This is a genomic window from Rhodococcus sp. IEGM 1379 (assembly GCF_030056815.1).
Classification (GTDB): domain Bacteria; phylum Actinomycetota; class Actinomycetes; order Mycobacteriales; family Mycobacteriaceae; genus Rhodococcus_F.
On the sequence record NZ_JASHKR010000028.1, the window covers coordinates 1 to 46,846 of the forward strand.

A 46,846-nucleotide genomic window follows, 5' to 3' on the forward strand; every position below is an offset into this window, starting at 1 on the left:
ACAAACGGCACAACCCCAGACGCCACCCTGCAAACAACCGTCACCGTCGCAGCCGCAGCAGAGACTCCCGCCCAGATCATCACCAGAATATGCGGACACTACGTCGCCACCCCCACACCCGACAGCTTCACCGATTGTTCCGGCAAGGACTTGACTGGTGCGGACCTGACCAGCGCGAACCTGCACTACACGAACCTAACCGGCGCGAACCTGACCAACGCGAAACTGACCAACGCGACCCTGGACGAAGCGGAGCTGACGAACGCGAACCTGCACTACACGAACCTGACCGGCGCGAACCTGGGCGGCACGAATCTGACTGGCGCGAAGCTGACGAACGCGAATTTAACCAACACGAACCTGACCGGCGCGAACCTGACCAACGCGAAGCTGTACTACACGAACCTAACCGGCGCGAAGCTGACCAATGCGAACCTGAACCAAGCAGACCTGACCGGCGTGGACCTCACCGGCGCCAACCTGTCCCATTCATCTGTAATGCCGACCGACATTACTGTGGCCGCCGAATCCGCAGACGGCACTCCCGCTACCTGGACCACCCCCACCCCGCCTACCGGACTGCACTTCATCGACTGCGATCCTCCCTCCGGGACGATATTTCCCCACGGAATAAGCTATGTGACCTGCGACGTCTCCAGCATAAGAAACAGCATCTCAACGACAGGTTCAGGTACCTTCACCATCACCGTCACTGCCGCACCGATAGGCGCCGAACCGCCCACGACCGGATCCCTCGGCTCGCTGGGTAGCTCATTCTTCGGTTTCGGAAGCTGATATGAGTTGAGTTAGCCCTTCACAAACACCTCCGGAGATGACAGGAAGGGAATGTCGAAGTTCCCATTCCAGAAGACCGGCACGTTACTGCGCCGTTCCTCGCTGACACTGCCCCGGAGGTGTTTGTCGTGCCTGTGCATGCCGCCCCAGTCACACCGTCCACGATCGTCGTTGCCGTCGACGTCGGCAAGACCACAGCCGCAATCTCTGCCACCGATACCGCCAGGCACCGACTCTTCGGCCCCGTCGACATCACCATGACCCGATCCGACCTCACCGCACTCGTCATCCGACTCACCGACTGCTTTCCGCGATCAGCGCAGGTCAAGATCAGTATCGAAGCCGCCAGCCACTACCACCACCCGATGCTCGACTACCCGTCCTGGCCACCAGAATGGGAGGTCCTCGAACTGAATCCCGCCCGGGTCAGCGAACAACGCCGCATCCAAGGCCGACGTCGCATCAAGACCGACGCCATCGACCTCGAGGCGATCAGCCATGAGACGATCTACCGATCGATCTACACCACTCGGTGGGATGTCATTCCACAGAAGCTGTGCAAGCGCCTACGAACACGGAGACCGATTCGAAAGAACAAGCGGCACAGTGTTAAAGGGCAATGGAGGTCGCAGATCATCGATGCACGCCCGATCGAGGATCGACCCGCAAGTGCCGAGGATCGCAGCGTGACTGGCCACATGGAAGGAGATTTGGTGATCGGTTCGAAGAACAGCCAGGTTGCCACCTTGGTGGATCGCAAGGCTCGCTACTTGACGATCGTGCAGACACCCACCCGGCACACCACCTCGGTAGTACCCGCACTGGTGCGGGAATATGCACGGATGGATCCGGCACTATGTCGGAGTTTGACCTGGGATCGTGGGATGGAATTAGCCGATCACAAGCTACTCAGCGCAGCAACGGGCATCGAGATGTTCTTCGCAGCGCCGCGCAGTACCTATATCGCTGCTGGCCAAGAAACTTCCCCATCCGTCTCGTCCACACGGATCACTAACGGCATTGTCACATTAACGTGAATATTCGGTGGCACAGTGTGTTCGGATGCATGGTGACACAACAGCCTTGTCGCCACTACCTGTGGCGTGCCGTCGACCAGGACGGCACGGCCTTAGGACGTGCTGGTGTAAGTCCCTCCGAAACGCCAAGGCTGCCACACGGTTTTTTTCGGAAACTGCTCAAGGGACTGGAGTACGTGCCGCGAGTGATCGTGACAGACACACTCGGCAGCTACCAGGTCGCGCACCGTGAGCTGATGCCCTCGGTGGAGCATCGCCGTTCGCGGTATGTGAACGACCGCGCCGAAAACAGTCATCAGCCGACCCGGCAGCGGGAGCGGGTGATGCGGCGGTTCACATCGCCTGGCCACGCGCAGCGGTTCCTGTCCGCGTTCGGGGTGATCGGATCGCACTTGCCGTCCGAGACTGTATCTGCTGTCGGCCGGTGAGTACCGGCGGGTGATGGCCGATCAGTTCGCCGTCTGGTGTGAGGCTACCGGTAGCGCCGTCGCCGCCTGAAAAGGTAACGGCGACAAGGCTGTTGTGTCACCATGCATCCGAACACACTGTGCCACCGAATATTCACGTTAATGTGACAATGCCTCGTTCATACTCTCCACCCCACGCGCATGCGCCGAAAGCTCCGCCCGGGCCGACCGCATCGTGTGCCCCGGCCACGCGAACCGGGCTCCGACACCTCGAAATCCCCATCCGAGTTCGATACCGCGGCCCCGTTGGGCGTTGTCGGACTCCTCCCGATCCGCCCGTATGCGGAGCAAAGACTCTGATTTCGGGGTATTTCGCATCAGCACATTATCCCAGAACGGCCGCCGCGGCCTGCAGCCTACGAGCAGTACCACCGACGACCAACCGTTTCCCAGCTCACCGATACCCCCGTCTCTCACTGGAAAATATCTACATCGATCGGGGTAGATATTGCCACGTAGTTGTTGTATCTTTTCTCTCGTACTGAAAAGAACGAATCAAGAGGTGCGGGAGAGATGAACTACCCGCAAGCAGTACCGCAGGGCAGGGTCGCGCCGAGACCGAAAAGTTGATGTTGTGAGTGTGTGATCTCGGCAGCCCCTTTCAGAGCGGCTCCCGGACGTCACCACAAGTCCGGAAGCTCGAAAGAGTGCAGTTGTGTAAGGAAGTTCAACCCAGACCCCCGGCGGCCTCCACGGCGCCGGGGGTCCCGTCCGTTGACCGGCAGAAGACACCCCATTCGGGCAGAAACCCCGCCAACGCAATGAACGCACTGTCCGGAAAATTCGACGACGAAGACTACCCGGCATACAGCATGGGTCAGCCCACCGAATATCCCCGGCGTGCGGCAAGGATTCTCGGTGTCGGGCAAGCGGTCCTGCGCAGCCTCGACGCCGCGAAGCTCTCATCCGCAGCGATCCGGCAGCGGGTACCGGCACCCCCCTTCGCTGAATTCTCCCACTCGGGCGTTCCCTCTGGCCGCCGCAGCACCGCATTCGAAAGGTGAATCGAACTCTTGCGTGTGGCGCCTGAAGTTCCCTAAGGCCGGGGTAGCCACAGTAGTGATCGATGCAGTGTTCGTCCCCGGATCGTGTCAGATCACAGCCCCACGTCACAGCCCCACGAAAACTGTCACGGACTACGGTCGACACGTTTCCACTGGGCAGATACACCTCCGCCCTCACTGCATAATATCTACAGCCGCCGGGGTAGACATTCTCGGATCAGTGTTGTACCTTTTGTTTCGTAACAAGGAACAAGTCACAGGGTGCGGGAGAGATGAACTACCCGCAAGCAGTACCGCAGGACGGGGCCGTACCGAGACCGAAAAGTGTGTTGTTCAGTTAGGCAATCGGCTCGGAAGACCCTATTTGGAGACTCCTGGACGTCACCACGAGTCCGGAAGCCCGCAAGAATGCAGTTGTGTAAGTGAGTTCAACATCCGGCCCCCGGCGCAGCCCACCCCCCGTTGCGCCGGGGGCCTGCTCTTTTTCGTTTTTCACGCCTCGGGGGCCAGTCCGGTAACCGAAAGAGGACGCCCCATTCAGGCAGAAACGCCCGACAGCGCGATCAATGCCCTGTCCGGAAAATTTGACGACGAAGACTACCCGGCATACAGCATGGGCCAGGCCGCCGACATCCTCGGTGTCCGGCAAGCGTTCCTGCGCAGTCTCGACGCCGCGAAACTTCTCACCCCGCAACGCTCCGGCGGCGGGCATCGCCGCTACTCCCGCTACCAACTCCGTCTCGCTGCCCGCGCGCACGAGCTCGTCGCGGACGGTACGGCTCTGGAGTCGGCGTGCCGGATCATCATCCTCGAAGATCAACTCGCCGAAGCCCGACGCATCAACACCGAACTCCAGCAACGACATCCGCAGTCGGAGAACAAGCCCGGATCCGCACCCGAATAACCCGACACACAGCACTGCATCCGTCCGCCGTCCCTCGGAAAAAATTCTGGCACTCGGGGTTGCCGAGTGCCAGAATTTTTGTTTAACATGTTCTCGCACAGTATGTTCGGTCGCCCGCCGCGGTGGCGGGGACCTTTCTTTTTCACGACATGGGAGGTGTGTTGCTGTGCTTCGTTTCGACCCTTTCTCCGACATCGACTCCATCACCAAATCGTTGCTCGCCGCAGGTTCCGGCAGCAGCCGCAGTCCACGATTCATGCCGATGGACCTCTACAAAGTCGACGACCACTACGTTCTGCACGCTGATCTTCCCGGAGTCGACCCCGGATCCGTCGACGTGCACCTCGACGGATCCACGTTGACGTTGACCGCGCACCGCAGCGCCCCCTCCGAGGACGGTGTGCACTGGCTGGCAGGCGAACGATTCGCCGGCACCTACCGGCGACAACTCTCCATCAGCGACGACATCGACTCAGAACGTATCGCCGCCTCCTACGACAACGGTGTCCTGACGGTCAGCTTGCCGATCGCCGAAAAAGCGAAACCCCGCCGCATCGACATCTCCTCCGAGCCACCCTCCCCCGCCGGCACCGATCAGGCCACGCAGCCGGCATCGATCGAAGCCTGACAATCCCCTGCTCGTACGCATCACGGTGATGCCCGAGAACCTCTGTACAACGGTTCTCGGGTATCACCGCGTCTACCATCTTCTCCTCATCGCCGGGAGTAGTCAGCTTCAGCGCGCACAACAGATGGCACTGTCACGTTAAGCAATCAAGCGCTGATTGTGGTCGATCCGTGCTCGGAAACCTCCTGCTCGTGTGTGACTCATGAGGCTGGTGGGATTTTAGGAGGCGCCGAATCGATTAACGTGACAGTGCCGCATTACCTGTGGCGGGCGGTCGATCAGCACGGCAACGTGCTCGACGTACTGGTCCAGTCACGCCGAAACGGCAAGGCAGCCAAGAAGTTCTTCCGACGGCTACTTGAGGGTTTGGGGTATGTGCCGCGGGTGATCGTCACCGACAAGCTGGCGAGCTACCAGGTCGCCCACCGCGAGATGCTGGCCTCGGTCGAGCATCGCCAATCCAAGTACTTTCAGCAATCGAGCCGAGAACTCGCATCAACCCACCAGGCAGCGCGAACGGGCTATGAAACGGTTCACATCGCCTGGGCATGCGCAGCGGTTCCTGTCCGCGTTCAGTTCGAACTCACCGCACTTCCGGCCCAATCGGCACAAGCTCTCGGCGCCCCAATGGCGTACCGAGATGGCCGACCGCTTCGCGGTCTGGCAGGAAGTCACCGCGACTGCCGCCGCCTGAAAGTGAACGGCCCGGCGGTGTCCCGTAGTAGGATTCCACAAACTAGATGTGCCACTACACTTTTCGATTAACGTGACAGTGCCGTCACGCAGTGCGCAGCAGGGAGACGGTCAACGCGATCAGTTCGTCCTCGTAGGTGTCGAGGTCCCGCCAGACGCCGCCGACGAAGTCACGCTCCCACGCAGCCAGAGCGGATACAACGAATCTTGCTGCAAGTGCAACTCTCGCCGGCCGGTTCGAAGGAGCCAAGTGAGTCAGCTCAGCTGCAATCAAGTCATACAACTGCTGTAGCTGTTCAAGTCCCGGGATAGGTGGGTAGCTTGGATCATCCGGTATCAGTGTTTCCGGAGAACCGACGAAATCCATGCGGATACCCGCCAACCATTGTTCGTTGAAACGTGCCCAGTACGACGGGTCACCGGCAGCGACCTCCGCAACGAACGGGTGGATATACGCCCTCGTCAATGCTTCGAGGCGGGCGCCTCCTACGTCGGCTGCTCCAACGAGTTTCGCCTGGAGTTCCATTCCCGTCGACCGTTCAGCCCACACCGCGGCCAGAAGGCCGTTCCATGATCCGAAGTAGTACGCAATTGCGCCGTGGTTGCGCTGACCGGCAGCTCTCATGACCTCTCGCGCCGAAACACCGTGCAAACCGCGTTCCGCTACAAGACGTTCCGCGGCATCAATCAACGCTCGATGACCATTTGACGGTTTCATGCCCATCAGCCTACGAAACCCGCTATCGTCTCCAACTAAGTCAACTGACCTAGGGCAACTGACCTAAAGGAGATTTTGTGTGAGAGTTTCAAAGAAGGGTGTCGCTGCCGCCGCAGCAATGGCCTTGGTGTTGACAGGCTGCTCGAGCCAAGAAAATGCCGGCGACGGGCAGGCTCAGATCGATTTCGGGCAGCTATTGAGTCACCAAGCCTTATCTGGCAATGCCGTCCTGCCCAGCGCAAAACGGAGCGAGTTGATCACCTACCTGTCGCAAGGCCCGAAAGGCGAGAGTGTCGTCGTCTCGGGTTCGGTCTCCATCCCTTCGGGAACTGCGCCCGACGCCGGATGGCCTGTGATCAGTTGGGCACACGGGACAACCGGCGTGGCCGACGCGTGCGCCCCGTCGTCGGGAACCGTCGACGGCCCTGACGGCGAGTACCTGAAATACGTGGGACAGACACTCGACAGGTACCTCCAGGCAGGTTATGTCGTCGCCCAGACCGACTACGTCGGGTTGGGAACACCCGGTCTGCACCCTTATGTCAACGGTGATTCCGAAGCCAACGCAGTAGTGGACATTGTTCGAGCGAGCCGAGAGCTCGATTCGGACATCGGAAAGGCCTGGTATACAGCGGGACACAGTCAAGGTGGCCATGCCGCATTGTTCACTGCCGCACAAGGCAGTGCCCGCGCACCTGAACTGCAGTTGCGGGGAGCAGTAGCCATCGCGCCCGGAAACAACACCAGTCAAACACCGCAGTACTTCGCCGCCGGCGGACCTGAGGTGCGAGCCGCACTTGGCTACCTTCCGCTGATCTTGCTCGGCGCACAGGCCGCCGATCCCGCACTAGACGCCCAGGACTATGTCGCCGACGCTGCGAAACCCCTTGTCCAGAAAGCTTTTACAAGTTGCACCGGCACCATCGATGCCATCGCAGCCACAATCCCTACCGACCAGATTATGAAGTCCGACGCGAACATCGATGCCCTGGTCAGTTACCTCGAGACGCAAGAACCTGCACAGTTGCGCTTGACCGTCCCCACCCTCATTGTGCAAGGAACCGGCGATACCGCAGTGTCTGAAGTCGGTTCACGCGCACTGGCGGAAGCACTCTGCGCAGAGGGATCATCTGTCGGATACCGGACTTACGAGGGGCTTGAACACACTCCAGCAGTTCCAGCATCTTTCGAGGACACGATCGACTTCTTCCGTCAACTCGACGCCGGGGATAAATCACCCGACCTCTGCTGATCCCGCTCACGATCATCCGACCGCGAGCACACACAGTCCCCGCACGAACATTCGTGCACAACACAGGAGGAAAATCACGATGGGTTCTACTGCTTCAGATCTGCAGCTGATGGGAAACGCCGCCACGATAATCGGGGCGGCCGCGGGAATGCTCGGCGGACTCAGTGCCGCGATCGGACTCGTCACCTTCTTCGGAGCCGGCGGCACACTGAGCTGAACGTGCTGACAAGGCGCCGATAACGGCGTTCGGCCGGTCGATGTAGATATCGACCGGCCGAATCAGGACATCACTTGCTCCAGCCTTCCTTCGACTTCCGTGATTGCGGCACGCAAACGCCCCGATGGGGGCACTGTCACGCTGATTGAAAGAATCAGCGGCGTCGTTGGTTTGGAGTATGCGGCGATGTAATCCCGTTGGGGTTGTTCACGTTTCAGGAGGTAACACCGCTCGCGCTGTCGAGTCGGCTGATGCGAGTTCTCGGCTCGATTGCTGAAAATACTTCGAGCGGCGATGGTCGACCGAGGGCAGAAGCTCGCGGTGCGCCACCTGGTAGCTGCCGAGTTTGTCAGTGACAATCACCCGCGGCACATACTGCAAGCCCTTGAGCAGCTTACGGAAGAATCGCTTGGCGGCATTGCCATTTCGGCGCGACTGGACCAGCACATCGAGCACGTTGCCATGCTGATCGACCGCCCACCACAGATAATGCTGGGTGCCGTTGATTTTGATGAACACCTCGTCGAGGTGCCACCTGTCACCGGGCCGGGACCGCCGTCGACGCAACTGGTTTGCGTAGGCCTGCCCGAACGTGGCGCACCACCGCCGGATCGGTTCGTAGCTGACCACGACACCGCGTTCGAGCATAAGTTCCTCGACGCCGCGGAAGCTGAGCGGGAACCGGAAGTACAACCACACGCAGTGGTTGATGATCTCGACCGGGTAGCGGTGGCCTTTGTACGACGGCATCGAGGTTGTCACGCCACATTCTCCCAGTTTGCCGCGTTCAACAACGTGACAGTGCCCGCAGGACAGTTCTGGACGCTCTCGAACGGCTCTTCGGACAGCAAGCCCGAACTCCCCGGACCTGGTTGGAGAAGAACTGGACCGAGGACTCCTGGGCGCGCGGCGGTTACAGCGCGCCCCCTGCGCCCGGAACACTCGTCTCCATCGTCAGCGCGCACGCACAACCCACTGACGGAATCCACTGGGCAGGAACGGAAACCGCCCGCCAATGGCAGGGTTTCTGCGAAGGAGCTATCGAGTCGGGAGAGCGTGCGGCAACCGAAATCACTGACGACCACTTCCCGACTGCGACCCCAACTCCCCAGGAAGAACCGCTCGCATGAGCTGAACACCCACGCCGCCATGGGCGGTGAACTGCTCTCGACAGTGAGGCGACATTGACACATTAAGGGATTAACCTTAATCTCTGGGTATGACCCAGACCACGTCTCGACAGGCGATGATCGAGGCGGCCGAACAGATCATCGCCGAACAGGGATTGCACGCACTGACACTGACGGGCGTCCAGCTCGCGGCGAACCAATCCAACAAGTCGGCAGCGAAGTACCATTTCGGCTCCCACGACGGTCTCATCGAGGCGCTGGTCGAGGCCCGCATGTCCCCCGTCGATACCCGCCGACAGGAAATGCTCAACGAGATAGCGCGCCTGGGCGCCCCGCCGACCATCCGACAAGCCGTCGAGGCCCTCGTCCGGCCGCTGGCAGCGGAAACCCTCGGCCGACCCGGCAGCCGGTATGGGCGCTTCCTCGTCCAAGCCCTGTTCAATCCTGCTCTCGCCGACCTGATCCGGAAGCACATGAGAGCGGAAAGCTACAACCACGTGCGGGACCTGCTGATCGAACTCTGTCCCGCACCGAACCCGATCGCGATCTGGCGTACCGACAGCATCGTCATGCACAACATGACGATGCTCGCCGCGCAGGAAGCGGCGGACCGAACCCCCGCAGAGAGCACGGCGATCGTCTCCGATCTCGTCGATACCTGCGTAGCCATGCTCGAGGCACCGATCTCGATGACTACCACCGAATCCTTAGGAGCTACCTCATGACGTATGCACTTCCGGCGACTGCCGCACCCACGCCGACTGATCCGCTCGCTTACTTCGGGCCGATCATCGCCCCGAGAACCGCAGAGAATGTGGAAGTCCTTCCCTACGAACTATTCTCGCTGGAACCACAGACGCCGACCATCGGGGCTGAAATCTCCGGAATACGATTGGGCGGCGATCTGTCGGACGAGGTAATGGCGGAACTGCGCCGCGCACTGCTCGAATGGAAGGTCCTCTTCTTCCGGGACCAGGAGATCACGCGCGCGGATCATCGCGCGTTCGCCGAAGCCTGGGGAGACCTCGAGCAGCACCCGTTCTACCAGTACACCCAGCCTGGCCAAAGCGACGTCGACGTCGCCACACTCGCCAAGGACGCGGCCGCCGTCGGCGCCGAGAACATCTGGCACAACGACGTCACGTGGCACGAATTCCCTTCGTTCGCAGCGGTTCTGCGTGCCATCGAGATCCCCACCGTCGGCGGCGACACACTCTGGGCCGACACAGGCGCGGCGTACGACCTACTTCCCGACGACATCAAGGACCGGATCAACCACCTCGAAGCCGAACACGACTGGATCACCTCGTTCGGGTCCGGGATGCCACAGGAAGCGATCAAGAAGCTCCGACCGAACTTCCCACCGGTACACCATCCTGTCGTGCGAGTGATCCCGGAAACCGGTCGACGCGTCCTTTTTGTCAATGTTGCTTTTACGCAACGAATTCTGGGCGTATCGGAAGAAGAGTCGAACGAGTTGCTGCGCCTTCTGTATCGCCACCTGATGCGCCCCGAACTCCAGGTTCGTTTGCGCTGGAAGCCGAACACCATCGCTTTCTGGGACAACCGGACATGCCAGCACTACGCGTCGAGCGACTACTATCCGGCACGCCGTGTGATGGAGCGGATTTCGATCGTCGGCGACAAGCCCACAGGTCTCTCCCGATAACCTGGAGCAACAAGGAACTGCGACTTCGCACAATGTCGCGGCGAACCGAGGGCGAATCGTCGCCGTCCTCGGTTGCGCCATCGTGCTCTCGAATTGGCACTGTCACGTTGATTGAAAGAATCAGCAGCGTCGTTGGTTTGGAGTATGCGGTGATGTAATCCCGTTGGGGTTGTTCACGTTTCAGGCGGTAACACCGCTCGCGGTGACTTCCTGCCAGACCGCGAATCGGTCGGCCATCTCAGTGCGCCACTCGGGTGCGGTCAGTCGGTGTCGGCGGGGCCGGAAATGCGGTGAAATACCCGAGAAAGCGGAGAGGAAGCGTTGCGCGTGTGCGACCGATCTGAAGCGTTTCATGGCCCGCTCCCGCTGCCGAGTCGGCTGATGGGAATTCTCAGCCCAGTTGTTGAGGTACTTGGATCGGCGATGCTCGACCGAGGCCAGCATCGCGCGGTGGGCGACCTGGTAGCTCGCCAGCTTGTCGGTGACGATCACCCGTGGCAAATACCCCAAACCCTTGAGCAGCTTACGGAAGAATCGCTTGGCGGCGTTGCCATTTCGCCGGGACTGGACCAGCACATCGAGCACGTTGCCATGCTGATCGACCGCCCACCACAGATAATGCTGGGTGCCGTTGATTTTGATGAACACCTCGTCGAGGTGCCACCTGTCACCGGGCCGGGACCGCCGTCGACGCAACTGGTTTGCGTAGGCCTGCCCGAACGTGGCGCACCACCGCCGGATCGGTTCGTAGCTGACCACGACACCGCGTTCGAGCATAAGTTCCTCGACGCCGCGGAAGCTGAGCGGGAACCGGAAGTACAACCACACGCAGTGGTTGATGATCTCGACCGGGTAGCGGTGGCCTTTGTACGACGGCAAGCGGTGCTCACCCCACCGATTCTCCCAGTTCGCCGAGTTCAACAACGTGACAGTGCCTGCGCAATAACGCTGACCTGCGCACTTTCACCCAATATGACCTGAATGCGATCGCGGCCCGACTCAACGATCGACCTCGGCGGGTGCTCGACTGGGACAGTCCGCGCCAGCGAGAAGAGCAGGTGTCCACCAAGCTGCGCAACGGCACAAATAACGGTTGTCAGCGGCGGTTGGCATGATGATGGTCATGGCTGCTACAGGACTTCCCGAACTCGATGTCGCTCGGATCGTGAAGTATTGCGCCAGCAGGGTTCCCGATCGTCTGCGTCATGAGATTCGGGTCGAATGCGACATCGCGCCGCGTCATGTGACGATCTGCGAATGTCGGCCGCCATGGCGTGAGGACCTCGGCCCGGAGTGGACGCGATTTCCGATTGCCCGGCTGCATTTCACGAAGAAAACGGGGTTGTGGGCGTTGTATTGGCGGGATCGGGACCTCAAGTTTCATCGCTACCAGTTTTTGGATCCGAGTCCGCATGTTCAGGACTTGCTCGATCACATCGAAAGCGGTGGGGATCCGATCTTCTGGGGTTGATCCGTTATCGTCGGTGATGCGTTGACCTATTGAGACCAAGATCGGAATTCGACGCTTCTACGAAGGATGCGTATCCGCAATTCGTTCCGAGGTCGAGGTGTCGAGAACTCGTGTCGACAATCTATGTCGAATAACCTGTCGTCTTTATCTTTTCGACAGGCGTGGTGTAGGTCAGGCTGCCCAGCAGACGATGGCGATCGCGGAGGCGATGCAGCCGAGGACTGTGGGTCGCAGCGATAAATGACCGCATTCGCGCAGATCTCTTCGTCACCCCCCACTGCACCTATACCGATATACGGCGGAGCCGTCGCAATGAGGCCGATGACTACGGCTGGGGTCGCGGGTGAGTCGAGCTATCGCTTTTGAGACGGTCCTCGATCGATGATGATTCCTTCGCGGCGAAATCTGAATTGGCTCAATCTTTTTTTCTTTCGAGTGTCGATTTCAGATCGCACCGTTCGACCTTGGGGTGAGAAGGTCGAACGGCGACCTTCCACCACACACGATGAACGGATGACCCTGTGTCGAAGTACATGCTGATTTGGCGAGCGACCGACGAGTCGCTGGCCGCGATGATGAACACCGACTTCTCCGAGATGCTGGAGTCGATGGGCCGCTTCAACGACGAACTGATCCGGGCGGGCGTGCTGGTGGCCGCGGAAGGGCTCGACGACCCGAATGAGGGCGTCGTGGTCGACTTCACCGGCGAGACGCCGGTGGTGACGAACGGGCCCTACGGTGAGACGAAGGAGCTGTTCAACGGCTTTTACATCCTCGATGTCGCCTCCATCCAGGAGGCTGTGGAGTGGGTGAAGCGAGCGCCGATGGCGGCCGGCAGCAAGGCGGAGATCCGTCGGGTTCCGTCGATCGACGAGTTCCCGCAGGACAACGAGTGGGTGCAGAAGGAGCGTGCCTGGCGTGAGCAGACCGGGCAGCTCTGACGCCAGAGCCGCGGTGGAAGCGGTGTGGCGGATGGAGTCCGCTCGCATCGTCGGAGCGCTCGCGCGGTACACCGGGGACTTCGCGCTGGCTGAAGACCTTGCCCAGGAGGCGATCGCGGAAGCGCTCGTCTCCTGGGCGGTCGCCGGGGTACCGGCCGAGCCGACCGGGTGGCTGCTCACGACCGGGCGGCGCCGGGCCATCGACGCGTTCCGCCGCCGTGGCGCGCGGGATGAGCGGTATGCACTGCTCGCGCGGGACCTCGACGAGGCGACGCCGAGCCCAGATGCGCTGTTCGATGCGGATGCCATCGACGACGACGTGCTTGCGCTGATGTTCGTGTCGTGCCATCCGCTCCTGTCGAAGGAGGCGCAGATCGCGCTCACCCTTCGACTTGTCGGGGGCCTGACGACGGCGGAGATCGCGAACGCCTTCCTCGTGCCCGTGGCCACGATCCAGGCCCGAATCACCCGCGCGAAGAAGACCCTGGCCGCCGCCCGGGTGCCGTTCGCCGTGCCCGAGCCGGACGAGCGTCCCGTTCGGCTCGGCTCGGTGCTGCAGGTGGTGTACCTGATCTTCACCGAAGGATCGTCTGCGACCTCAGGCGAGGACTGGATGCGCACCGACGTGGCCGACGAGGCGCGCCGGCTGGCCCGCAGCCTGGTCGCGCTGAGCCCTCAGCCCGAAGTGTTCGGCCTGCTCGCCCTGCTCGAGCTGACCGCGGCTCGGTTCCCCGCGCGGCTGGACGCCGACGGGCGCGCCATCCTCCTCGATGATCAGGACCGGCAGCTCTGGGATCGCAGTGCGATCCGCCGGGGGCGAGCTGCGCTCGCTCAGGCATCCTCCCCTCGGGGACTCGGCTACTACGGGTTGCAGGCTTCGATCGCCGAATGCCACGCGGTCGCCTCGTCTGTCGCCGAGACCGACTGGCCGCGCATCGTCCTGCTCTACGAAGCGCTCGGGCGGTTGGCGCCGTCCCCGGTCATTGAGTTGAACCGGGCCGTTGCGGTCGCCATGGCGACCGGGCCCAAGGCAGCGCTCCAACTCATCGACGCTATCTCTGCACGTGGTGAACTCGCCGGCACCCACCTCCTCCGCACCGTTCGAGGCGAGCTGCTCACCCGACTCGGCCGCACCACCGAGGCTCGCGCCGAGTGGATGCGCGCGGCCGAGCTGTGCAGCAACGCGGCCGAACGAGCCGTGATCGAACAGAAACTCGGCGCCCTGCCCGCGTCGAACCGATTGGAGTTCCGTGAAACCGAACGTCAGTGTCCGGGCTGCGAGAGCGGAGGATTGGGCGGCGATGTGGCCGATCATCCGGAATGCGGCAACCGAACAGACAACATTCGCGATGGACGCCGAGCCGAGTGAGGACGGGATGCACTCCGAGTGGATAGTTCAGCCACCGGGACGACTCGTCGCCGCTCTCGGAAGGAGCTGTAGAGCCGGCGGCGGATCTACCCCGACCGACAATCTTCACAGACAGGTCGAACAGCTCCGTCCACCCGGATTCCAGGCCGTATGAATGTCCGACATGGAATCCACTGTCGGGCAGGGGCCGTCGCAGGACCATCGACCCCTTGTGGCGGCAGATCGTTCCGGTGGCTGCAGCCGCGCTCGCATACACCGTGCAGTAGTTCTCCGATTGGCGGCGGTACCGGGAGCAATCGCAGCGTTGATTCCGCGGTGGGGGGCAAGGTGGCCGAAGATCGGCGCAATACTGGCCGGACCTCCGCCTCCGTGGAGAACGAGGGCCGCTGGGCCGTCGCAGGCTTCGCCCATATGCAAGGGCACATCCGGATAGGGTTGGTAAGTAACGTGATTCATGAGTCGGACTCCTAGTGCTCCTGCGCGAATAGGAGACGACGACATCACGCGCGCGGCGCCATCCGTGACCGCGGATTGTCGGGGGGGTCGTCGCAAGGATTCAGCTCCGGAGGGACAGCAACGCCGAAGACCAACCCTCCACCTTGTCGAACAGTTGTCGCAGAGTCTGCACATGCCGCCCCACCGCCAGAACCCCGTCGCCGGCGAAGTCCTCGAACAACGACAGCTCGACCTGCGGCATGACGTCGGCCATCCCGAGCACCCAACTGAGTACCCGCAACTGATCCAGCGACCGTGCTCCCCCGGCAACGCCGTACGCGACCAACCGATCGCCCCGCTCCGCGTGCAAGTGATCGAACGCATTCTTGAGAACGCCCGGAATCCCGTGGTTGCACTCCGGTGTGATCACCACGAACCCGTCGAACTCGCCGATCAGCGCAGCTTAATCGAGGGTTCTCGGATCGCTGTAGCGCCCTGCCATCGGCGGAACCGGCTCCTCCAGATGCGGAAGTTTGTGTTCGGCGAGGTCGATCAGCACATAGTCCGCCTCGCGGCCGGCGGCGTGTTCGAGTACCCAGTCCGCGACCACGACACCTTTCCGTCCGGTACGCGTCAATCCGAGTAAAACCCCGATTTCGAGTGTCTTCACAACGATTTCCTGTCAGTCCGAAAGTGGTCAACAGGATTCAAACATTTCACGAACATGTTCGCCGCGAACATGTTCGTGATAGTGTTGGTTCGACCCCGAAGAACGCCAACGCGCCGCAGCTCCCACATACCTGGAGGAACAAAAATGACTGTTCATCACCCCATCGCCATCATCGGAGGCGGCCTCGGCGGCCTCACCACCGCCCGCATCCTGCACGTCCACGGATACGACACCGCCGTGTTCGAACTCGAGGTCGATCGGGATGCTCGCGTTCAGGGCGGCATGCTCGACATCCATGAACACAACGGCCAGAAAGCCATTCACGCCGCCGGACTGCATGAACAGTTCCTCGAGCTCGTTCACCACGGCGGCGAGGCAATGCGCATCCTCGACCGCGACGGTGTGGTGCATCGCGACGAGTCCGACAAAGGCACCTCCGGGCGCCCGGAGGTCGACCGCGGCCAACTGCGAGATCTGCTCATCGACTCACTCCCCGACGGCACGATCCGCTGGGGCCACAAAGTCGTCACAGTCCGCCCCGTCGAGACCGGCGCCGGCCGATACGAGGTCGAATTCGCCAACGGAGTCACCATCACCACTGATCTCCTGATCGGCGCCGACGGCGCCTGGTCGAAAGTTCGCCCGATCGTCTCCGACGAGCGCCCCATCTACAGCGGAATCTCGTTCATCGAGGTAGATCTCCACGATGCCGACAACAAGCACCCTGCTGAGGCGGCGATCATGGGCACCGGGATGCTCTTCGCCCTCGGCGGCGACACTGGCATCTTCGGTCACCGCGAAGGCGACGGCAGCCTGCACGTCTACCTTGGTCACCGCGCCGACGAACACTGGGTTGACACCATCGACTTTCACGACACCCCAACATCGAAGGCCGCCATCCTCGAACTCCTCGACGGCTGGGACAACTCCCTCCGAGGATTCATCGAGAACGCAGACACATCCCTCACCCCGCGCCGAATTCACGCCCTGCCCGTCGGCCACTCGTGGGAACGGATTCCTGGAGTCACGCTGGTGGGCGATGCCGCGCACGTGATGTCGCCATTCGCGGGTGAGGGCGCGAATCTGGCCATGTACGACGGCGCCCGGCTCGCCGAAGCCATCGCCGCACATCGCGGTAATACCGAAGCCGCGCTGGCGGCATACGAAACTGAACTGTTCCCTCGAAGCGCCGACGCGGCCCGCGAGTCCGCCGAGTCCCTCGAAGTCATCTTCGCCCTCGACGCCCCCAAGGGACTCGTCGAAATGTTCGAGGCCTTCGACAACATACCGGCACAGTAAGCCTCAGAGCCACCGATCCCGAGCACGACCGGCTGAACCCACCCATGCCTCTACTCTCCGGAATTACAGTCCGCAGAGCAGAGGCATAGAGTGACCAAACATCTTGATTCTCAACATTTTTCGCGATATTTGGCACCCATGACTCCGCCGCGAGTTCAGACGTTGCCGCATAGCCCAGCCGACCACTTTTCGTTCGTCACGAACATGTTCGTGATATTCTTAGGGATGCCCCAACCACCCGCCAGGCCGCTCAGTCGCCGCGAACGACCAGCCAAACCGGCCCTGACCCGCGCCGGCATCATCGCCGCCGGATTAGCCATTCTCGAATCCGAGGGAATCGACAAGGTCACCATGCGCCGGATCGCCGCCGCACTGGATACGGGGGCGGCCTCGTTGTACGTCTACGTTCAGAACACCGCGGATCTGCACGCGCAACTTCTCGACGAACTACTTGCCGATGTTCGACCGCCAGCAGAAGGTGACTGGCGGACCCGACTCATGAAACTCCTCGACAGTTTCTCCGACGTTCTCTTCGCCCACCCGGAGATCGCCCGAATCTCGATGTCGACCCAGACGTCCGGACCCAACTATCTCCGGCTCGTCGACGCGATCCTCGGCCTACTCCGCGAGGGCGGAGTATCCGACAAGCAGGCAGCCTGGGGTGTGGATTGCCTACTCGCCTACCCGACCTTCATTGCAGCAGAACAAGGCTCACGGACGAAGGCACAACGAGCCACCAAACCGGATCTCGCTGATCTGGCTACCAGTATTTCATCCGCCGACCCGGACGTTCTCCCGAACGTCGCTGCTGTCGGCCTCGACATCGTCAGCGGATCTCCCGAGGAGCGCCGGCGTTGGGGTATTGCCGCACTGATCACAGGGATCGAACAAACACCTCGTAGCTGAGGAAGTATCGCCGTCAGCTTTTGTCGCGGAAACGTAAGTGCCGCCACATATCCGACGAAACGTATCTACGAGTCCCATGCCTCATCTCGACGTTCTAACACTGCGGGTCGCACCGTGTAGACACGCCACGCCCAGCTGCGACCACGATCGGCGGCATCTTCCTTCGTACACGCCCGCAGCGCGGGTGCTCGATCACCGATATCGTCCGGACAGTGCTGCGAAGGGCACTGTCACGCTACGCAATCAAGCGCTCAGTGTGGTCGATCCGTGCTCGGAAACCTCCTGTTCACGTGTGACTCATGAGGCTGGTGGGATTTTAGGAAGGCGCCGAATCGATTAACGTGACAGTGCCATCGAGCACCTGGAGTCGCTCCTCTTCACTCAACAGGATCGACAACGGTGAGTGGTTCCGTATCTCGCAGGCGTGCTCGTCGTCGGATTCGACAACGGCGTGGACGGCCTCGATGTCGTTGTCGTCAACGATGCGCTCCCATTGATCGAGGCAGCGACGCAACGATTTTCCGGTGACACGACTGCGGATACTCTGCACTTTTTCTCGCACACGAGCGGCGTTCACCGAATGTTGTTCACGCTCGATTTTTCGAGAACAGCGGCCTGCAGAAGTCTGCCGGACGAGTCGGTTGCCCGGAGGGTTCGGATATCTGTGATCCAGATGCATCAGATGGCGAGAGGCAGAATCACACCCTCGCCACCGCCGGAGCGAGTCACTGCACACGACCGAGTTCCGCATCGATGAGCACGACGGCCGCCACCTTCGCATGGAGCGCAACAGAGGGATCGCGCGTAATGGCCGCGGTGCTCTGCGCACCTTCCGCGAGGATCGAGAGCTGCGCAGCCAGTGAATCAGGAGCGCCCAGCTCGCGGACGAGACCGGCCATGAAGCACTGGAACGACTCTTTGTGCTCGCGCACGAGCTGCGCGACCTCGGGGTGCGTTCCACCGAGTTCCCCGAAGGCGTTGATGAAGGCGCAGCCACGGAAAGACCCAGTGCAGAACCAGCCTTCCAGGTAATCGTAGACGGCAAGGAGTTGCTCGCGAGGACTCCCGCCCGTCGCGGCGAGATGCGCAGTGAGCCCCGATTCCCATTCCTCGTGCTTCCGATTGAGCACGGCCACAATGATGTCGCCCTTCGAGGGGAACAGGGCGTAGAGGCGACGCAGCGACACACCGGCGGCCGCGCGTAGTTCGTCCATGCCGACGGCCGCGTAGCCCTTGGCGTAATAGAGGTCCTCAGCGGCAGCAAGTATGCGTTCGTGCGCGTCGTTCGTCGTCATCCTTCGAGTCTAGTTGACTTGAGAACGTTCGTTCTCTACTGTTGGCGTCGCGGCGCGAGAACGTTCGTTCTCACCGGACCAGGAAAGGGACCCATCATGGCTTTCATCACCGTAGGCAACGAGAACAGCACCTCGATCGAGCTCTACTACGAAGACCAAGGGGCCGGACAGCCGGTCGTCCTCATCCACGGCTACCCCCTCGACGGACACAGCTGGGAACGCCAGACACGCGCGCTGCTCGATGCCGGATACCGCGTCATCACCTACGACCGCCGCGGTTTCGGACAGTCGAGCAAGGCGGGTGCCGGCTACGACTACGACACGTTCGCCGCCGACCTCCACACGGTCCTGGAGACACTCGACCTCCAGGACGTAATCCTGGTCGGGTTCTCGATGGGCACCGGCGAGCTCGCACGCTACGTCTCAACCTTCGGCCACACCCGCGTCGCGAAACTCGCCTTCCTTGCCTCGCTCGAACCGTTTCTCGTCGCCCGTGAAGACAACCCCGACGGAGTTCCGCAGGAGGTCTTCGACGGCATCGCCACCCAGGCCAAGGCCGATCGCTTCGCTTGGTTCACGAATTTCTTCTCCGACTTCTACAACCTCGACGACACCCTCGGTTCCCGAATCAGCCAGGAGGCCGTCACTGCGAGCTGGAACACCGCGACTTCCAGCGCACCAGTTGCCGCCTACGCGGTGGTCCCAGCCTGGATCGAGGACTTCCGCGGCGACGTCGAAGCAGTCCGCGCCAGCGGCAAGCCGGCCCTCATCCTGCACGGCACTGCCGATAACATCCTCCCGATCGACGCCACCGCCCGCCGCTTCCACCAGTCGCTGCCCGAGGCGGACTACGTCGAACTGGAGGGAGCACCTCACGGACTCCTCTGGACCCATGCCGACGAGGTGAACACGGCACTGCTGGCTTTCGTCAGCAAGTAGAGCCGAGCAGTATTCGTGCCCCGGCGGGCTATCGCTCCGCCAGGGCACGAATGTATGAAGCGCCGCGAATGCCGGTGTCCTTCAAGGGTGCCCGGCGGCAACCGAACCGTCCCCCGGGCGGTTGTCGTGTGGTGGCAGAGTACGTCTCGCAGTCTCAACCCCCTCGAGATGACGCCTCCGCGTTTACAGGTGTTCGGTGGTGCGCAGGGAAGCAATCGAGCGTATCGCATGGGGAGGGCTGAGCCGCATGACCACTGCACACAAGGTCACCACACACACTGCGGCACGCGGTGTCGAAGAGTCCATCCAGTTCGCGACCGCAGGTGTTCGCCTCGCCGGCGGCACGGTCACCGAAGCTGACAAAGCCGCAACCCGTCGGGTGCTCACCGGGGTGAGCACGGCGGAACAAGAGTTGACGGCGTTCCGCCAGGAACTCGAACTCTAACGTCTATTGCCTGCGAAAACTTCACAGTTCCGTTCCTGGGATGATTACTTCATCCCAGGAACAACTGTTTTACGGAACAATCTGGTCAGTGCTGCGCAGCCGTACGGGACCACGGACGCGGAGAAGTTGCGGCGCTTCGAGGAACGCGCGGCACCTATCCGGATAAGTGAACTCAACCAGCGGCCGATCCTGGGAAAAGTCCGATTACGACCACCTCAAAGCCGTCCACAAGGCTCTGTTCGCCGATGTATACGAGTGGGCTGGCCAGGAACGCACAGGACCGTTGAGTCAGATGAGCAAAAGCGGTCCTGACGTGGTGAACTTCGCACCGGGTGACCCGAATGCTCCGATGGTCAACTACGGCTACTACCCCGCCCCCGCAATCGCTGACGCCGCGAACCTGTAATTGCGGCGGCTCGCCAAACAGCCACGAGAACAGATCGCCTCGAGACTGTGCTGGGCAAGGTGCTCACCGAGATCGAGCAGCCGGCGATATCCCTCTCGACTCCGAAGCTCACCGCGATCGAACGTCTGGCACTCAGACGCGCACATACACCCTCCGAGGACGAATTCCAGATATAAAGCCCTCAGTCCACTCCCCAAGCAAAAGCAGCAACGACACCGGCGCCCAACCCGAGAATGCAATCTTTGGAATCGAGCCGCTTCTGGCCCCGGACAAGCGCGGACGCGCTACCGACGGCAATGACGATGAGAACCCAGATGACGATCTTGGTTATTGGCATCATGCCGCGCAGGGAACATTAATCTCCCGGGGACCCGCAAGGGGATGTGGATGCGACCGCCGCCGATCATGGATGGCACGGTTCGGCTACCGCGGTTTTCCCGCAGTACCCAGGTACTGCTGACCAAGGTACAGACGGGACCGTAGTCCGCTGTGCATGTGGTGAAACCTGCCTAGCCTTTTCGGTATGCGAAAGGCAGGATCATGATCACAGCAGAGGCGCTCACGAAGCGCTACGGCAACAAGGTCGCCGTCGACTCGATCGACTTCACGGTTAGACCAGGTCAGGTGACAGGATTCCTCGGCCCGAATGGGGCGGGTAAGTCCACGACGATGAGGATGATCGTCGGTCTCGACCGGCCGACCGATGGCAGGGTCGAAGTGAACGGACGTCCTTACCATGAACACTGTGCGCCGCTGAGAGAGGTCGGCGTGCTGCTCGATGCGAAGGCCGCTCATCGGGGACGCACGGCCTACAAGCACCTGCTCTCGATCGCGGCAACGCATGGTATCGGTGCTTCCCGAGTTCGCGAGGTCATCGGCCTGGCGGGCCTCGACTCCGTCGCCGGAAAACGCATCGGGGGGTTCTCACTCGGGATGGGTCAACGACTGGGTATCGCCACTGCCCTGATCGGCGATCCAGCAACGATCATTCTCGACGAACCGGTAAATGGTCTTGATCCCGAGGGAGTTCGATGGGTGAGGACGCTCATGCGAAGCCTGGCCGCAGAGGGGCGCACCGTGCTGCTGTCCTCGCACCTCATGAGCGAGATGGCACTGACCGCAGACCGGCTCATCGTGATCGGACGTGGCAGGATCCTGGCCGACGACCCCATCGACGATGTCATCTCGGGGGCTACCCGTTCGGTGACCCGCGTCCGCACACGGGAGCCAGAACGCCTGATGGCAACGATCGCGGGACCTGGCATCGTCGTCTCGATACTGTCCGATGGTGCCATCGAGATTTCGGGTCTGACCGCTGAACAGGTTGCAATGGCTGCGTCCAAAGCCGGCATCGTCCTGCATGAGGTCGCATCGCTGAAAGGTTCCCTCGAAGATGCCTATCTTGCACTCACCGCCGGAGAAGTCGAATACCGCTCATCAATCGCAATGCGGACAGGAGCGGACGGATGAACGCGTTCAAGAGACAGCGCACTACCTCTGTAAAGGGTCACGATCGCCTGAGCTTCACCCACGTCGTACGTTCGGAGCTCATCAAATTCACGAGTCTTCGTTCGACAGTCTGCCTCTTGATCGCGATCGTCGTGTTCGGACTCGGCGTGAGTGTCGCGTTAGGTTTAACCGTGCAAGATGCCGGATTGCCTGATGGGCCCTCGATAGGTTTCATGCTCGACCAGGTCACGATCGGAACGATCCTGTTCGGGCAACTCATTGCCGGAGTTCTCGGAGTGCTCGCGATCAGCGGCGAATATTCGAGCGGAACAATTCAATCGACGCTGATCGCCGTCCCGTCGCGGGTGACCGTGCTTGTTGCGAAAGCAGTCGTGCTCTTCCTCACCGTGACGGCAACCGCCCTCATCGCGATGTTCGGTTCCTGGGCAATAACACACCCGATGTTTGCAGCCTTCGACGTCGAGATCGGACTGGAAGCTCCCGGCGTGGTGTTCGCCCTCATCGGCGGAGCCGTGTACGTCGGTCTTTCGGCTGCCCTCGGTTTGGGTATCGGGACTTTGGTGCGTTCTGTCGCGGCCGGGGTCGCAACTGTTATCTCAGCGATTCTTCTGCTTCCGATCGTCCTGTCCGTGCTCCCAGCGTCATCACTGGTCAGAAACCTTCACCTCCTCACAATGTCGAAGGCCGGCGACGCCATGGCCGGCGTCGCTAATGCCGACGGAGTGTTCGTAGATCTCGCAAACGGATATGTCAGCGCGGCTGCCGGTTGGACCGTCGCAACTCTCTGGGCCGGTGTCTTCCTCATACTCGGAGCCGTCCTGATTCGTCGGAGGGACGCCTAATTCTCTCGCAAGCCGATCCCAGCCCCCACCACCCTCGCCGCCGACGCCTCTGGCTCATGGATGCCCTGATCCCGGCGATGTACGGAATATTCGCCGTTCTCCTGGCGGTGCTCTCGATCGAACCTCCGTACGTCACCCCGCTGTGGGCGATGGTCGCGCTGGGTCTCTGTGGCCTCGCAGTCCTGGCCTGGCGGCGTCGGTATCCGCTGCTGGCCTTTGTAGGCGCGATGGTGCTGTCTGTGCTTTCTTTGGCTGTCGGTTCGGGAGCCGAGACGATACTTGCCGTGTTCGCGGTATACACCGCCGGCGTTCGCCGCAGTGCATTGGGCGCCGGGCTCTATTTCGGTGTTGCGATGGTGTTCGGGGCACTTGGCGCGTTCGCGCTCTGTATTCGGGGAAGAATCGGCCCCCCAATCTTGGGCGTAGCGCCGCCGCCGCTTCCCCGAGATACCTTGTTGGACTGGGCCAACTTCTATTTTGTCATCGCCGTCGCCCTCCTGATCGCGACATTGTTCGGAATGAACGTGGGGCACCGCCGGCGTCATATCGGTGAGCTGGTCGACCGGGCCGAGCGGCTCGCACGCGAACGCGACCAGCAGGCGGAGATCGCGAAGGGCCTCGAACGTGAGCGCATAGCGCGAGAAATGCACGATGTAATCGCACACAGCCTCTCAGTCATCATCGCGATCTCCGATGGCGCGCACGCTGCGATCGGAGAACGACCAGAAGAGGCAAAGAAGGCGATCGCCCGCGTGGCCGAGACCGGTCGCAGCACGCTCGGAGAAGTGCGCCGCCTGCTCGGGGCGGTGCGCGGAGAGAACGGGAGTGCAGCCGCACAGTATGCGCCGCAACCTGATGCGTCGCAGCTGATATCGCTCGTGGCCGAGTGCGTAGCAGCAGGCCTCCCGGTGCACCTTGTGGTGACGGGGACCCCGTCCGTAGACCCGGGTCTCGGCCTCACTGTCTATCGAATCGTGCAGGAATCGCTGACGAACGTGCTGCGCCACGCTCGGCGGGTGAGATCGACAACGGTCACGGTAGCGTGGATGACGGACGAAGTGACTATCCTCGTTCGAGATGTGGGATCGACTGTGTCCTCGACCTCGAGTGGGGGGCGGGGCATTCCCGGGATGAGGGAGCGGGTGGCGCTCTACGCCGGCATCATCGAGGCCGGACCTCAAGAAGACGGCGGATGGCGTGTCTTCGCACGACTGCGACGGGGAGAGCGTTAGAGCTGTGGGCAACGATATCCGAGTACTTCTCGTCGACGACCAGGAACTCGTCCGCTACGGCTTCAGGCTGCTTCTCGAAGCTCAGCCGGGGATTACCGTCGTCGGCGAAGCAGCTGACGGAGCGCAAGCACTCGGAGCTGTCGACCGGCTTCACCCCGACGTTGTGCTGATGGATGTCCGCATGCCTGGCATCAGCGGGATCGAGGCGACGAAACGAATCACAGGTCTCCGTCCGGACATCCGCATTCTGGTTCTCACGACCTACGATCTCGACGAGTACGCTTTCGCTGCACTCGGCGCCGGTGCGTCTGGATTTTTGTTGAAGGACACACGCCCGGGTGATCTCGTCACGGCGATTCACGCCGTCCACTCTGGTGACGCGGTCGTATCACCGCGGATCACCGCGAAGCTCATTGAAGTTGCAGCCCCGCACCTCGGTGTACTTCGGACCGTCAACGCCGACGCGGCGTTATCCGAATTGACTGCACGAGAACGCGAGATCTTCGTACTTATCGCGCGCGGTGAGACGAACAGCGAGATCGCCGCGGCGCTCTACCTGAGCGAGTCGACCGTCAAGGCGAACGTGGGCCGAGTGTTCTTCAAGCTCAGCCTTCGTAACCGCGTCGAAGCGGTGATCCGAGCCTACGAACTCGGTCTCGTTGGTCAGTGATCTGGCCGAAGAGGGGATCCGATGGGGACCTGCTCCGGGATTAACCCCGATCAGCTCCTATCAGTCGCCCTGCCCGTCCCACCCCGAAGTGAGCAGGGGCAGGCTGCGGGGGCTCTGGAGGCGATCGAGTGGCCGGTCACTGTAATTCGTACGGAGGCCGCGCGTCTCCGTGAATTCGTACGGAGGCCGCGCGTCTCCGTGAAGTTCAGGCTCAATAGACGGTGCCGGGTCGTTCGTCCGCATCTCGGAGGTCTTGCCACAGAATCTCGCCCTGTTCGACTCGACACCATCGATCCCGAGCTGGGCCGTCTGCTGCGCGAACACCCTGACGGGTCCGCGTTGCTCGCACAACCCCGGAGTAGGGCCCCGTCGTCGCTGATCGACTGTTGCTCAGCTGGCCCACCCGGGTGGGTCCGCAACGAAGCCGCGTTTGTCGAGATGCAACGCAAATTAGCGGGACACACCGTGTTACTTTGACCAACCTCGGGTGTGTCATGGGGCCTCAAATCAACTTGGGACACTACTTCGGGCGGTAGTGCCGATTGCTACCGTTCAAGCGCCACCGATAAGGCTCACCACGTGTTCCGAATGTCGGATATCCGCGAACCATGCGGCAAGGGTATTGATCGCGGCATTGTGTTCGTTATCGCTGAGCGCGGCGGTGGCGTCGTCGAGAAAGACCACACGAAATCCGAGCTGGTGGGCGTCCTGCGCGGTGGTAGCGCAGCAACAGTCGGTCAAGGTGCCGGAGACGATGACCGTGTCGATGCCGCGATCGGCGAGTATCGCCATGGCGCTCGACGACCCGGTAGCGAATGCACTGAATCGTATTTTGTCCAGAACGATATCGTTGTCGGCCACGTCGATGTCCGGGTGCAGTTCCCAGTTGTGGGTACCGGACCTGAACTCGGCCACTTCAGCGCGGCCGAACTCTGTGCTCTGAAACTTTTCGAAGTACGACGACCAATCGTTAGTTGACGTGGTCGTGAAGCGGAAGAAGATGTTCGTTCCGCCATGGGAACGAACCGCTTCACTCACAGCGTTGATGTTCGCGACGATATTTCGAGCTTCAGTTACCGCTAGGAGTGCGCCGTCCTCGACGAAGCCATTTTGCATGTCGATGACGAGGTGAGCGGTGCGAGCGGGATCGAGAGTGTCGTAGGCGAACTCGCGTCCGCCCTTCATGGCGGTGTAGCGCGCGCGGATAACCGGGTCGATGACATTGTTGTGCATGTGATTTCCGTTCTATCAGGCGTCGGCGCGGTTGCAGGCGATTCGCGGATCCGCGGGATCGGCAAAGTACGTGCGCCCCTTGGTTGCAATGGCTACGGCGGTGTGCACGACAAAAGCAACGACGAAACCGATGTAGGCGGATAGCCCGTGCAGGATGGAGTGGTCGGAGATGAGCCAAATCAGTGAGGCAACAACAGTTCCCGCGAGCAGGCCGCTGATCCCGACAGGATTGAAACGGCGAATGTGGTTACTGCGGTACTCGATTGGTCCGGTGACAATCTTCATTCCGCCTCGAACGACGACGATATCGGCAACCACGCAAGCGACCCACGAAAGCAGGAAGATGCCGGTCCATTCGAGGAAGACGCTCAAATTACCCAGTACGTCGAACCACATCAATGCGAGCGCTGCGAGGGTGGTGAGGACAAGCCAGGTTCGGCGGCCGAGCGAATGAGCACCGAGGGCCTCCGAGCCGGAAGTGAGGGAGATCGAGCTGATATGCAAGTTCGTGAGGTTCACGCGGATCTGTGACACCCAGGCCAGGAGTACGCCGGGGACGAGTCCGAGAATGCCGACGAAATAAATCGCGGGGTCGAAGCTGCCGGTCGCGAGGGTGAAGTACATACCAAGCGGCATGGCAACGAAGAACAGGAGCGCGTAAGGAAGGACGACGGTGAGAAGCGCCTTACGCTTGAACTCATCGGCTCGGATGAAGCGGTTGTAGTCCGAGGCTTCGAAGGGATTGATTCCCACGGTTCCGGCGAGTCCGGCGATTACGGCAACAACTCCGACGACACCACCGACCGCACCTTCAGGCATTGCCGTGAACATGCCGGAAGGCATGCCGTCGTTGCGGTTCCACACGACCACGATCGCGGTCACAAGCAACACGAGGTAGATCGGAATGGTCCAGGTGAGGATCTTCGTCATCGAACTGATGCCCTTCCATGCCATCGGTAGGAAGATCGCGGCAACGACGATGTACCAGATCTGGTCGGGCAGATCCCAGAGCTGATCGACGGAGCTGGCGAGGATCTGCCCCTCCGTGCCGGCGTAAATGATGAAGGTTCCGGCGTAGATGACGGTTGTCAGTACCGAGCCGATGGATCCGAATCCCGCTCCACGAGTGAGTAGTTCGGATGTCAATCCTTCACGAGATGCGGTGCGCGAGACGATGAGTGCAAGAACGATCAGGATGACGAACGAGATGACCAGGGCGATCCATGTCGCGGCCGCGCCACTCGTCGTCAGGTAGAGGCCGCCGACGAGCGGAAAGAAGAAGGCGGTCACGAATCCGATAAGGACACTGACGATCGGCCCGGCACCGCGCTTCGCGTCCTCCGGAACCCTAGTCCTGGCGAAATCCTCTTCGGCATGCCGAGAGTCCACAAACGATGCGTCAGCTGGCATCTGTGTAGTCATGTTCTTGTCCGATCATCAGGAAGCCGCACGGCTGTCCCGTGCTGCGATCTAATGATCGTTATTGTATGTATGCAAACAATATCCGCCATGTTGCATCAGGGTTACATTTCTCCGGACGCCGACCTACGCCCTGCGACCTTCTGCAGAAGTTCGACAAACATCTTCGCCTCCCCATCAGAGAGGCCTGCAAGCAGGTCTGCGGCCGTATCCTGCGATGCCACGACCCCCGCGGCGTGCAACTGGCGGCCATGATCGGTAACCGACACCAGTCGCTGCCGCTTGTCATGTGGATCGCGGGAAACCTCGACCGCTCCGAGTTCACGAAGACACCCCACGATGCCCTTGATCGTGGCTGCGTCAGCCGAGATCAATCGCCCAAGTCGGTTCTGCGACAGCGGACCACGCTCCACTAATCGCACGAGAGCAGCAAACCGGGGCGCCGACAGCGATACCGGTGCACTCCCGCTGAACAACGCCGTACTTTCCTGGTAGCAACGACGCAGCAGATAGCCGATGTTGTCGTCGAGGACATAACCCTTTGCCGCGACTTCTTCTGTCCCCTGGCTCATGATGCCTCTCCGTCGCCGACATGACCCGAGAATGCTACCGCCGTCGTGTTACCCGGCTGTTTTCGGGAAATTTCCCTTCCAACGAGTCCGGGACGACTGGCTGCGTGAGCGGCCACGATCTGAATTACCAGCAGTACACCGATGAACGCGAGCACACTACGCCCGCTGGGGGTCGCACTCAGGAGGAAACCTGCAAGTAGCGGCCCACACGCTGCGACGAAGTACCCGAACGACTGCGCCATAGACGAAATCTCCATCGCATAGGCCGGGTTTTGTGTACGCAGTCCGAACAGCGCCAACGCATGGACCAGCGCCCCGCCCGTCGTCGCTCCGATTACTATGTTCCAGATCAGGATCTGCTCCGGGCACACCACAACCAGACCGAGGGCGACGACCGTCAACGACGCCGACCAGGCAAGAATGCGCTGGTCACGCGGCATCCGTCGCAAGACCCACGACCACAGTAACAACCCGACAATGCTACTGACCTGCATGATGCCTTGATGAAGACCAGCCGTCGTGCGATCGATTCCGGCCGCCACTTCGAGAGTCGGCCATGACGTGAGGATTACGTAGTAAACCGTCGACTGCGCTCCCATGAACACGGCCACCTGCCAACAGCGCGCCGACGTCCACGGCGACCACCCAGGCTCCACCAGGTTCGCCTCGCCGACGCGCGGCGAAACCGACTTGCGCTTCCGAAGGATCCGCGGAGCCAGGACCGCGATGCCGACCATCGGCGGGATCGCCCACACGCCGAGCGCAAGTCGCCACCCAGCGTCCGTCGCCTCGGCGATTGGCACTGCGGTCGACGTCGAGAGTGCTGCGGCCATCGCCTGCGCTGACATGTAGACACCCGTGATGACGGCGACATGGTCCGGAAAGTCCCGTTTCAACAGCGCAGGCATGACGACGTTCAGGACGGCGATACCCGCTCCCAGCGCGACCGTTCCGCACCACAGAGCGACATCGGAATTCAGCGAACGGACGCCGGCGCCAAGGCAGATCACCCCAAGAGCAACGGCTATCACAGCCTCCATGCTCCGCCCCGCACACAGTCTCGGGACAAGCGGAGAGAAGATGCCGAAACAGACCAGCGGAAGGCTGATCAGCAACGCTACGCCGACCGAGCCGATGCCCAGATCGTCCTCGATCAGTCCGACCAACGGCCCCACCACCGTGACGCCAGCACGCAGGTTCACTGCCGCCAGAACCATGATCAATAGCGCGTAGCCCCACCGCCGAACCTGCGGAACCCGCGGCAACTCCGAGTGTTCGAGCATCGACGACTGTGACATGACGATCCCATGATCCCATCGACAACTGAACGAATTATTTATTGATTGTTAGCATACATACAAATAGCGCATGGTCGATCCGAAGCCTGACGACAGACGTGACCTGGAGGTGAAGTCCAACAGGCTATCGAGTTGTCAGCTCACCGAACACCCTCCCGAGCTCCGAAATCAACGGGCAGCGGCACGTACGAAAATGCTTCTGAGCCATGCAGGAAGCGTCGGCGTGTTCGACGCACAGGCGAGACCGATGGCCTGATGTCCCGCAGACGGGTCGCGATCCATCTCGTAGGCGATGTTACGAGTCGCCACATCGATGGCACTGCACCCGCAAGGTGGTGCTCGAGGCCACCTACGGCTGGTACTGGGCGGCCGATACCCTGCAGGCAGCAGGCGCGAACGTGCATCTGGCACATCCGTTGGGTGTCAAAGGATTCCGATACCGGAGGGGTCAAGAACGACGTGCGCGACGCCAGCGATTTGGCGGATCTGCTGCGGATGCACCGCCTCCCCGAGGCGTGGATCGCCCCACCGCCGGTGCGGGAGCTGCGGGAATTGGTGCGCTACCGCGCGAAGTTGGTGGCGATACGTTCGGGGTTCAAGGCGCAGGTGCACGCTGTGCTCGGCAAGGCCGGGTTGTTGATTGCGGCGTCGGACCTGTTCGGCGTCGAAGGACGTCAACAGCTGCAGAAGACCCCGCTGGCAGGTCCGTACGCGCAGCGCGTGGCGTCGTTGCTGCACCTGATCGACGTACTCGACGCCGAGGAAGCCGTGTTCGCCGGCCGGATTTCCGAGCAGTTGCGGGAACACGACGGTTATCGGGCGATCCAGGCGTTGCCCGGGGTCGGGCCGATCCTGGCAGCGATATTTGTTGCCGAAATCGGCGACGTCACCCGGTTCGCCGGCCCGGAGGGGTTGTGCTCGTGGGCCGGGTTGACACCGCGCCACTACGAGTCAGACGCCGTTGTGCACCGCGGGCATATCACCAAACAAGGCAGCAAACTCGTCCGCTGGGCCACGGTGGAGGCGATTCAACGTAAGACCACCGCCAAGATCGCTGCCGATCGGATCCGGATCGAAGCTCGTCGTGGCAAGAACATCACGAAGATTGCCGCGGCTCGAAAACTGCTCACCCTCGTCTATTACGGGCTGCGCGACGGGCATATCCGCGCACTGACCCGCAGTGGGGCGGCGTGAGCACCCCGGGCGCAACACGTGCGCGGCCGCTGCATTGTCTGACCCCCGAACGGCGTGGTCGCCAACGTGATTGACCCCGCGTGTTGCTTCGTCGTATCGCTCCATGCCCGCCCCCGGCCTGGCGAAGGGATGGCCGGCAGCCGAGGTAGCTCGGCCCTGCCCAACCCCACACCAACGCTGGAGACGTTGCACCACAACCACATACAGACATCGAATCGCGATTCTGGCCCTCGACGTTCTCAGGCTCCTACCAGTCTGCGCCGGGCCGGGCGACCATCACGACCATTCGTCCTCGCTGACGCTGCGGGCGCTGTGCCTTGACCCCCGGCCCTCACCCAGCGCTGCCCGCATGGAGCCGAAACCCCGTAAAACACCACCCTTGACAAGGCCCCGCTCCTACAGGGATGACAACACCCGGCGCCGGCCATGTCGAGCGCCCGTTGCCACGCCGTAACGGTGCCCGCGAACTCGATCGGATCACGCTTGGCCGCCGGTAGAAAATTGTCGGCCTGACCGAATCCCGCTATGCGGACCGGGGTCTGGGCTGCGCGGCCGCTGCCAGTACGCTCACCAGGCAGATCGCGCCGCTCGCCACCACCCCGACCGCCGTGCTCGACTCGGTATCCGGCGGGCTCGCGGTGCTCACACCGACCGTCGCGTCAACCAGGTCCTGAGCGCCGCCTCGGTCTCCCCCTCCACAGCTCAGGTTAAAGACAAGCTCAGACCAATAGTCGATCGAGCACTCTCACGGAGTGCTCCAATCCCGGACCTTGATAGTTTCGAGTTCCTCGGTCGCGGAATCGAAGTCGGCAACAAGTCCGTCTCCGTCCAGACTTTCCTGGATCGCTGCCTGTGCGTTTGCCGGAAGTGTATGCATAATCTGCCGGACCCGCTCCTGCCGACGGCGAACCGCACGGCGCTCCGGATTGCCCGGCGTCGCCTTCATCTGCGCAACAATGCCCTCGACATCCTCGACACCGCCTGCATGGTGACCCGCGTCCACCAACGCCCGCTCATGCTCTCTCGCTGGCCGGCTACCGGACACCAGTCTGGCGCATCGACCGGTGACCCGTAGCTCTTATTAGGGATGGACCCGTAGCTCTTATTAGGGATGACAGCGCCAACGGACATCCCTAATCATTCAACATCGACTTCAGAAGGAATGCCTGAACCGCGGTTGGTACTGCCCACGGCCGCTCCGGGCCCAGGAACACTGTGAGTCGCATCAGTCGGGGGTGTCGGGCGTGGCACCAGCGAGCAGGCCCACGGCGGCGGCACTCGCGAGAACAGCACGAAGGAAGCGGCGCAACTGCGCCGCTTCCATCGTGTCGAGGCCCGCTGTCAGGACCGGTTCCAACCCTTCGACGCGCGGTCGCAGATCGTCGAGCAGACGGCGTCCACGGGTTGTCAGGTGAAGGACGTACCGGCGACTGTCGTCGGTGCTTCTCGTGCGCGTCAGCAGCTCACGCGCGGCCATGCGGCGAACCATGTCCGCGATGGTGGAGCGATCGAGGTCGAGAGCTTTGCCGAGTGCGGCCTGCGACGCACCCGGATTCCGCGCGAGCACCGACATCGCGGCAAACTGCACGCTGGTCACCTCGATCGAGACGTCCCGAGTCCACGCGGCCAGATGAACCTGTTGCACGCGGCGGAGCAGGTGCCCGATGTACTGCTCGGGTGCCGGGACCGCGTCTACGAGCTGTTCCTGGTCGGAGGTCATCGAGCCATGATGCCGGAGAGAAAGGCGTTCAGTTCGGCCCTGTCGTGGAGTGGCAGGACCTGCGCAACGTACTGGTCGGGACGCACGAGCACGAGCGCTCCCGTGCTGCGATCGACCCCCCGCACGTCGAAGATGTCGGGTTCCTGCGAGCCTGCCGACGTTCTGGCCGCGAATACCTTCTCGTGGTCGACGAGTCCGAGTTTGCCGGTCGGCGGGCGCATGATCTCAGGGAGACTACCGAACGTGATGTCGCGAGCGGAACTCTGGACGATGCCGCGAACATCGACCACCGCATCGACGTCCGCACCGGAGTCTGAGTGTGCCACGATCGGCGAGTCCGGTGCCGAGACCAGCCAGTCCAACGTCGCCCGCCAGGCCGACTCGTCCGCGTCGGCGAAGGCGTACAGGCGCCAGCGACCATCCGCGGTCGCGGTATGACCCAACTCGACTCGCCTGCAGTCGGACACGCGGGTGACCGGCGCCGAGTGAAATCGCAGACCGACTGTGAATCCTGCTGCTGCGAACTGTTTTTCACCCGTGTCGATGAGTCGCGACGCGGGATAGCGCGTGGCGACACCAGCGGTGTATCGGCCCTGTCTGACGAAGTAGTCCGCCAAGGTCTCGGCACTGTCCGCAACAGACGCGCCCGTGGGGGTCGCCGCGAGCATCGTCGACCACTCTCGATCGAAATCGATCAGTTCCTGCGCGACCGGGCGTCGTTCGTCGTCGTAGGTCTGCAGAAGCGAGGGCTCCGCTCGGCCTTCGAGCACTGCGGCGAGTTTCCAAGAAAGATTGAACGCGTCCTGCATCGAGACATTCATGCCCTGCCCTGCCTTGGCGCTGTGGGTGTGGCAGGCGTCTCCAGTAATGAAGACGCGCGGCAAGCGATCCCGGCCGACTGCATCGTCGAATCCGTCGGCGATGCGTTGCGCTACTTCGTACACCGAGAACCAGACCGTCTTCCGAACATCAAGGGTGTAGGGGTGCAGGACCCGTTGAGCCACTGCCACTACATCTTCGGCGCTCATGGCACGGATCGCCTGGCGGTTGTCGGTCACCGTGCCGAGGTCGACGTAGAGACGGAGGAGGTAACCGCCTTCGCGAGGGATCAGCAGGATGCTCCCGTGCTCGCCCGACTGGATCGCGGCCTTGAGGCGAATGTCCGGGAAGTCCGTGACGGCAAGGATATCCATCACGCCCCACGCATGGTTAGCGCGATCACCGTCTAGGGAGCGGCCTATCGCATCACGAACGCGGCTACGGGATCCATCGCAGCCCACCACGTAGCGTGCGCGACACGTGCTCGTCTCCCCTGTCGCCGCGTTCTTCAACGTGGCGACGACCGGACTGTCGTCAAGAGGTACTGCGAGATCGACCAGTTCGAGTCCGTAGTCGGGCTCGAGTCGTGTCGGCGAGTGACGCATCGAGTCGAGCAGGTACTCGTGGATCCGAGCTTGATTCATGATGACGTGCGGCATCTCGCTGAGGCCGTCCTCGACATCTTGCACGCGTCCCGTCCGAATGATGCTCGCGGGGTTCTCGGGGTCGGGGCTCCAGAACGACGTCTCGTTGACCCAGTACGCTTCCTCGAGCAGTCGACTCGCCAGCCCGAGGGCCTGAAACATCTCGATCGTGCGGCACGCGACACCGTCAGCCTGCCCCAATTGCATCGGACCGTCCCGACGTTCGACTACCCGCGTGCGGATCGACGGAAAGCGGGCCAGTGTCGCAGCTAGCACCAACCCGGCGGGTCCCGATCCGACGATCAATACGTCCACGTCCTCTGCGTCGGCGACAACCTCCGACGACCGATCGGGTGTCCATCGAGGGTCACCGGCATGGAATCCGTCTCGGTAGTACTGCATGTCTGCTCCTTTGTGTGGCGTGATTCACCCCATATAGTACGTACCCCAACGATTATGCAAGCACTCGACCATGACGCTGCCCGTTCACTCCGTCTGCGCCGGATGACCCTGCCTGACCAATTCGGCGGCGGTGTCGAGGCCGTCCACGTAGCGCCCCGTGCTGAAGGAAACGAGAACTCAGGATCGCCAGAGTCAACGCGCCGACCGCGCGACCGGACCCATCGACGCCGCACAACCCGCCCTCGGTTTTCCACTGTCAAGTCAATTGAGGGCCTTGATGATTCGGCCTGGATCAGGTCTTGCCTGGATCGGCCCGAAGACAAACCTGCACCGACGTCGCCGGCGGAACCATCACCGCCGCCGGACGATGCTTCCTCCATGGCGCCCACCACGCCCGCGTGGGCGCCTACGAATTTGCGCACGTCGAAGCCTTCGACACCACCACCGTCGCCATCGACGGCGACGCCCATGTCCGTGCCAGCGCCGGCGTACACATCACCGGAGAACACCAGTCGACGAATCTGAGCATCGACACACGCCCGATCAGTCGACTCGCCGACCACCTCAACCGATAGAGCCGAGTGGAGAGGTGCCGTCGGCACCGGCCCGTGTGAGTTGAAGGGGCTGATCTTCCACAGTGGACTGTCCGTCAGGAGTGCAGTCAAGGACAGTTCCCAGTTCGACGGTCCCCGGATTTTCCGCATCATCGACGACCCTGACGATGGGAAGTGCCTCGAACGTTTCTGCGCAACAACATGAATCAATCCGAAACGGTGGCAAGTGGTACCGAGCTGACCGATCCCGATCGCTACTACCAAATCGCCCGCTATCAACTCCGGCGAGCCGCAGTCGGCGTCCGCCGACTCGAAACACGAGTCACCCACTCACCCCGAAACACCGTCATCCCCGCGCCACCCAGCGACGAACAATCCAAGACATGACTGGACCCGATAATGACGCGATGTAGCCAGATCATGGCAGAGGTACGTGACAATTTCTGGGCACCACCCTGACGAGTTCACAGGCCACGCGTCGACCAGACACGAATCAGCGAAAAATTCCGACGGCTGGCACGGTCCACGTCCGCGACGCTCCAAAGCACACGCGTCAAATGATCGCGTAGCCAAGCTCGTGCGCCGCGGTGTAAATACGGTCAGCCAACGCCGGATGACTCAACGGCTGCGAGAACTCCGGGAGAGCGGGGAACGCGTCGGAGGCACGCTCGAACAATGCCATACACACGGTCCCGGCATACCGGCCCCGGTAGATGATTCCGTCCAGACCGTCATGGGAACGGTGAATCGTCCTGGCCCAGTGCTGAGTTCGGCGATGCGCCGCTGAATCGAGTGCGTGATTCCCACCGACACGGGTTGCCCACACTCCGGTGCCGATTCCGGACACATCGAGAAGGCGCAGTGACCTCACGAACTTCACGCCAGTGAGGAACGGTTCGCAGTGCCGCCGGTCGATGACGCGTGAGGATTGGAATGCTTCGGCCAGGGCGCCACGGGGATTGCTTGCGCCGTACCAGATTCCGTATTTTGTCCGATCGCCCGGAGGGAGCGGATGGTGATCGAACCGAAGGACCGGCCCGAAGGTGCGAAGTCCGTTCCAGGCAAGGACGTGAGGGCCGGTGGTGCGGTGCACCCGCCAGACCACCTCGCTAGGTGACCACTCGATCACCTCGTCGGGAAGAATTCCCGCATCGCGGAGGTCCTCGATCGACGGTGGCGCAGGCAACATCACCGCCATCTACGCGGACTCCCACTGCGCCGCAGTGATCACATCGGCGGCCTGACTGATATCGTCCTCGGTTCCGGCGCACCCGGTCAGCCACGCCACGATCGACACCGGCTCACCCTCGACGATCAGCGACTGCTGCGGCGTCGTGAGCAGCGCCTGCACGGACAGCGGATGCATGTCGACCTCAAGGAGCGAAACGATCTGGTCGAGATGAGGTACCTGACCGGCGGATGTGAACTGGGCAGGCGGAAGCAACCGGTTCCGGCCAGAGGTGAAGGCCCACAGCTTGTGTTCGGCGAGGATTTGGCGGATCCGCGCCGGCGTGACGCCGAGTCGCTCTGCGGCCTCCGGGATGGAGAGTGAGGCGTGCACCAGGTTCTGCATGCGGATATCGCGGTCTACCCGCGCTGATGCCGCTGCCAACGGATCAGCGACGAACCCGGCCTTGTCGAGAATCTGCGCATCGTGAGCAGAGAGGACTGGTGCGGTGGCGCTGCGTTCGGAGGCGAGACCTTCGAGTATGTGCCAGAGGTGACTTCGGTCGAGTTCGGTACCGGTGACCTCTTTCAGTGCGTCTTCGAAGGGGAGGTCGCCGTGCATGAAGCGGTCTTTGGTGCTGCTGGTTGCTGCGTCCGACATCTCCATATCCTTTCGTTGATTTTCGCCCGTAAATCAATGATAGCTCGCGGGGAGGGTGACAGCCACTGTCCTGCGGCCTCAGTGGTCCGCGCACACGTACTCGGCGCTCGATGGTGACGGTGTTGACGTGCACGAACCCGTCCTCGCGTTGCCGTTCCTCTCGGCCAACTTCGGCGCCGCGGACGACAGAGTGATGACCGAGAAGACCGCAAGTCGGCAAGTCGGCAAGTCGGCAGGTCGGCAGGTCGGCAGGTCGGCAGGTCGGCAGGTCGGCAGGTCGGCAGGTCGGCGAAATCCTGCGGTCGATCCCAGGTCAGCGACCGACGCAGATGAGCAGGTAGCCGGCTCAGGTAGGTGATCAACCATAGTCCGTATCCGCCCCCGGCCGTGGGAGCGTTTCTTCCCGCGAGATCTTCGAATCGGCCGATCGGTACGCAGCTCGTGAAATACATTGCTGTCGACCACTTTCCGCGACGGTATGTAGAGGCAACGGTAGATCGTCTCGTGCGAAGCCCGCATCTGCGGATCGTCCGGGTACTCACGCCAAAGCCAGACGGCGATCTGCTGCGGTGACCACTGCTCATGGAGCTTTTCCGTGACGGTTTCCCGCAAAATCGGCGGAGCGCACAGGATCGATAATTTGGGGCGGCGAGCGCGGACATACGCCGCTGCATCCGCCTCGACCGCCCCGTAGTTCTCCCGCCCTCCGTTGCGGGCGAAATCACGTGCAATCGTGGACGGTGATCTTCCGAGTGACTCGGCGATCGTCCGAGCGCTGTCGCAGGCGGCGATTCCACGGGAAACTTCTTCTCGCTCACCTGCTGTGATGTGGCCGGCCCGTCGCGTTCCTGGGACCAGTCGGATACCACCGGACTCACGCAGGAAACGACGAATTCGAGGCATCGTTACTCCGAGGACCCGCTCGATTTCTCCTAGCGATTCTCCACGGCGATGCAGATCCCAGATCAGGTTCTCTTGCTCCACGGTGAATCCGAGTGCCTTGCTGCCCATCCATGCCTCCACGATCACGCATCATCTCACCGGTAGTGATGCGTTGACCTGTTGAGACCAAGACCGAATCTGGGACTGTCTCACCCATCAATGCACCAAAACCGAATGGGAGAGAGACATCTGAATTAGTGCATAACTATCCACGGCATCTAGACCGTGTACCGGCACTTCACCTCGCCTGACGAGCCTCACCGTGCCAAATAATTCCGAGAGTCACAGCTACACCCGAGTGAGGACGCCCAAGTCAGGACACGCAACTGCAGCTCGACGCATTTGTCTCCGTCGGCGTGCAGAAGCGGATGTGTTAGACAGCCTCATCGCTGCGCAGGTGCAAGCGTGACATTGGGTGAGGGCGAAACGACGCCGAGCAGCTCGCGCACGCTCACTGGTTCAAGAAGCCGCAACCACGACAACACCGCGCACCAGGTCCGGACGATCCGCAGCGAGCATGCGGGCGACATAATGCCCGAACGCATGGCCGGCAACGACCACCGGGCCGACGCCGACGTGCTCGATGACAGCGGCGGCGTCGCGCGCGAAATCGTGCACGGTGAGCCCGTTCATCGGCCCCGAGCTCGCGCCGATACCACGCGGATGCGGGCGCAGAACCAGAAATACTTCCCGGACAAGACCTTCCGCTACTGCATCGAACTCGTACGAGTCGCGGCCCAGCGACGGCAGCAACATCACCGGAGTACCGGAACCCTGCACCGTGACCTCTATCGACACACTGTCGTATCTCACGATCTTTGCCATACACCGAGTGTGGCCGATGGCGGGCGAGTTTCCCAGCACCATGTCGGTGTGCCGGGAATCTACCAGGGCCCGCGGGGATCCGAGGCACTCCCACGCGCAATGTTCCTGCGGCACAGCACAAAGAACGTGCCGATGCCGTGCTTGGGCATGGTTGAGCTGGCCGGCAAGGGAAAGCACTTTCCTACCTCGCCGCCGGAAGTAAGTAGTCAGTGTTCACAGATCAAGTGTCACATTGCGCGCACGCCGCGGTGCCTCGAAGCACCGATCACTACTTCGCCGTCGAACCGGCTTCCACATGGCGGCTTCCTCGTAACTTCCGCTCGACGTCGCACGCATCGATATCGCTACGCAGTCGTGCGAAAAAAATGTCAGACGGTGTCGGGACAAGTTGCAGGGCAACACCATACGACACTTCGAGGGCCATGCAGCGTTCGCAAAGTTCCCCGTCGGTCAGTGTCGTCACATCAGTCATCAACACCCCTTCCCGGTACGTGCCGGAACTCTCGAGCAATTCTTCCGCGTCCCACTCGCGTACCGCGCGACACACACCGACATTACTTAATCTTTACCTTATTGTCGAGTTGCCGACCGCAAATCGCCACCGCGAACACGGCCTCAATCTTGTCGGCATTGGTGAGTAAAAATTCCCGGACTCGGCCGACGCGAAGACGGTCCGCGGGCGTGTCGGCATTGCTCACCCACGCACATCGACCCCACTATCAGCAGCGGGTACCGGCCGTGCGGGATCGAAAGATCGTCACCTAGTCACGGAGACCACCACACCAGATCATGCCCGATTTTCCACTCGGACTACGATTTTCGGAAACGCTACAGACAACGGCTACTGCGCGCTGAAGAGTGCACGGTGAATTTCCTCGCCGGTCTTGCTCTCAGGATTGGCGAGGGCAGTGATGGCACCGACCGGTGCCCCATCCGACCTGGTTTCCGCCTGGCCGACCTCCGCTTGCGGGTCGTAGAAGAGCAGTTCGCTACCGTCATGCCTACTGTTCACAGTGCTCCCATATCTTTGTCGTATTACATGTGACACGCAGCTACACCCACGATTCACACCGGTCCTCGGTCCGGCCGGTACAAGTCCGCACGAGACAGTCGACGATCCACGTCAGGGCGCCCGTGCGCACTGATCAGGTACTGGACATCATCGACACGAGCACCTGGTGTGCCGAGTCCGACCGGGTCGAGAAACTCACCGGCGCTGTATTCCACTGTACGACTCCTGCGAAAACCCCGTGCGCGCACCGTCGACTCCGGTGAGCAGATGACCGAGGGGCCAGGTTCTTCAAACATCGATCCCGCTATTTCGCGCGCATCGCCGTTGCAGCGTCGATCCGTCAGTCTCGCCGCACCGTGTCCGTGGCCATGAAAAAAGCGGATCTGGCGCACTTTCCGTGATTATGTTGTGCCACTGGGCCATACGGCGTAAATAACACGCATACGGGGCAGTCGAGATTGACCCGTCCGCACATTTGCCGTTTGAGCATCTTGATAGTTACGCGAAATCTGGCCGTGAGGATGATCATGTCTGCGCGGGGGTTGACCATGGAGTTGGGGAGATGACTCGGGCGGAACAGTGGTGTTGGAGGACAAGGGCCGGTGCTGGGTCGGCATGTGCAGGCGACCGGGTGGCTGTGATCGTCGACCGATCCCGGTCGGGCTCCCCGGACGATCGACGCCAGCCGCGTCCATATCTACGGTCTCGAGCACCGTTATTGCACCTACCCCTTCTTCGAACAATGCCCACACAGGATGGCGTGCGCACACTGTAACTTCCACGCCCCCAAGACATCTGGTAAAGACCAACTTTTGGAGGCCAAAGACAATCTTCCAGCGTATGCTCGCTGCCATCGCACTCAATGACGACGAGCACGCAGCCGTCGATGATGGGTAGAGTGCTCTCGGCAATCTCCTGGAGCGGCTGATCCACGTCCCGACTCCGACCGGTGCCACGCCGCGTGAGATCAGTGTTCCGGCCACCGCGACATTGCTTCCGATCGTTTCGGTCAACCAGCGCAGAACCGGATGTCCTTGACAATTCAGATTCCACAGACTGATGCGGTTCACGTGGCCTTCGACGGCGCCGGAACTTTCGATCTTCTCGAGGATTTCGCGTAGCAGCGGCGTGCGCGCTACGTATCGACTGGGCTGGTTTCCGATTGCCGCATCTGCGAGCGTGTGTTCGTAACGGCTCTGCACCCGTTTCGACGAAACACCACATGTCGGACAGTGCGCCGAAGTCGACAACAGCGACGCCTGAATGCGGACTCCACCTGCGGTCACATCGACCGAATCGATTTACACGCAGGTCACAACAGTTCTCAGAACACCAGAACGATCATCTCCCGTCGACTTCCACTCCTGCCGGAACGACACACAACGCAGGTGAGCCATCACGGAAAGTGGGCCAGAACCAGTTTTCGTCCGTCGTTCACAAAATCAGCCACTGGTGGAACTCAGTACTTGTAGGACTGGCCGCCATCGATTGGGATGACCGCCGCGTTGATGAATCCGGCATCACCGGAAAGCAGGAAGGCGACCAGATGGGCGACCTCCCGGGGCTTGCCGAAGCGCTTCATCGGGTTCGGCTCGACGAAGGACTTGCCAACTTCTTCCCAGTTCTCGGGGTCGATCTGCTTGAGCGAGCCTTCGACCATCGGAGTCATAATGGCGCCCGGCGCGATGGCGTTGATCTGAATGCCGTACTGGCCGTATTCGATGGCCGAGTTGCGGGTCAGTCCCACCACGCCGTGCTTGGCTGCCGAGTACCCGGACTGGTTGCCGACGCCGCGGATGCCGCCAACGGAGGCGGTGTTGACGACGGCGCCGCTGCCTTGCTCGCGCATCACTTTCAGGACGTGCTTGAGCCCATAGAAGACGCCGGTGAGGTTGATGTTGATGACCTTGGCGAACTCGTCCGACCCGAAGTCCTCGGTAGGGTTTTGCTTGCCTTCGATGCCGGCGTTGTTGAAGAACCCGTCGATCGTCCCGAAGTGCTTGAGGGTCTCGGCGACGTAGTTTTCGACCTCGGACTCGTTGGCGACGTTAGCCGTCAGGGAAATGACCTGGGCGTCGGGCGCAACTTCCCGTATTTCCCGCTCGGTCTCCTGCAGCCCGGCTTCGTTCAGGTCCACGAGGGCCAGCTTGCCCTTTTCCTTGGCGATCTCGACAGCCGCTGCGCGTCCCAGCCCGGAGCCAGCACCGGTGATGATGACTGACTTGCCTTCAAACTTCTGCATGTTGCGTTTCCTCTCGGTGATACCAGCAGTAATCCCACCGGCAATTGTGCAAACGCATACTTAGCCGATCTATTCCTGCGGTGCCATCGAATCCGGACTCCGGCCGCCGGCCGCGGATCAGGACTTGGAAAACGGCTGTTGCAGGGCCTCGTCAACTTAACTGAGCCTTAACTGGGCCGTGAATCAGCGATGATCGCCGGATCAGTCGTGGAGACGAGACGCGGGTGGATGCGACGCGGTCGCTGTATACACAGCACCGCTATCGGGCGCAGATAATCACGCACTCCGTGCGGCTAACCAGTTCACCTCGAACTTGCGCGACGCCGAGGAGTTGATGCCCGCCCACGGGCACTGTCACGTTGTTGAACCCAGCAAGCTGGGAGAATGAGGCGTGACCACCCCAATGCTGTCGTACAAAGGCCACCGCTACCCGGTCGAGATCATCAACCACTGCGTGTGGTTGTACTTCCGGTTCCCGCTCAGCTTCCGCGAAGTTGAGGAACTTATGCTCGAACGCGGCGTAGTGGTGAGCTACGAGACGATCCGGCGGTGGTGCGCCAAGTTCGGGCAGGCCTACGCCAACCAGCTGCGCCGACGACGCCCACAACCCGGTGACAAGTAGTACCTCGATGAGGTCTTCATCAAAATTAACGGCACCCTGCATTACCTGTGGCGGGCGGTCGACCAGCACGGCAACGTGCTCGACGTACTGGTCCAGTCACGACGAAACGGCAACGCAGCCAAGCGATTCTTCCGTAAGCTGCTCAAGGGCTTGCACTATGTGCCGCGGGTGATCGTCACCGACAAGCTCGCCAGCTACCAGGTCGCCCACCGCGAGATGCTGGCCTCGGTCGAGCATCGCCAATCCAAGTACTTTCAGCAACCGGGCCGAGAACTCGCATCAACCCACCAGGCAGCGCGAGCGGGCGATGAAACGGTTCACATCGCCTGGGCACGCGCAACGATTCCTGTCCACCTTCTCGGGCATCTCACCGCATTTCCGGCCCAACCGGCATAGACTCTCGGCGCCCGAATGGCGTACCGAGATGGCCGGCCGCTTCGCTGTCTGGCAAGAAGTCACCTCGACCGACGCCGCCGCCTGCAAGTGAACGGCAGGGCGGTGTCCTGTAAAGACTGTCCCAAACAGGCGTCGCTGCTAGGCTTTTCGACTAACGTGACAGTGCCGTCGAGATTGTGCAGGATCGTTCGGCCCACTCCAGTGCCACTCCTCAAGAATGACCGCCACTGGTCGGACCGCTCCGCCTCGCCCCGAGATTCCCGATGCACACGAAAAAGGACGAAATGCCGTCAGGCGGATTCTGCCCTGGAAGGCACCGCCCGCCGCGAAGCTGCCGGCGGCTTCACCGGACGCACACCCTCCTCGGCGCACAGCAGCACGTGAAACTCCACGACCTGCACGCTCGGCGTGAACACTCCACTGCGGACCTGGCAAAGACGTTCAATCTCGGTAAACCCGGTATCTTCAAGTACTCGGTGCCCCTTCGCGATGTCAATCCCGCGGCGTGGCACGGCATCAGTCCAGCGACCGGGAGCCGGTGGTATCGAGCCAGAGCGCCAACAGATCCTGTACACGGCGGCCAATCGACTCGGGCTCACCGAGACTGGTCGCCACCTGCACCGCTCCCACGAACGCGGAGCACAAGCTCTCCCCCAGCCCCACCGGCGTGATGGTGGTGGTGGCCAGGTCCCTGAGAGGAATGGCGTGCTCGACGATGACCGTGACCGCACTCGCCCACGCCCGATACACGCGGGCGTTTTCGTCGACATCGCTCTCGAAACTCAGCAGCAATCCTGCCCGCACCCGAGGATCGGTTTCCACGTACCACGCCAACTCCCGAAAGACCGCCACAAGCTGACGGTGGGCCGACCTTCCACCGACGACGTCATCGCTGATAGCGGTAGCGGTGGTAATCGTCTCGACGAGAACCTCACACCACACCCGCACCAGATACTGCGCCACAGCCTTCTTCGACGAGAAATGAAAATACATTGCACCCTTGGTAATTCGGGAATCGGTGACGATATCGCTGACCGACGCCGCCGCATACCCGACCGAGGTGAAATGTGCGGCCGCCTCTCGTACCCGGGGCCGTATCGATAGTGCAGGCGATGTCATGCAGAGCGCTGATGGTCATGAACTACCAATCTGAGGTCGGCTCCCGGCTGCGGACCGCTTGAGGTCGTCATCCTCGAAGACCCGTCCACCGGTAAGAGTTGACGTTACAAAAGTTCGAGGAAGCCTCCGGCGGTGCGCAGTACAGGCAGATCCTGGGCAGGCTCTGATCCTCCTCGTCGGTTGGGCTATCACACGTCGTGTCGATGTTCAGGGGAATCCGTACAGCCACCGCAGCTCCCTGAGCGTCTGTACTTCCTCCTCGGTGAGGGCGTCGGCTTGTGCCCACCCGATAGCTCGGAGCTGATCGTTATGTCGTTGGGCGCGTTCGGGACCTGGAAGGTCGGCATACGTCGGGGCGTCGTCGCCGTGTGCAGGTGTGAGATCGAATTGAGCGAGGTAGACGGCGAGGGCCGCGGACTGGCGGCGATGATCACCGGGAGTCATCCGAGCGCTTTCCGCTTTGTGCTCGCGTCGCTGCTGAACAGTGCCCTCATATGACCGTCACTCTTCCTCGTCGATTCCGCGGCACCTATGTGGCCGCAGGGTACGGCTAGATTCCATGTGGCATTCGTAGCCCGAGCGCACCGGGATGGGTGAGAACCTAAAAAAGCTTTCTCCCACCGGCCCATCACGGCCGGCAACAACACACTCACCGATTACTGCGTCGGCAATGACGGTCGAAGTCACGGCCCCCGTCGCCGCCGCGCCGTCCTGACCGGATCACCAGCCAGGCTCTGACTTCGGTATCGCGGCCGACCGGGTCCGAAACTCCGTCGAGTCGTGGCCGCTCCCTCTCAGAGTGCGTCCGGGAACTTACGATGGCGATGGGTGGTGTGGAAGGTTCCTACATATCAGGTCAGTGATGTCGATTCGCTGCCCGTACCCAGGAGCCCACCAATGTCGTCATTGCTGATCTCGTTGTGTTCGTCGTGCCCGCCCCATCCGTCGCGCGGGCATCGCTGCACGGCGTATTCGTCCTCGTCGCTGACCGACGCGCAGTGGACGATGCTGGAACCGTTGCTACCGCCGCCTGGTAACGCGGCGGGTCGCGGCGCCGGCCCGAAAAGCATTGCCGCCGAATGATCCTGGATGCCCTCCTGTACCTGGTGCGGGGTGGTATCGCGTGGCGCCAACTGCCCGCAGAGTTCCCGCCTCCGACCACCGTCTACGACGTGTTCACCCGCTGGGTGCGAGCCGGGGTGTGGCGGCGCATCCATGACCCGCTGCGCGACCGACTGCGGGTGCGGGCCGGACGAGATCGATGCCCGACCGCGGCGGTCATCGACCCGCAGACCCTGCCCGCAGCCGACACGGTGCCCCGATCCAGCCGCGGATGGGACGGCGGGAAACGGACGAATGGGCGCAAACGACACATCGCGGTGGATGTGACCGGGCTGCTGCTGGTCGTGGTGGTTACCGCCGCGTCGATCCCCCGGCCGTGATGCCGCGTTCCGGCTACTGGCGCGTCTGCGTGACGCGTTCTCCACGATCCGGCTGGTATGGGCCGACGGAGGCTACCCCGGTCGTCTGATCGGCTGGGCGAACCAGGTTGTCGCCCTTCAGATTCAAATCGTCAAACGCATCCCCGGCAGTACCGGATTCCACGTCCGGCCCCGGGTCTGGGTCGTCGAGCGGACCTTCGCCTGGATCAACAAGCACCGTCGCTGCGTCCGCGACTACGAAACCAGACCCGACCACCACGAAGCCATGGTGCACATCGCCATGATCTGCCTCATGACTCGACGACTTGCACGAATCTCATGAGTATCCGGACGCCCTCTCAGTCCAGCTTTCGGGAGCAGTCATCCTCGTGAGTGGAGGGCAACGCTCATTTGGGGACCGGTCTCACCGATCCCCTCCCTTGGTCAGTTCGTCACGTCGTATCCGGGTTCGGCGGATCTCGGCGCACGCTCGACATCGAGGTCGTCGTGATCGCCGCGGCCGGAAGGATTTTCGCTATCGAGGAGCCGTGAGACGTTCCGTGGGTTCGACTGTGTCGCCGCCGTCAGGCCGCCAACGATCGCGCTGTCATCGACGGACATACCTGGCGGGTGAATCGCCCTGTTCGTTGTCTTGCCGACCGGCCGATGTGCGACACCGACGAGGCCGACACCGGGCCACTCGGCAGCCTGGACTCGACGACCTGACCTCCAGCAGCACCACCCACACACACAGCGAAACGCGAAGACCCCCATTTGTCGTCGGCGACACACCGAAAGACACGCAACCGGAGCCCCGGTCCTCGCTTCGACATTGGGTGGCCGCGTAAGTGACAAGAACATTCCCCTCACCAACATTCCCCTCACCCCGCACGTACCCCGGGCCACTGACTTCACCGACAGCTCGTACTGCATCCGCAGTAGAGAAACATACCTCCGAATCCCGTGACCGCCGTAGTCCATGCCGGTAACTCGTCGGCGGCGGCCGGCACGACGAAAAGCCATCAACACACACTCACCCCGGAAGAGCGTGCGTCCCTGCCGCACACCTACGAGACCGGGCAGTTCACAATCGAAACACTCTGCCGAAAAACAAGTTTGAAGCAATCAGCCCTGTACACGAACATCGAATCGGCGCGCACCGAACGGGACGCCGACAGTCTCCCGGCACCCTGATCTCGCCCCGTCAGCCGATCCGGCACAGTGTCGAGATACAGCGCAGATCAGCGAAACACACCGCAGCTTCCACTACCACCGGAGAAGCCGACACCAGGCTTCCACCCCGATACGGGCCCATGTCGTGACGGATGTCCATTATGTTCTGGTGTGGTAGCCACCCCTCCCGTGTGACTGCTACGCGCCCCCGAGGTGCGGACCCCCGGAAGGACACCCTTTTATGGCCACCATGTACCGGTCGACGTCGCAGACCCGGCGAAGCCGACTCCTCGCGGGCATCGGCGCCGCCGCGATCGCACTCACCACCCTCGCCGCCGGAGCAGGACCGGCCTCCGCAGACACCGTCACCGCCACAATCCCGGTCGGCACGACTCCGTTCAGCGTGGCGATCACCCCCGACGGAGCCCGCGCCTACATCACCAACTACGACAGCGCCTCGGTGTCGGTGATCGAGACCGCCACCAACACAGCCACCGGAACCATCCC

47 protein-coding genes and 9 pseudogenes are annotated in these 46,846 nt (G+C 61.8%); 31 read left to right on the forward strand and 25 right to left on the reverse strand.

The features are described from left to right. The 7 genes and pseudogenes from QM600_RS16440 to QM600_RS16470 all read left to right on the forward strand — a co-directional run. Positions 1 to 795, forward strand: a 795-nt coding sequence (locus QM600_RS16440) for a pentapeptide repeat-containing protein (RefSeq protein WP_283262569.1), incomplete at its 5' end; no start/stop codon positions are given. A 128-nt stretch (positions 796 to 923) separates the two neighbouring features. Continuing rightward, a pseudogene (locus QM600_RS16445) lies at positions 924 to 1,757 on the forward strand (IS30 family transposase); the annotation flags it as partial. Between the two features lie 128 nt (positions 1,758 to 1,885). Further along, positions 1,886 to 2,330, forward strand: a pseudogene (locus QM600_RS16450) (DDE-type integrase/transposase/recombinase); the annotation flags it as partial. A gap of 730 nt (positions 2,331 to 3,060) precedes the next feature. Beyond that, entirely contained in the window at positions 3,061 to 3,303 is a 243-nt protein-coding gene (locus QM600_RS29910; protein ID WP_502943004.1) for a hypothetical protein, read from the forward strand. A 613-nt stretch (positions 3,304 to 3,916) separates the two neighbouring features. Continuing rightward, the gene (locus tag QM600_RS16460; protein WP_283262572.1) at positions 3,917 to 4,207 is read left to right on the forward strand and encodes a MerR family transcriptional regulator; all 291 of its coding nucleotides are present in this window, start codon (positions 3,917 to 3,919) and stop codon (positions 4,205 to 4,207) included. A 166-nt stretch (positions 4,208 to 4,373) separates the two neighbouring features. Continuing rightward, positions 4,374 to 4,835: an Hsp20/alpha crystallin family protein gene (locus tag QM600_RS16465; protein ID WP_283262573.1), complete on the forward strand. Its 462-nt coding sequence runs from the start codon at positions 4,374 to 4,376 to the stop codon at positions 4,833 to 4,835. Positions 4,836 to 5,090: 255 nt separating this feature from the next. Further along, a pseudogene (locus tag QM600_RS16470) lies at positions 5,091 to 5,529 on the forward strand (IS6 family transposase); the annotation flags it as partial. A gap of 84 nt (positions 5,530 to 5,613) precedes the next feature. Here QM600_RS16470 and QM600_RS16475 read toward each other — a convergent pair. Then, positions 5,614 to 6,246, reverse strand: a complete 633-nt coding sequence (locus QM600_RS16475; protein WP_283262574.1) for a TetR family transcriptional regulator — start codon at positions 6,244 to 6,246, stop codon at positions 5,614 to 5,616. A 79-nt stretch (positions 6,247 to 6,325) separates the two neighbouring features. On the opposite strand from QM600_RS16475, the gene QM600_RS16480 reads away from it, so the two are divergent. Then, a complete protein-coding gene (locus QM600_RS16480) occupies positions 6,326 to 7,498 on the forward strand; it encodes a lipase family protein (protein ID WP_283262575.1) in 1,173 nt (390 codons plus the stop codon). A 79-nt stretch (positions 7,499 to 7,577) separates the two neighbouring features. Continuing rightward, entirely contained in the window at positions 7,578 to 7,715 is a 138-nt protein-coding gene (locus QM600_RS16485; protein WP_283262576.1) for a hypothetical protein, read from the forward strand. A 227-nt stretch (positions 7,716 to 7,942) separates the two neighbouring features. Here QM600_RS16485 and QM600_RS16490 read toward each other — a convergent pair. Beyond that, a pseudogene (locus tag QM600_RS16490) lies at positions 7,943 to 8,477 on the reverse strand (IS6 family transposase); the annotation flags it as partial. On the opposite strand from QM600_RS16490, the gene QM600_RS16495 reads away from it, so the two are divergent. From QM600_RS16495 to QM600_RS16505, 3 genes are all read left to right on the forward strand, one after another. After that, positions 8,471 to 8,845: an FAD-dependent oxidoreductase gene (locus QM600_RS16495; RefSeq protein WP_283262577.1), complete on the forward strand. Its 375-nt coding sequence runs from the start codon at positions 8,471 to 8,473 to the stop codon at positions 8,843 to 8,845. The pseudogene QM600_RS16490 and the gene QM600_RS16495 sit on opposite strands and share 7 nt — an antisense overlap. 89 nt (positions 8,846 to 8,934) lie before the next feature. After that, entirely contained in the window at positions 8,935 to 9,570 is a 636-nt protein-coding gene (locus QM600_RS16500) for a TetR/AcrR family transcriptional regulator (protein ID WP_283262578.1), read from the forward strand. Next, a complete protein-coding gene (locus QM600_RS16505; protein ID WP_283262579.1) occupies positions 9,567 to 10,514 on the forward strand; it encodes a TauD/TfdA dioxygenase family protein in 948 nt (315 codons plus the stop codon). The genes QM600_RS16500 and QM600_RS16505 overlap by 4 nt, the downstream gene beginning before the upstream one ends. A 180-nt stretch (positions 10,515 to 10,694) precedes the next feature. On the opposite strand, the gene QM600_RS16510 is transcribed toward QM600_RS16505, so the two are convergent. Beyond that, entirely contained in the window at positions 10,695 to 11,393 is a 699-nt protein-coding gene (locus QM600_RS16510) for an IS6 family transposase (protein WP_283262629.1), read from the reverse strand. Between the two features lie 244 nt (positions 11,394 to 11,637). Between QM600_RS16510 and QM600_RS16515 the strand changes: the two genes are divergently transcribed. From QM600_RS16515 to QM600_RS16525, 3 genes are all read left to right on the forward strand, one after another. Then, complete coding sequence (locus tag QM600_RS16515) at positions 11,638 to 11,985, forward strand: DUF3024 domain-containing protein (RefSeq protein ID WP_283262580.1); 348 nt, start codon at positions 11,638 to 11,640, stop codon at positions 11,983 to 11,985. A gap of 533 nt (positions 11,986 to 12,518) precedes the next feature. Beyond that, complete coding sequence (locus tag QM600_RS16520; protein ID WP_283262630.1) at positions 12,519 to 12,926, forward strand: YciI family protein; 408 nt, start codon at positions 12,519 to 12,521, stop codon at positions 12,924 to 12,926. Between the two features lie 31 nt (positions 12,927 to 12,957). Continuing rightward, positions 12,958 to 14,295 carry an RNA polymerase sigma factor gene (locus tag QM600_RS16525; RefSeq protein ID WP_283262631.1) on the forward strand — a complete coding sequence of 446 codons (1,338 nt, stop codon included), beginning with the start codon at positions 12,958 to 12,960 and terminating at the stop codon, positions 14,293 to 14,295. Positions 14,296 to 14,851: 556 nt separating this feature from the next. Here QM600_RS16525 and QM600_RS29915 read toward each other — a convergent pair. Next, a pseudogene (locus QM600_RS29915) lies at positions 14,852 to 15,400 on the reverse strand (NADPH-dependent FMN reductase). 144 nt (positions 15,401 to 15,544) lie between these two features. Here QM600_RS29915 and QM600_RS16540 point away from each other — a divergent pair. Together QM600_RS16540 and QM600_RS16545 are read left to right on the forward strand one after the other, a co-directional pair. Further along, a complete protein-coding gene (locus tag QM600_RS16540; RefSeq protein WP_283262582.1) occupies positions 15,545 to 16,699 on the forward strand; it encodes an FAD-dependent oxidoreductase in 1,155 nt (384 codons plus the stop codon). Positions 16,700 to 16,924: 225 nt separating this feature from the next. Further along, the gene (locus QM600_RS16545) at positions 16,925 to 17,605 is read left to right on the forward strand and encodes a TetR/AcrR family transcriptional regulator (RefSeq protein WP_283262583.1); all 681 of its coding nucleotides are present in this window, start codon (positions 16,925 to 16,927) and stop codon (positions 17,603 to 17,605) included. 316 nt (positions 17,606 to 17,921) lie between these two features. Here QM600_RS16545 and QM600_RS16550 read toward each other — a convergent pair whose 3' ends face one another. Together QM600_RS16550 and QM600_RS16555 are read right to left on the reverse strand one after the other, a co-directional pair. Next, entirely contained in the window at positions 17,922 to 18,182 is a 261-nt protein-coding gene (locus QM600_RS16550) for a hypothetical protein (protein ID WP_283262584.1), read from the reverse strand. A gap of 148 nt (positions 18,183 to 18,330) precedes the next feature. Beyond that, complete coding sequence (locus QM600_RS16555) at positions 18,331 to 18,900, reverse strand: TetR/AcrR family transcriptional regulator (protein WP_283262585.1); 570 nt, start codon at positions 18,898 to 18,900, stop codon at positions 18,331 to 18,333. 96 nt (positions 18,901 to 18,996) lie between these two features. Between QM600_RS16555 and QM600_RS16560 the strand changes: the two genes are divergently transcribed. The 3 genes from QM600_RS16560 (at position 18,997) to QM600_RS16570 (ending at position 20,690) form a co-directional block, all read left to right on the forward strand. After that, positions 18,997 to 19,839 (forward strand): alpha/beta fold hydrolase, encoded by an 843-nt coding sequence (locus QM600_RS16560; protein WP_283262586.1) that lies wholly within the window; start codon positions 18,997 to 18,999, stop codon positions 19,837 to 19,839. A gap of 247 nt (positions 19,840 to 20,086) precedes the next feature. After that, positions 20,087 to 20,284, forward strand: a complete 198-nt coding sequence (locus tag QM600_RS16565) for a hypothetical protein (protein WP_283262587.1) — start codon at positions 20,087 to 20,089, stop codon at positions 20,282 to 20,284. Between the two features lie 166 nt (positions 20,285 to 20,450). After that, positions 20,451 to 20,690 (forward strand): hypothetical protein, encoded by a 240-nt coding sequence (locus QM600_RS16570; RefSeq protein ID WP_283262588.1) that lies wholly within the window; start codon positions 20,451 to 20,453, stop codon positions 20,688 to 20,690. 181 nt (positions 20,691 to 20,871) lie between these two features. Here QM600_RS16570 and QM600_RS16575 read toward each other — a convergent pair whose 3' ends face one another. After that, complete coding sequence (locus QM600_RS16575) at positions 20,872 to 21,030, reverse strand: hypothetical protein (protein WP_283262589.1); 159 nt, start codon at positions 21,028 to 21,030, stop codon at positions 20,872 to 20,874. Between the two features lie 200 nt (positions 21,031 to 21,230). Between QM600_RS16575 and QM600_RS16580 the strand changes: the two genes are divergently transcribed. The 4 genes from QM600_RS16580 to QM600_RS16595 are packed head-to-tail and all read left to right on the forward strand — an operon-like array spanning position 21,231 to position 24,904. Continuing rightward, positions 21,231 to 22,160: an ABC transporter ATP-binding protein gene (locus tag QM600_RS16580; protein WP_283262590.1), complete on the forward strand. Its 930-nt coding sequence runs from the start codon at positions 21,231 to 21,233 to the stop codon at positions 22,158 to 22,160. Next, complete coding sequence (locus QM600_RS16585; protein ID WP_283262591.1) at positions 22,157 to 23,002, forward strand: ABC transporter permease; 846 nt, start codon at positions 22,157 to 22,159, stop codon at positions 23,000 to 23,002. The genes QM600_RS16580 and QM600_RS16585 overlap by 4 nt, the downstream gene beginning before the upstream one ends. Before the next feature lie 56 nt (positions 23,003 to 23,058). After that, positions 23,059 to 24,234: a sensor histidine kinase gene (locus tag QM600_RS16590; RefSeq protein WP_283262592.1), complete on the forward strand. Its 1,176-nt coding sequence runs from the start codon at positions 23,059 to 23,061 to the stop codon at positions 24,232 to 24,234. 4 nt (positions 24,235 to 24,238) lie between these two features. Next, positions 24,239 to 24,904 (forward strand): response regulator, encoded by a 666-nt coding sequence (locus QM600_RS16595; protein WP_283262594.1) that lies wholly within the window; start codon positions 24,239 to 24,241, stop codon positions 24,902 to 24,904. Between the two features lie 552 nt (positions 24,905 to 25,456). Here QM600_RS16595 and QM600_RS16600 read toward each other — a convergent pair. The 4 genes from QM600_RS16600 to QM600_RS16615 form a co-directional block, all read right to left on the reverse strand. Further along, positions 25,457 to 26,137, reverse strand: coding sequence for a cysteine hydrolase family protein (locus QM600_RS16600; protein WP_283262595.1), 681 nt, complete (start codon positions 26,135 to 26,137; stop codon positions 25,457 to 25,459). Between the two features lie 15 nt (positions 26,138 to 26,152). Then, on the reverse strand, positions 26,153 to 27,559 hold the full coding sequence (locus tag QM600_RS16605; RefSeq protein ID WP_283262596.1) for a purine-cytosine permease family protein: 1,407 nt from the start codon (positions 27,557 to 27,559) through the stop codon (positions 26,153 to 26,155). Positions 27,560 to 27,660: 101 nt separating this feature from the next. Next, positions 27,661 to 28,128: a MarR family winged helix-turn-helix transcriptional regulator gene (locus QM600_RS16610; protein WP_283262597.1), complete on the reverse strand. Its 468-nt coding sequence runs from the start codon at positions 28,126 to 28,128 to the stop codon at positions 27,661 to 27,663. After that, positions 28,125 to 29,426, reverse strand: coding sequence for an MFS transporter (locus tag QM600_RS16615; RefSeq protein WP_283262598.1), 1,302 nt, complete (start codon positions 29,424 to 29,426; stop codon positions 28,125 to 28,127). Before QM600_RS16615 ends, QM600_RS16610 begins: the two co-directional genes overlap by 4 nt. A gap of 329 nt (positions 29,427 to 29,755) precedes the next feature. On the opposite strand from QM600_RS16615, the pseudogene QM600_RS16620 reads away from it, so the two are divergent. Then, positions 29,756 to 30,620, forward strand: a pseudogene (locus tag QM600_RS16620) (IS110 family RNA-guided transposase); the annotation flags it as partial. A gap of 745 nt (positions 30,621 to 31,365) precedes the next feature. Here QM600_RS16620 and QM600_RS16625 read toward each other — a convergent pair. From QM600_RS16625 to QM600_RS16635, 3 genes and pseudogenes are all read right to left on the reverse strand, one after another. After that, positions 31,366 to 31,635, reverse strand: a pseudogene (locus QM600_RS16625) (ABC transporter ATP-binding protein); the annotation flags it as partial. A 210-nt stretch (positions 31,636 to 31,845) separates the two neighbouring features. Continuing rightward, the gene (locus tag QM600_RS16630; protein WP_283262601.1) at positions 31,846 to 32,340 is read right to left on the reverse strand and encodes a MarR family winged helix-turn-helix transcriptional regulator; all 495 of its coding nucleotides are present in this window, start codon (positions 32,338 to 32,340) and stop codon (positions 31,846 to 31,848) included. Next, positions 32,337 to 34,205, reverse strand: coding sequence for an FAD-dependent monooxygenase (locus QM600_RS16635; RefSeq protein ID WP_283262602.1), 1,869 nt, complete (start codon positions 34,203 to 34,205; stop codon positions 32,337 to 32,339). Before QM600_RS16635 ends, QM600_RS16630 begins: the two co-directional genes overlap by 4 nt. A gap of 299 nt (positions 34,206 to 34,504) precedes the next feature. Between QM600_RS16635 and QM600_RS16640 the strand changes: the two genes are divergently transcribed. Together QM600_RS16640 and QM600_RS16645 are read left to right on the forward strand one after the other, a co-directional pair. Further along, positions 34,505 to 34,780, forward strand: coding sequence for a hypothetical protein (locus QM600_RS16640; RefSeq protein ID WP_283262603.1), 276 nt, complete (start codon positions 34,505 to 34,507; stop codon positions 34,778 to 34,780). A 180-nt stretch (positions 34,781 to 34,960) separates the two neighbouring features. Beyond that, complete coding sequence (locus tag QM600_RS16645; RefSeq protein ID WP_283262604.1) at positions 34,961 to 35,146, forward strand: hypothetical protein; 186 nt, start codon at positions 34,961 to 34,963, stop codon at positions 35,144 to 35,146. 166 nt (positions 35,147 to 35,312) lie between these two features. Here the strand turns inward: QM600_RS16645 and QM600_RS16650 are convergent, their stop codons facing one another. The 7 genes and pseudogenes from QM600_RS16650 to QM600_RS16680 form a co-directional block, all read right to left on the reverse strand. Next, positions 35,313 to 35,957 (reverse strand): RES family NAD+ phosphorylase, encoded by a 645-nt coding sequence (locus QM600_RS16650; RefSeq protein ID WP_283262605.1) that lies wholly within the window; start codon positions 35,955 to 35,957, stop codon positions 35,313 to 35,315. Then, positions 35,958 to 36,587 (reverse strand): MerR family transcriptional regulator, encoded by a 630-nt coding sequence (locus tag QM600_RS16655; RefSeq protein ID WP_283262606.1) that lies wholly within the window; start codon positions 36,585 to 36,587, stop codon positions 35,958 to 35,960. A 78-nt stretch (positions 36,588 to 36,665) separates the two neighbouring features. Further along, entirely contained in the window at positions 36,666 to 37,598 is a 933-nt protein-coding gene (locus QM600_RS16660) for a helix-turn-helix domain-containing protein (protein WP_283262607.1), read from the reverse strand. A 396-nt stretch (positions 37,599 to 37,994) separates the two neighbouring features. Next, a pseudogene (locus QM600_RS16665) lies at positions 37,995 to 38,354 on the reverse strand (alpha/beta fold hydrolase); the annotation flags it as partial. Positions 38,355 to 39,195: 841 nt separating this feature from the next. Continuing rightward, on the reverse strand, positions 39,196 to 39,366 hold the full coding sequence (locus QM600_RS16670; protein ID WP_283262608.1) for a hypothetical protein: 171 nt from the start codon (positions 39,364 to 39,366) through the stop codon (positions 39,196 to 39,198). Between the two features lie 53 nt (positions 39,367 to 39,419). After that, positions 39,420 to 39,581 carry a hypothetical protein gene (locus QM600_RS16675; protein ID WP_283262609.1) on the reverse strand — a complete coding sequence of 54 codons (162 nt, stop codon included), beginning with the start codon at positions 39,579 to 39,581 and terminating at the stop codon, positions 39,420 to 39,422. Between the two features lie 1,244 nt (positions 39,582 to 40,825). Continuing rightward, the gene (locus QM600_RS16680; RefSeq protein ID WP_283262610.1) at positions 40,826 to 41,608 is read right to left on the reverse strand and encodes an SDR family oxidoreductase; all 783 of its coding nucleotides are present in this window, start codon (positions 41,606 to 41,608) and stop codon (positions 40,826 to 40,828) included. A 403-nt stretch (positions 41,609 to 42,011) separates the two neighbouring features. Between QM600_RS16680 and QM600_RS16685 the strand changes: the two are divergent. Beyond that, positions 42,012 to 42,717: pseudogene (locus tag QM600_RS16685) on the forward strand (IS6 family transposase). A gap of 425 nt (positions 42,718 to 43,142) precedes the next feature. Here the strand turns inward: QM600_RS16685 and QM600_RS16690 are convergent. The 3 genes from QM600_RS16690 to QM600_RS16700 all read right to left on the reverse strand — a co-directional run bounded on the left by QM600_RS16690 (position 43,143) and on the right by QM600_RS16700 (position 44,815). Continuing rightward, positions 43,143 to 43,745 (reverse strand): TetR family transcriptional regulator, encoded by a 603-nt coding sequence (locus QM600_RS16690; protein ID WP_283262611.1) that lies wholly within the window; start codon positions 43,743 to 43,745, stop codon positions 43,143 to 43,145. Between the two features lie 207 nt (positions 43,746 to 43,952). Further along, on the reverse strand, positions 43,953 to 44,189 hold the full coding sequence (locus tag QM600_RS16695; RefSeq protein WP_283262612.1) for a hypothetical protein: 237 nt from the start codon (positions 44,187 to 44,189) through the stop codon (positions 43,953 to 43,955). 407 nt (positions 44,190 to 44,596) lie between these two features. Then, positions 44,597 to 44,815 carry a hypothetical protein gene (locus tag QM600_RS16700; RefSeq protein ID WP_283262613.1) on the reverse strand — a complete coding sequence of 73 codons (219 nt, stop codon included), beginning with the start codon at positions 44,813 to 44,815 and terminating at the stop codon, positions 44,597 to 44,599. A gap of 9 nt (positions 44,816 to 44,824) precedes the next feature. Between QM600_RS16700 and QM600_RS16705 the strand changes: the two genes are divergently transcribed. Further along, positions 44,825 to 45,187, forward strand: coding sequence for a transposase (locus QM600_RS16705; RefSeq protein WP_283262614.1), 363 nt, complete (start codon positions 44,825 to 44,827; stop codon positions 45,185 to 45,187). A 52-nt stretch (positions 45,188 to 45,239) separates the two neighbouring features. Then, the gene (locus QM600_RS16710; protein WP_349307271.1) at positions 45,240 to 45,509 is read left to right on the forward strand and encodes a hypothetical protein; all 270 of its coding nucleotides are present in this window, start codon (positions 45,240 to 45,242) and stop codon (positions 45,507 to 45,509) included. Between the two features lie 101 nt (positions 45,510 to 45,610). Here QM600_RS16710 and QM600_RS16715 read toward each other — a convergent pair whose 3' ends face one another. Then, complete coding sequence (locus QM600_RS16715) at positions 45,611 to 45,787, reverse strand: hypothetical protein (protein WP_283262615.1); 177 nt, start codon at positions 45,785 to 45,787, stop codon at positions 45,611 to 45,613. 793 nt (positions 45,788 to 46,580) lie between these two features. Here QM600_RS16715 and QM600_RS16720 point away from each other — a divergent pair. Beyond that, a partial coding sequence (locus tag QM600_RS16720) for a YncE family protein (protein WP_502943005.1) occupies positions 46,581 to 46,846 on the forward strand: 266 nt, incomplete at its 3' end.

Bases quoted from the DNA above. Each gene is read 5' to 3' on its own strand.
- QM600_RS29910 (WP_502943004.1), top strand. From the start codon at position 3,061: ATGAACGCACTGTCCGGAAAATTCGACGACGAAGACTACCCGGCATAC.
- QM600_RS16460 (WP_283262572.1), top strand. From the start codon at position 3,917: ATGGGCCAGGCCGCCGACATCCTCGGTGTCCGGCAAGCGTTCCTGCGC.
- QM600_RS16475 (WP_283262574.1), bottom strand. From the start codon at position 6,246: ATGAAACCGTCAAATGGTCATCGAGCGTTGATTGATGCCGCGGAACGT.
- QM600_RS16485 (WP_283262576.1), top strand. From the start codon at position 7,578: ATGGGTTCTACTGCTTCAGATCTGCAGCTGATGGGAAACGCCGCCACG.
- QM600_RS16500 (WP_283262578.1), top strand. From the start codon at position 8,935: ATGACCCAGACCACGTCTCGACAGGCGATGATCGAGGCGGCCGAACAG.
- QM600_RS16505 (WP_283262579.1), top strand. From the start codon at position 9,567: ATGACGTATGCACTTCCGGCGACTGCCGCACCCACGCCGACTGATCCG.
- QM600_RS16515 (WP_283262580.1), top strand. From the start codon at position 11,638: ATGGCTGCTACAGGACTTCCCGAACTCGATGTCGCTCGGATCGTGAAG.
- QM600_RS16520 (WP_283262630.1), top strand. From the start codon at position 12,519: ATGCTGATTTGGCGAGCGACCGACGAGTCGCTGGCCGCGATGATGAAC.
- QM600_RS16525 (WP_283262631.1), top strand. From the start codon at position 12,958: ATGGAGTCCGCTCGCATCGTCGGAGCGCTCGCGCGGTACACCGGGGAC.
- QM600_RS16540 (WP_283262582.1), top strand. From the start codon at position 15,545: ATGACTGTTCATCACCCCATCGCCATCATCGGAGGCGGCCTCGGCGGC.
- QM600_RS16545 (WP_283262583.1), top strand. From the start codon at position 16,925: ATGCCCCAACCACCCGCCAGGCCGCTCAGTCGCCGCGAACGACCAGCC.
- QM600_RS16555 (WP_283262585.1), bottom strand. From the start codon at position 18,900: ATGACGACGAACGACGCGCACGAACGCATACTTGCTGCCGCTGAGGAC.
- QM600_RS16560 (WP_283262586.1), top strand. From the start codon at position 18,997: ATGGCTTTCATCACCGTAGGCAACGAGAACAGCACCTCGATCGAGCTC.
- QM600_RS16565 (WP_283262587.1), top strand. From the start codon at position 20,087: ATGACCACTGCACACAAGGTCACCACACACACTGCGGCACGCGGTGTC.
- QM600_RS16575 (WP_283262589.1), bottom strand. From the start codon at position 21,030: ATGATGCCAATAACCAAGATCGTCATCTGGGTTCTCATCGTCATTGCC.
- QM600_RS16580 (WP_283262590.1), top strand. From the start codon at position 21,231: ATGATCACAGCAGAGGCGCTCACGAAGCGCTACGGCAACAAGGTCGCC.
- QM600_RS16585 (WP_283262591.1), top strand. From the start codon at position 22,157: ATGAACGCGTTCAAGAGACAGCGCACTACCTCTGTAAAGGGTCACGAT.
- QM600_RS16590 (WP_283262592.1), top strand. From the start codon at position 23,059: ATGGATGCCCTGATCCCGGCGATGTACGGAATATTCGCCGTTCTCCTG.
- QM600_RS16600 (WP_283262595.1), bottom strand. From the start codon at position 26,137: ATGCACAACAATGTCATCGACCCGGTTATCCGCGCGCGCTACACCGCC.
- QM600_RS16605 (WP_283262596.1), bottom strand. From the start codon at position 27,559: ATGACTACACAGATGCCAGCTGACGCATCGTTTGTGGACTCTCGGCAT.
- QM600_RS16610 (WP_283262597.1), bottom strand. From the start codon at position 28,128: ATGAGCCAGGGGACAGAAGAAGTCGCGGCAAAGGGTTATGTCCTCGAC.
- QM600_RS16615 (WP_283262598.1), bottom strand. From the start codon at position 29,426: ATGTCACAGTCGTCGATGCTCGAACACTCGGAGTTGCCGCGGGTTCCG.
- QM600_RS16630 (WP_283262601.1), bottom strand. From the start codon at position 32,340: ATGACCTCCGACCAGGAACAGCTCGTAGACGCGGTCCCGGCACCCGAG.
- QM600_RS16635 (WP_283262602.1), bottom strand. From the start codon at position 34,205: ATGCAGTACTACCGAGACGGATTCCATGCCGGTGACCCTCGATGGACA.
- QM600_RS16645 (WP_283262604.1), top strand. From the start codon at position 34,961: ATGAATCAATCCGAAACGGTGGCAAGTGGTACCGAGCTGACCGATCCC.
- QM600_RS16650 (WP_283262605.1), bottom strand. From the start codon at position 35,957: ATGGCGGTGATGTTGCCTGCGCCACCGTCGATCGAGGACCTCCGCGAT.
- QM600_RS16655 (WP_283262606.1), bottom strand. From the start codon at position 36,587: ATGTCGGACGCAGCAACCAGCAGCACCAAAGACCGCTTCATGCACGGC.
- QM600_RS16660 (WP_283262607.1), bottom strand. From the start codon at position 37,598: ATGGGCAGCAAGGCACTCGGATTCACCGTGGAGCAAGAGAACCTGATC.
- QM600_RS16680 (WP_283262610.1), bottom strand. From the start codon at position 41,608: ATGCAGAAGTTTGAAGGCAAGTCAGTCATCATCACCGGTGCTGGCTCC.
- QM600_RS16690 (WP_283262611.1), bottom strand. From the start codon at position 43,745: ATGACATCGCCTGCACTATCGATACGGCCCCGGGTACGAGAGGCGGCC.
- QM600_RS16695 (WP_283262612.1), bottom strand. From the start codon at position 44,189: ATGACTCCCGGTGATCATCGCCGCCAGTCCGCGGCCCTCGCCGTCTAC.
- QM600_RS16700 (WP_283262613.1), bottom strand. From the start codon at position 44,815: ATGCTTTTCGGGCCGGCGCCGCGACCCGCCGCGTTACCAGGCGGCGGT.
- QM600_RS16705 (WP_283262614.1), top strand. From the start codon at position 44,825: ATGATCCTGGATGCCCTCCTGTACCTGGTGCGGGGTGGTATCGCGTGG.
- QM600_RS16715 (WP_283262615.1), bottom strand. From the start codon at position 45,787: ATGTCCGTCGATGACAGCGCGATCGTTGGCGGCCTGACGGCGGCGACA.